Genomic DNA, 57,671 nt, shown 5'->3' with positions numbered 1-57,671 from the left:
GGCCTCCCGCAGCACCTTGACGGCGGCCGCCCCGGCCGCGTCGGCCGCCGCCCACAGGGCGAGCAGCGCGGGCGGCGCGGCGAGTGAGAGGTCGATCCGGTCGCCGAGACGGCCGGACACGGCGGCCAGCATCCGGTCGCGACCGGCGGGGGACAGTGCGTCGAACCCGCCGCGCAGGGCCGGCAGCCGGTCCAGGAACTCGCGGTCGCCCAGCGCCTCGATCCGGTCCAGCAGCGGGTCCAGAGCCGCCGCGGACACCTGGAGCAGCGGTGCGGCGGCGGCCAGCAGGCCCGTCAGCCGCCGCGTCAGCCGGCGGCGGCCGTCCGGATCGCCGGCCGCATCGATCCACCCGGCAGCACGCCCGCCGAGGTCCGCCGTCCGCTCCAGGTCCAGCAGCACCCGTACGGCCAGGGCCGCGCCCTGCATCAGCGGCGATCCGCTCTCGCCCAGGGCGGCCAGCGCCCGGTCCAGACGCAGACCGAGGTGGTGCGCGGCGGCCCGGTCGGCCAGCGCCGCGAGCGCGGCGGCGTCGGCCGGGTCGTCGCTGCCCGCCAGACCCGGCAGCGTACGGACCGCCGCCTGGAGCAGCTCCGCGGCGAGCGCGGCGGCCACGGCCCGGCCCTCGGCGCCCGCCCCCGGCAGCTGACCGCGCCGCAGGGAGTCCAGCAGGTCCAGGGCCGAGAGGAGTTCCGGCAGGGACGCCGACCCGGGCAGTACCTCCGCCGCCTCGGCGAGCCGTACGGCGACCAGCCCGGGCAGGTCGCAACGCGCCGCCGCGCCCAGGCCGGTGAGGATCGCCCCGCAGGTCGGACCGCCCTCGGCGGCCTCCCGCCGGGCGGTCTCGCGCAGGGTCCCGGCGGCGGCCTGGGCCACGGTCACCCCGCGCACGCCCGCCAGGTCGAGGCGGGCGGGCACGGCAGGCGTCCACGACACCCGCCACCGGGTGCCCAGGGCGGTGCCGTCCCCGGTCCCCGCCACCCTCAGCGGTTCGCCGTAGGACGCGCCGCACACCAGCAGCCGCTGCAGCAGCACCTCCCGCCGGGCGTCGAGCGGCGAACGGAGCGGGTCGAGCCGGACCTCGCGCGCCGCGGGCTCCCCGGGACCGGGCAGCCGCAGCGCCGCCAGCTCCCGCTCCACGTCGGGCCCCAGCCCGGAGCGCGGGGTGCGGGGCGACAGCCGGCCGCGCACGGCACCGACCAGTACGGTGTCCAGCGCGCGGGCCAGCGCCCGGCCGCGGCCCAGGGGTTCGCCCTGGCCGAGCACGGTCGTGACGGCCTCCAGAAGTTCGCCCCGGCCGGGGGCGGGCAGCCCGCGCAGCCGGGCCAGGTCCCCGGCCAGCCGCAGGGTCTCCGCGGCCTCCCCGGTGCCCGCGGTGTGCCCGGCCCCGCGCAACTCCCGGCACACACCGGTCACCGCGAGCGCGGCGGCCTCCCGCACCCGCTCGGGATCCCCGCCCGCACCCAGCACGGCCTGCTGCCAGAGCGGATCCCGGATGCCGGCCGGGTAGCCCGAACGGGAATCCAGCAGATCGGAGGAGTAGGCGACGAGCGAGGTCACCGCGGGCTCCGTCTCCGCGGGCGCCGTCGCCGACGGATCCGTCAGCGGGGCATCCGCCGGCACGTGTGCCGTCAGCACCGGGGCGTGGAAGGCTCCCACGACGGCCGCGACCGTACGCCCCGAGGACGCCGCGCCGTGGATCACCCGGCGCATGTGCGCCTCGCGGGCCAGGTCCGTGGACGGTACGCCGTCCCGGCCCTCGGCGTCCCGGCGCAGCGCCCAGCCCACGCCGAGCGCGGCCCGGCGGACCGCCTCCGGCGGGCAGCCGGGGGCGAGCACCTCCACGGCACGGTCCCACAGGTCCTCGCCGTCGCGCCCCGTGCCGGCCGAGGCGAGTGCCTCGGCGAAGGAGCGCCCGGCAGCGGCACCCACGGCCGGTACGTCCGCCGTCCGTGCCGGGACATCCGGCGCAGGGGTCGCGGGTGCCGGGCACTCGGGCGCCTCTGCCGGAGACCAGCCGGGGTCCCCCAACGGCAGGTCACAGCAGAGGACTTCGACCTCGTGCTCCCGGGCCCAGCGGATCGCCGCCAGCTCCGGGGAGAAGTCCGCGAAGGGGTAGAAGGCCAGCCGCCCGTCGGCGCCGGCGGCCGCCAGTGCCACGGGGGCCGTGGTCTCCGGGTCCGCCAGGTGCGGAAGCCAGTCCTGGAAGTCGGCGGGCAGTTCGACGCAGACCACGTCGGCGCCCGAGGCGTCCAGCAGCGCGGGCGTCACCGCCGCCAGGGCCGGGCTGTGGTGCCGTACGCCCAGCAGGAACGGCTCCCGGGACGCGCCCAGCAGGTCCACGGCCGCACGCGGGTCGGCTCCCGCCGGCCCCCCGGCGCCCGCCGGACCGGCACTCGGCACGGCGGTGGACAGGGTGGTCGGCACGGTGGCCGGTACGGCGCCCGGGCCCGTGCTCGATCCGGTACTCGAACCGCTACTCGAACCGATGCTCGTGCCGTTGTTGGTTCCGTTCGTCACCGCAGGCTCCCGCGCAGGTCCCACAGCCGGCGCCACATCGCCGAACCCTCCTCGGCACGGCGCCTGACCGGGCCGTCCCAGTAGCCCAGCAGCCGGTCGTGGTCGGCGGGGTCGTCCTTGCGGACCACGCCGAGCAGATGTCCCGGCAGCAGGTCCAGCACATCGCCGGCCGGCAGGTAGGCGTGGGCGACCCCGAGCGAGGTCGCCACCTGCACCGCCTCCGCGGTGGACATCACCGTGCCCGGCCGCTCCACGTCCCAGCCTTCGGCGGAGCGCCCGGACCGCAGGTCGCGGAAGACGGTCACGAGCGCGTCCAGCACCGCGTCGTCGACGCCGAAACCGGCACCCGCGCGCTGCACCGCGGCCACTGCCTGACGGCGGATCAGCGCGGCCTCGGCATCGGCGTCCGCGATGGGCTGGACGGTCTCGAAGTTGAAGCGCCGCTTGAGGGCGGCGGACATCTCGGAGACCCCGCGGTCGCGGAGGTTGGCGGTGGCGATGACGGTGAAGCCGGGGGCCGCACTGACCGCCGCGTCCTCGGTCGCGGCCAGTTCGGGCACACTGACCCGCCGTTCCGAGAGGATCGACACCAGGGCGTCCTGGACTTCGGGCAGGCAGCGGGTGATCTCCTCGACCCGGGCGACCCGCCCGGTGCGCATGGCCGTGAGCACGGGGGAGTCGACCAGGGCCTGCGGGGTGGGGCCGCGGTCGAGCAGCAGGGCGTAGTTCCAGCCGTACCGGAAGGCGTCCTCGGTGGTGCCGGCGGTGCCCTGGACGGTGAGGGACGACGTCCCGCAGACGGCGGCCGACAGCAGCTCGGAGAGCATGGACTTGGCCGTGCCGGGCTCGCCGACGAGCAGCAGGCCGCGTTCTCCGGCCAGGGTGACCACGCAGCGCTCGACGAGGGCTCGCTCGCCGACGAACTTGGGGGTGACGGCCAGCCTGGCGGGCAGGCCGTCGTGGGGCTCGGCCAGGGCGAGTTCCTCGCCGCCACTGCCGCACACGAAGGTGACGACGGCCCGCGGGGTCAGCGCCCAGCCGGGCGGGCGGGGACCGGTGTCCTGGGCGGCGAGGAAGGCCAGTTCGGCGGCGTACCGCTCCTCGGCGGGACGCACCTGCCGGGCGGCGGGTGCGGTGGAAGGCTGCTCGGTGACGGTCATCGGGTGTCCTTGAAAGAGTTCCGTGGAAAGGGGGGAGCGGTGCGGTGTGGCACCGGCAGGTGAGCGGGCGGGGGCACGGGCGGCGGCGCAGCGGCCGCGTGGCCCCCCGCCCCGGGCCGCCCCGCAAGCGGGCGGCCCGGGGCGGGAGGCACCGGCGGCGGAGCCGTGGCCGTCCGCCTCAGCGGCGCCTGACGCGCCGTACCTTCAGCTCGGAGAAGCGCGGTACGTCGCCCCCGCGGACCCGCTCCCAGGCCCTGCGGTAGAGCGCGTCGGCGGGTTCGGTGGGCACCAGCACCCCGAGCAGCGCCGTCCGGTCGGCGAGCAGGTCCTCGTACATCGGCGCCTTCCACTGCTCCAGCGGAAGCACCGGGGAGGCCGTCTCGATCCAGCCGCCGGGCAGGAACAGGCCGCGCCCGGCCCGGGTGCGGCTCGCGGCCACCACGAGGTCGGTGGCGCCCAGTTCGGCACGGGCCGCCTTCAGCCGGGCCGGCTTCCAGCCCGTCCACCGGGCGGTGTTGCGGTCGGTGGGGTCGGGCATGGCCAGCAGCATCAGGTACAGGGCGGCGGCATCGGCACCCAGGCCGTACGCCCCCGCCGCCTCGGCCACCAGCTCCGGCACCGAACGGGTCGGATCCTGCGGCCACCAGGTGCCCTCGGCACCCGCCGCACCCGCCGTATCCCCGCCCCCGGCCACGCCTGCCGCCGTGCCGCCCGGGGCCCCCGGATCGGCCAGCAGCGCCGCGAAGCGCCCGTCGTGCGCGACCTGCAGCGCCGCCTCCACCGGGAAGGGGTGCTGGGCGGCCCCGCGCAGCAGCGGCAGGTACGGGTCGCGGCCGGCCGAGTCCAGCAGTGCCGGGCGCACCGCGGGCACGGGCCGCCCGTCATGGGTGGGCAGCACCACGGCTCCGTACTGCTCGTACAGCCCGTCCGTACGCGTCGGCGCCCCGGCGGCCTTGCGGAAGTCGTCCAGGTCGACGTACCAGCCGACCACCATCATCAGCTCCGGGGCGAGGAGCCGCTTGCGGATCGCGGCGAGCGCCGACGGCAGCAGGGCGCGCACCGGGTCGCCGGCCGGCAGCCGGTGGGCCAGCCAGGCGAGCATGGCCACGGAACCGGTCAGCACGTCCGCGGTGAAGGCCTCGCCGGTCGAGTCCCGCGGCTCCACCCGGTCCCCCTTGACCTCCCAGGGCACATCGGTGCTCAGGGCCGGAGATGAGGCCGGATCGAGGACGGCGGGCAGGGAACGCAGGACGGGCCAGGTGGTCCTGACCCCGCGGTGGGCCTCGACCGTGAGCCACTCGGGCACGGCGACCCGGCGGCCGACCCGCAGGTTCCACACCTCCGCGGCGGCGGCCGCGTCCGGCCCGTCCGTCCACAGGCGGGCCGGATCGGCGGGCAGCAGCGCCGCGACCAGCTCCCGGCGGAGCTCGGGGGCCAGCGCCTTCAGCTCGTCACGGGCCACGGCCGCCTCGCTCGCCTTGACCTCCAGGGCCGCCCGCTGTTCCGCGGTGAGGAAGCCGTGCTCGTACGAGTCCACGCCGGGCAGGCCCGCGAGGACCAGCCGCGCCATGGTGCCGGACGCGCCGGTCAGCCGGGCGAACTCCTCGGCGGCCCCGGGCCGCCAGGGCACCGGGCCACGCCCGGCGGCTTCGTCCAGGAAGCGGGTCGTCCAGCCGTCGACGAGCGCGGGATCGCCGAGCGGCCGGTGCCGGACCGGGGTGTAGGGCGCGGGCACCGCGAACAGGCCCGCGGGGTCGTACTGGAGGCCCTCGACCTCGAAGCCGTCGCCGCGGCGGTCGCAGAAGCCGTCCGTGGCGAGCAGGGCCCCGCCGCCGAGCGGAAGGACGCCGCGGTGGTGGACGTGGTGGTCGGTGCCGTCCGGCTTGCGCAGCGCACGGTCCGTCAGGTGGAGCGTGACCCGGCGCCACCGGCCGGCCCCGGACGTCACACCGAGCCCGTCGATCCGCCCCAGCAGCGCGAGGAGCGCCTCGCGGTCCTCCTCGGAGGTGGTCGCGGCGACCGCGCGGTAGGCCAGGGCGGCGGGCCGTTCCAGGAGCCGGGTCCACGGCACGTTGGTGTGCGGGAGCGAGGGCGTCTCGCAGTGCAGCCGGCCGGGTTCGGCCGTCGCCCCGGTGTCCGCGCCCGCCGCGGCCACTGCGGCCAGCGCCTGCCAGGCGTAGTCCCCCTCCTGGTTCCGGCCGCCCCAGCGGTAGCCGACCGTCCCGGTCAGGCCGTCCAGGGCGGGAAGCAGGACCACGTCCGCCGGACCCCGCGGCGCCGTCTCGGCCGCGCCGCCCCGCACCGCACGGGCCAGGCGCTCGGTGATCGCCTCCTGGGTGGACCGCTGAGCGAGGGCGGAACGGACCGCGCGGGCGATGCCCCGGACCAGCACGTCGTCGGTGATCCGCGGCAGCGCGGCCCGCACCAGCGCGGGGAGCTCTTCGGGGGTGGCGCCGGCGGCCGAGGCCAGCAGCGCGGCCGCCGTGTCCCGGTCCACCCCGCGCAGCAGCGACGAGCCGCCGGTGTCGCGCGGACGCAGGCAGAACCAGTGGTCGGCGGGCGGCAGCCGGTGCCCCTGCGCGGTGGAGCCGCGATACGTACGGCTCGGGGCCTCCGCGGTGACCGCACCGTCAGGGTCGGTGATCCGGAAGGAGTTCCAGTTCGAGGACAGCGCCCGCGGGCGGTCGTCGCCCGGGAACACCAGCGCCGCCAGCGGTGCTCCGTCGTCGCCCTCCGGTACGGACACCTCCCGGCCCGCGGTGTCGCCGGCCAGCCAGCCCCCGCCGGGCAGGCGCACCGCGCGCCAGCCGAGCAGGCCGTGCACGGGACCGCCGAGGACCGAGCCCTCGACGGCGGGGGCGGGGCGCAGCCAGCTGTCCTGCTCGGACAGCGTGCTGCCCCCGGGGCGGCCCCGGAGGGCATCGGTGAGGAACCCGGGCAGGGAACGCCGCCCGGTGGTGCCGGAGGCCGGGTCGTACTCCGCCCAGCCGTGCTCGGCCCCCTCGTCGTGCCAGGCCCAGAACGACGGGCCGTCGGAGATGATCACCCGCTCGTCCGGCAGCCGGGTGTCGCCCCGGTGGAGCACGCCTCCGCCGGTGGCCAGGCCGCCGCCGGACAGCGGCAGGCCGATGTGCTGGAGGGACAGGCGCCACGCCTGCCGGCCGGTGTCCACCGTGAACACGTGGTCGGGGTCGGTGTGCCAGTAGCCCTGGGCGCCGCCGCCGCCGTGCCAGGAGCGCCAGCAGACCAGCAGCGCGCCGTCGACGTAGTGGAAGCCGGTGGTGCGCCGGTCCGTGCCGGGGATGCGCAGGTCGTGGACGAGCACCGTGGAGTGGGCGTCGATGACCCGGACCTGCCGCTGGTTCGCCACGATCAGGTGCGGCCAGGCACTGACCACCATGAGGTCGTTGTCGCCGCGCTCGGTGTCCAGCTCGGCGAGCGCCTCCTCCCAGGCGGGCCAGGCCAGTTCCTCGAAGAGACCGCCGCGCAGGGTGCGGGCCAGCAGCGCCCCGAGGTCGGTGGCGGCCGCGGCGGCCACCTCCTCCTCGGCCAGGACGAGCGCCTCGGCGGGCAGCCAGGTCAGCCGGTGCACGGCCTGCGGGTACGTGGGCAGGCCGGTGCCGGCGGAGGCCCGGGCCACCCCGCGCACCCATTCGGCGAGCATCGGGCGGCCGCCGGCGGCAGCGGCCAGCCGCCGCACCACGGACTTGCTCGGGTCGGTGTCGTGGAAGCCGTTCGCGGCACGGGAGAAGGCGGGCCGGAAACGCTCGTCGGCGGCGAGCGCCAGCAGGTCGCGGCGCTCCTCGCCCTGCGCCCACACGTCCAGGTTGAGTGCGTCCTCCTCCGCCGGAGCGGCCACCGGCAGGCCGAGGGAGAGCAGCAGGTCGAGCAGGTCGACGTCCTGCACGCCGATGCGCAGCCCCTGCTCCCGGCCGGGTTCGGCCAGTTCGGCACGGAGCCGGTCCGCGCACCGCTCCACCACGTCGAGCAGCAGCGGCAGTGCCGGCCGCTGCCCCCAGCCCCGGTGGCGGGCGGCGTGGAAGCGTTCCAGCCAGCCTGCGGTGCCGTCGGCGCTGCGCTCCTCGGGGGACACCGTCGGCGAGACCAGTCCGGCGGTGGCGCCCGACTCCTCCAGGATGCGGAGCCACAGGTCCGACAGCTCGGCGCCGCCCGAGTCCTCGTTCTGCGGGGTCAGGGACAGCAGGGCGCCGCGCACGGCGGGCTCCCGGCGGGCCAGTCCGACCAGGGCCGGCCGGTGGGTCCGCCACCAGCCGGCGGCCGCGCGCAGGGTCGCGGGCAGCGTCAGCAGTTCGGCGAGGTAGTCCTGTTCGGCCCGATCGGCGTCGAGTCCGGCCGAGCGCGCCAGGCGGCGCAGCGCGGGGGCGACCTGGGCGGAGGGCACCATGCCGCCCGCCGTGCGGCGCAGGCACAGGCGCAGGTAGCGCGCGTACGCCTCGGCCGCGGGCAGCCTCAGTTCCAGCTCCTTGGCGTACGAGGTGAGCACCCGCACCGGCAGTGCTCCGGCGAGGGCGAACTCCAGGAACACGGCGTCGAGCCGGTCGTCGTCCACGGTCAGACCGTGGGCGGCCTCGCTCTTGCGGGCCCGGGTGAACAGCTGCGCCGCGTAGGTGGGGTTCTCCACCGACAGGAAGATCCGGGCGGTCTCCTCGTAGAAGACGGGCAGGAAGTGCGGTACGGCCGCCGCCAGCCGCCCCGCCAGCTCGTGGCAGGACTCCAGGGCCGCCTTGGGCTTGGACTTGGCCCGGTGGGCCACCCGTTCCAGCTCCGGTACGAGCGCCAGGGCGTGGTGGCCGTCCTGCGGGTGGTGGACGAGCACCCACTCGGCGAAGCCGAGGGCCCGGCGGAGGCCGAGGCCGACCACGGCCGGCTCGCCGTCGGGCACCAGCCCCAGGAAGCCGGCGGCGAGGTCCTCGGCCGCGCCCAGTTCGGCCGCCGCGAGCCGGACCACGACACGGCCCTCGGGCAGACCGGGGTGCCGGTAGGTGCGGGCGGTGAGGTCGACCGCGCCGGGACCGGCGCCCTCGGTGCCGGGCGGCAGCACCGCGCCCGCCCGGACCAGCAGCGCGGCCTCGGTGGGTGCGGCCGCGGGTGCGGTGGTGCTCATCCCCGTGGTGGTGCTCGTCGGTGTGGTGGTCGTCATCGCTCGTTCCCGCCCTCTTCGATCGTGCGGCCGGCGTACAGCGCGGCGGCCATCCGCATCCCCTCGGACCAGGCCACCGGTCCGACCTCGCGCAGCGCGGCCGCGCGGCCCTCCTCGTCCTGCCAGGACAGCGCCCCCGTCACGGAGTCCCCGTCCCAGTACGGCTCGCCGATCCACACCGCGGCCGTCAGGGCGCGCCCGGCATCGCGCACCGGGCAGGTGGCGTACCCGCCGGACACCCGGTAGCCCAGCGCCGTCGCGCGGGCCGCGAGCCGGAACCGGTTGGGGTAGGAGCCGCCCGCGAACTCCCGGACCTCGGTGGTGTCGGCCGCGACGTCCTCCGGCTTGCGCCAGGTGGCCCGGTGGATCTGCTCGACCCCCTGCACGATGCCCAGCTCCGCCGCGAACTCGCGTACGTCGTCCAGGTCGGGCAGCAGCACCGGGTGCGGCAGCAGCACACGGGGCGCGGACAGCCGGACGGTCTCGCCGTCGAGATTGACCACCCGCAGTTCACCGGAGGCGGTGGCGTCCCGCAGGAAGCCCACCTCGTCCGGGTCCTCGCCGACCACCGCGATGTCGCGGAGCGCGCCCTGCCACGCCTCGTCCGGCCAGACCCGGGCGAGCAGTGCGGTCGGCACCGGCAGCGAGGACACCATCCAGGCGTCCACCTGCGCGACGCACGCGGCCGCGTGCCGGTCCAGCCACTCGGCGAGCCGGCGCAGCCGGTCCACCTCGGGGTTGTCCCGCAGCGCCCGGGGCAGCGTCTTCAACTGCCGCCCCGCTGCCCGCCCGGTGGTGGCGCGTGCCGCCACCCGACCCTCCGACAAGGCGATTTCGTACCCTTCGCCCGCTGACAGCCAGCCCATCCCTACTGCCCCCTCATGGTGCCCGACCAGATTTCACGCAGGCCGAAACGGGGGCGGTGAAAGCCCCCTGACCTGCGGTATGAGGGGACAGTAGCGGGACCCACCGACAACGGCGGCAGCGGTGGGGAAAGGGGGAACGACAACGGGCCCCCCGCACGGAGGGGCCCGGTCCGGTCAGGGCGTCAGAACGAGAACAGCGCGTTGCCGTTGAGGGTCGCGGACATGGCGCAGGCGTTGGGGAAGGTGTGCTTCCAGGAGAGGCGGCTCCCCTGCCAGACGCCGTCCGCGGTGACGGTGACGGGGTCGTAGTGCATCGGGCAGGCCCGGTCCGGGTCGGGGGAGGCCAGGACGGCGTCGAGCGTACCGGCGGCGGCCGTGAGGGAGGCGCAGGCGGCCTGGGGGTCGGGGTGGGTGCCCCGGGCGGCGGGCGCGCAGCTGAGGGTGGCGGCCCGTACGGCGGAGGAGCCGTCCTCGCCGTGGCCGAAGGTGAGCACCACGGCGGACGGGGCGTAGAGGCTCGCGGGTCGGGCCTCCGCGGCGCCCGTGGCACCGGCCAGGATCAGCAGGGCGGCGGAGGAGACGGCGGCAATACGGTGACGCACGGCAGAACTCTCTTTCGATTCAAAGGACGGAGGCGGCGGTTGCCCTTGCAATGCCGCCTGGATGCCGCCGAGTCTGCAGAGTGCGAAGGGCATGCGCACATCGATGACCGATTTACGGACAGTCGGTTCGATTATCGGCGTACGAATGGTCGTTCGGGCAGCTCAGGCGGGAGTCGCGCCCCGCGGGGCGCGGACCCGGACGCGGCCCGCCACCCCGTGAAAACGCTCCGACGTGGGCCGGTGACCCTGCGTCAGCCGCGCAGGGTTCACCTGACGGACATCCAGACTGACCGGATCATGCCGATCCGTCGCCGCGGACGGCGCTTTCCGCGCCGCCTGCGTCGCGTCCCGACCCCGCGCCGATCGTTTTTCGCCGAATCTGCGGAACCGGCCGTCCGGCGCCGGGGGATCGGTAGCGTCCCGGTACGGAAGATCCGGCGCCGGATACGCCGGATACGGCAGACGCAGTGCGGAGGACGGCCATGGCCAACGTGGAAGTGTCGCTCAAGGAAGCGATGACCTCGATCGACGGCGCGCTGGGGGTGGCGCTGGTGGACTACACCAGCGGCATGGCCCTGGGCACGCTGGGCGGCGGCAAGGACCTGGACCTGATGGTGGCCGCGGCCGGCAACACGGACGTGATCCGTGCCAAGGTCCGCACCATGGAAATGCTGGGTCTCCAGGACGACCTGGAGGACCTGCTGATCACCCTGGGCACCCAGTACCACCTGATCAGGGTGCTGCGCGGCGGCAGCGTCAACGGACTGTTCCTCTACCTCGTCCTGGACAAGGGGAACTCCAACCTCGCGATGGCCCGTCACCAGCTGCGCCGCATCGAGGGGGAGCTGGAGGTCTAGTCGCGGCATTCCGACGGGACGACGCACGCCCTTGAGTTGAAGACATCTTCAACTCGACACATCCAAAACCGGTCAACTTCGGGTGTGGGCGGGCCGACCGGACGGGACGATGGAGGGGGAGGCCGTGCCGCTGCAGCGGCGCGGCCGTGGCAACGGTCCGAGGAGCAGCAGGAGCGTCGTGGGTATGCAGGTGCCGCTGTACCAGGCGAAGGCCGAGTTCTTCCGGATGCTCGGACACCCGGTCCGCATCCGCGTCCTGGAACTCCTCCAGGACGGCCCGTTGCCCGTCCGGGACCTGCTGGCCCAGATCGACGTGGAGGCGTCCAACCTCTCCCAGCAGCTCGCCGTCCTGCGCCGCTCCGGGATCGTCGTGTCCACCCGTGAGGGCTCCACGGTCACCTACGCCCTGGCCGGCGGTGACGTGGCGGACCTGCTGCGCGCCGCACGCCGCATCCTGACCGAGATGCTGGCGGGCCGGAACGAACTGCTCGCCGAGCTGAGGCAGGGCCGACCGGACACCGGCCCCGCCGCCACCGCTCCTGCCCCCGCCGCCGCTGCTGCCCCCGCCACGGCCGCCGCCCCCGCCCCGGCCGTACCCGCCCACTCGGCGCGGACGTCCCGGGACGGGCGTGGCCCGACCCCCGTGGTGGGATAGTGATGGGGTGACCACCAAGCGTGATGACGTGAGCGGTGACTCCGACCCCGCCCCCACCCCCGCCGGCAGCCCTTCGGCCCCGGCCGGGCCCGAGGCCGGGCGGGAGGAAGAGGCGCAGGTCATCGTGGTGGGGGCGGGGCCGGCCGGCTCCGCCGCCGCCGTGTACCTCGCGCGTGCCGGGCTGGACGTGCTGCTGCTGGAGAAGAGCGCCTTCCCCCGCGAGAAGGCGTGCGGGGACGGGCTGACCCCGCGGGGCGTGGCCCAGCTGGTGCGCATGGGCGTGGACATCGACGCGCCGGGCTGGATGCGCAACCGCGGGATGCGGTGGGTGTGCGAGGGCAACCGGGTGGAGCTCGACTGGCCGCAGCTGGGCAGCCTTCCCGACTTCGGGCTCACCCGCAGCCGGCACGACTTCGACGACCTGCTCGCTTCCCACGCGGCCGCTGCCGGAGCGCGCCTGCGCACCCGGGTGAAGGTGACCGGGCCGCTGACCGACCGCGCCGGACGCATCACGGGGGTGACCGCGACCCGCGGCCCGGACGGCGAGCCCGTCCGCTACCGGGCCCCGATCGTCGTCGCGGCCGACGGCGCCTCCGCGCGCACCGCGGTGGCCCTGGGACTCGCCCGGGACGCGAACCGGCCGGTGGCCGCGGCCGCCCGCCGCTACTACCGCAGCCAGACCCGCACCCATGACCCGTACCTGGAACTCTGGGCCGATCTGCGCTGCCCGCAGACCGGGCTGGACCTGCCCGGGTACGGCTGGGTCTTCCCCCTCGGGGACGGCCGGGTCAACGTCGGCCTCGGCGCCCTGCCGCAGCGCCGGCGCCGGCCGGTGGACCTGCGCGCGGCGCTGGAGCACTGGCTGCCGCGCCTGCCCGCGGAGTGGGGGATCGAGGAGGAGAACGCCGAATCCCCGCTGCGCAGCGCCCCGTTGCCGATGGGCCTGAACCGGCGGCCGCAGTACCGCCGCGGGCTGCTGCTGGTCGGGGACAGCGCCGGCATGGTCAGCCCGTGGAGCGGTGAGGGCATCGCCCAGGCGATGGAAGCCGCGGAAGTGGCCGCGGACACCATCGCCCTGGCCCTGGCCCGCCCGGCCGGCCCCCGGCGGGAACGGGCGCTGGAGCAGTACCCGGCCGAGATCCGCCGCCGCTGGGGACGCTACTACCGCCTCGGCAGCCTCGCCGGTGACCTCGTCCTGGCCCGGTACGGTTACCGCCCGATCCTCCATCCGCGCGTCATGGCCTCGCCCCCGCTGCTGCGCACCCTGGCCCGGCTGCTCACCCATGTCGCCGACGAACCGGCCCACGACACCGTCGACGCCGTCCTGCACACGCTGATGCGCCTGGTCCCGTCCCCCCGCCGCTGACGGCGCCGGGGAGAAAATGCCTGGCACGGCGGCCCGGGAGCCCGAAGACTCGCCCCATGACTGACATGGAGTCCTTCAGGCGAGCGGTCACCGCGTGGGCGGCCGGTGACCCGCCCGAACCCCCGCTCGAACCCCTGCTCGCGCCCTCGCCCGATGCCCCGGGCGGGCTCGCCGCACGGCTGTCCGTCCGTACGGCCGTCCTGCTCGAAGGGGCCAGCGACGTCGCGGCGGTCGACGCGCTCGCCGCGCGCCGCGGCCGGGACCTGGCCGCCGAAGGGGTGTGCGTCCTGTCGATCGGCGGCGCGATGAGCGTCGGGCGTTTCGCCGGCCTCCTGGGGCCCTCCGGTCTGGGGCTGCGCCTCACCGGTCTGTGCGACGAGGCGGAGCAGGGCTACTACGCCCGGGGCTGGGAGCGGGCCGGAGCCGCCGGGCAGGAGTTCTTCGTCTGCACGGCGGACCTGGAGGACGAACTGATCCGCGCCCTGGGTGTGACGAGGGTGCAGGAACTCATCGAGGAGGAGGGCGACGTGCGCGCGCTGCGGACCTTCCTCCGGCAGCCCGCACAGCAGGGCCGTACCCCGCGGCAGCAGATCAAGCGCTTCCTCGGCACCAAGAAGGGCCGCAAGATCCACTACGGCCGCGTACTCGTGGAGGCGCTCGACCCCGACCGCATACCGGCCCCGCTCAACGGCCTGATGGCCACCCTCTGACCACCGTCCCGCCGGCGGGCGCGGCCCGCCGCCCGCAACACGCCACCCGTGCCTCGCGCCCGGGTGCCGTGTCCGAGGCTCCTGCCCGTGCCTCCCGTCCGTGCATCATGCCTGCGGCTGCTGCCCCTGCCTCCCGTCCGGGCTCCCTGCCCAAGCCTCACGGCCGGACGTCCGTGTGGCATCCCGTCGGGTCGTCCCCGCTGCGCGCCCGGGCAGCGGCGGCTTCCCGTCACGGTCCGCGCCGGGGCCGTCCGGTGCGCCCGATCCGCTGAACCGCGGTCCCTGCGCGCATCCCGTGCGCGGGCCGGGGGCAGCCACCCCCTGTGTCCCGATCCGAAGCCGGCCCGAAGCACCGGCCCGCCGTACCGCCCCCGCCGACCCCGCCCACCGCACCGCCCGCGCGGAACCGGCAGGCCCGGAGTTCCCTCGTCGCCGCCTCCGTCGGCAACTTCGTGGAGTGGTACGAGTTCGGCGTCTACGGCGCCTTCGCGACCGTCATCGCCGCCCGGTTCTTCACCCCCGAAGGGGGCGACCGCACCGGGGCGCTCATCGGGACCTACGCCGCCTTCGCCGTGGCCTTCTTCTTCCGGCCCCTCGGCGCGCTGCTCTTCGGGCGGCTCGCCGACCGGGCCGGGCGCCGCCCCGCACTGATCGCCTCGGTCTGCCTGATGAGCGGTGCGACCGCACTGATCGGGATGCTGCCCGCGTACGCCACGATCGGTGTCGCCGCGCCCTGGCTGCTGACCCTGCTGCGTGCCCTCCAGGGGCTCTCCGCGGGGGGCGAGTTCGGCGGAGCCGTCAGCATCCTGACCGAGAGCGCCCCCGCGGGCCGCCGGGGCCGGCACGGCGCCTGGCAGTCCTTCACCGTCGCGCTCGGCCTCCTCGCCGGAGCCGGCGCCGCCGCCGGCCTGGCGACCGTCCTCTCCGAGAGCGCCCTCCACGCCTGGGGCTGGCGCGTCCCCTTCCTCCTCGCCCTCCCGATGGGCGCGGTGGCCCTGTGGCTCCGGCTGCGCCTGCCCGAGCCGGACCCGCACGCCCTCACTCCGCTCACCCCCCTCACCCCCCTCGGTCCCGCCACCCCCCGCGAGCTCCGCACGGCCTACGCCGTCCCCCTCGGCGTCGCCCGGATCATGGGCTGGTCCGCGGCCGGTTACACCTTCCTCGTCGTCCTGCCCTCCTACCTCCAGGCCACCCTCGGCGTCTCCTTCCGGCACGCCCTCATCGCCACCTGCCTGGCCAACGCGGGCTTCGCCGCCGCAGTCCTCCCCGCCGGTTCGCTCAGCGACCGCGTCGGTCGGCGGGCCGTCATGGTCACCGGCGGCCTCCTGGTCGTCCTGCTCGCCGTACCGTTCCTGCACCGGTTGCGCGACCCCGCCGTCCCGATCGTGGCCAAGGCGGCCCTGCTGGTCGCGGCCGGTGCGACGGTCGCGCTGTCGGCCGGTCCGGGCCCCGCCCTGCTCGCCGAGATGTTCCCCACCCGTGTCCGCAGCACCGGACTCGGCCTCGCCTACGCCCTCTCCAACGCCGTCTTCTCCGGCTGCGCCGGACTGATCGTCACCGCCCTCGTACGTCACACCGGCAACCCGGACGTCCCCGCCCTCTACGCGGCCGGGGCCTGCGCGGCGGCCGTCCCCGCCCTCCTCACCCTGCGCCCCGACGACCACCGGAGGCCCCTGCGATGACCCGCCCCACCCCACCGGCCCCTCCGGCTGCTCCGGCCCCTGCCACCCCTCCTGCTCCCGCCCCCGCCACCGAGTCCTCCTCGCCGCCGATGACCGTCATCGGCCTGATGTCCGGCACTTCCTGCGACGCCGTCGACGCCGCGGCCGCCCGCCTCACCCGCCGCGGAGACACCCTCCACCTGACCCCGCTCGGCATGGTCAGCGAGCCGTACGACGACCGGCTCCGCCGGGACCTGGCGGCCGCGCTGCCACCGGGCCGCACCACCCTCGCCGACGTCTGCCGCCTCGACACCCGCATCGGGCAGTCCTTCGCCCGCCTCGCCGCCCGCGCCGACCGCGAACTGTGCGGCGGACGCGCCGACCTGGTCGCCTCGCACGGCCAGACCGTCTACCACTGGGCGGACGCGGGCCGGGTCCACGGCACCCTGCAGATCGGCGAACCCGCCTGGATCGCGGAGGCCACCGGCCTCCCCGTCGTCTCCGGGTTCCGCACCCGCGACGTCGCCGCCGGCGGCCAGGGCGCCCCCCTCGTCTCCCTGGTCGACTGCATGCTGCTGCGCGGGCGGCCCGGCACACCGGCCGCGCTGAACCTCGGCGGCATCGCCAACGCCACCGTCCTGACCCCGGCCGGCACCCGCGCGGCCTTCGACACGGGACCCGGCAACGCCCTCCTCGACGCCGCCGCCCGCGCCCTCACCGACGGCCGCCTCGACCACGACGCCGACGGGCGCCTCGCCGCCCGCGGCACCGTCCACCGGCCGCTGCTCGACCGGCTGCTGGCCGACCCGTACTACGGCCTGCCGGTCCCCAGGACCACCGGCCGGGAGCTCTTCCACGCCGGCTACCTGAGGGCCGCCCTCGACGCCACCGGCCCGCTCCCGGCGCCCGACGTCCTCGCCACCCTCACCCGGCTCACCGCCCGCACCGTCGCCGACGCGCTCCGCCCCTACGGGGTCTCCGAAGTCCTCGCCTCCGGCGGCGGCACCCGCAACCCCGCCCTGATGGCGGCGCTCGGCCGGGAACTCGGCCCTGCGGTACGGCTCCGCACCTCGCAGGAGGCCCTGGGGCTGCCCGAAGCGGCCAAGGAGGCGTACGCCTTCGCCGTCCTCGGCTACCTCACCCTGCACGGCCTGCCGGGCACCCTGCCGGAGTGCACCGGCGCGGCGGGCCCGCGCGTCCTGGGCTCCCTCACCCCGGGTCGCGCGCCGCTCCACCTGCCCACCGCCCACGGCGCTCCCGCGGCACCGCCGCGCACCCTGACGGTGGAGGCTCCCCGGGCACGCCCCGCCGGGTAGCCCGGACGACCGGTCAGAACGTCCACCGCGTGTGCGAGTACACGCCGTCGTCCCGCCCGAACCCGTAGGCGGTGACCGGCCGCACCCCGAACACCACGGCGTCACCCTTCCGGAGCGCGTCCCCGATGCCGTGGAACGTCCCCTCGGGCGAGGTGACGTGGTGCCCGTACTTGGTCGCGTAGGCCGTGATCACCTCCTCCAGGAGCGCCCGGTCGGCCACGCGCTCGGCCAGGCCCTCGACCACGAGATCGAGGCCCTCGGTGAGCGAGTTCGCCCCGGTGGTCAGCGCGCAGTGCCCGTCATGGGCCAGGTTCCTGGCCTTCTGTTCCGCCGGGCCCGTGGAGAAGTACAGCGCCCCGTCGTGCCAGGCGGCGATCACCGGAGTGATGTGCGGCCGTCCGTCGGGGCGCACCGTGGTCAGCCAGAAGATCTCGGCGGCACCCATCCGCCGCCGGGCCTCGGCCCATTGGGTGGGGGTGACGTCCTCGGCCCCCGGCCGGGGGTTCAGCGCGGAGCTGTAGCGGGCGTCGAGCTCCGTGGCGGGCCGTTCCGGGGGTCCCCCCGAGGGCCCCGCGGGTGCTGCGGGTTCGTTCGCTGCCATGGCGGTCTCCTTCCCCTCCTCCTGTAGACCGCCCGCACACGGGGAAATCATCGCGGGGGCCGTTTGCCCCGGTCGCTACCCCCGATCGGGGAGGCTGCCGCGGGCCCGGTCGGAGGGCCCGGAGGCGCGGGTGAAGGCGCGGCGGTACGCACGCGGCGGGACTCCCCGGCGGCGGACGAACTGTTCACGCAGCACCGCCGCGCTGCCGTAGCCGACCCTGCGGGCGATCTCCTCGACCGGCAGGTCCGTCGTCTCCAGCAGCTCCTCGGCGCCGCTCAGCCGCAGTTCCCGCAGCCAGGCGTGCGGGGTGGTCCCGGTGGCAGCGGCGAAGCGGCGGGCGAAGGAGCGTTTGCTCATCATGGCTCGGCGGGCCAGCTCGGCGACCGGAAGGGGCTCGTGGAGGTGCTCGCGGGCCCAGGCGAGCACCTCGGCGAGGGGCCCGTCCCGGCCGTCCTCGGGGACGGGGGCGGCCAGGTACTGGGTCTGCCCGCCGTCGCGGTGCGAGGGCAGCACCATGTCGCGGGCGATGGTGTTGGCCATCGCCGCCCCGTGCTCACGCCGGAGCAGGTGCAGGCACAGGTCGAAGCCCGCCGCCGCGCCGGCGCCCGTGCTGATCCGCCCTTCGTCCAGGTACAGGGCATCGGGCTCGACGGTGACCCGCGGATGGGTGCGGGCCAGCAGCCCGGCGAACCGCCAGTGGGTGGTGGCCCGCAGGCCGTCGAGGAGACCGGCGGCGGCGAGCGTGAACGCGCCGACGCAATGGGCGGCGATCAGCGCTCCGCGCCCGTGCGCGGCCGTCAGGGCGTCGAGCACGGCGGGAGCCGGCGGGTCGCGGAAACCGGCCCCCGGCAGGACCAGTACGAGATCGGCGGCGGTCAGGCCGTCCAGGCCCCGGTCGACCGCGATCGGCACGCCCACGTCGGTGGGGACGGTCCCCGGACGGTCGCCGCACAGGGCGAAGTCGAAGCCGGGCGCGGCCTCCCCGTGCGGGGCGAACACCTCGGCGACGATCCCGACGGCCAGCATGCCCGCTCCGGGCGGGACGTACGCGGCAACGGTCCTGAAGGGAGGCATGATCGAATTCTGGCACGATTCCTGCGATCGCTGGCATCAGTGCCACTCGTGGGCCTCCGTACCGCCCGGCAAGATCAAGGACATGACAGACTCACCGCTCGGCCGCAGCGCCGACTACAGGATCCTGACCACCGGTTACACCCTCTCCACCGGTCCCGGAGTCGCCGCCACCGTCTCCTACGTCGCCGACGGCGACCGCCACGTGATCATCGATCCGGGCATGGTGGCGAGCCGCGACCGCATCCTCGGCCCGCTCGCCGAACTGGGCCTCGGGCCCGACGACATCACCGACGTGGTGCTCAGCCACCACCACCCCGACAACACCATGAACGTCGGCCTGTTCGGGCGGGCCCGGGTGCACGACCACAAGGCGATCTACGAGGCCGACCAGTGGACCGACCGCGATGCCGAGGGCTACGAACTCGCCCCCTCGCTGCGGCTGATCCGCACCCCGGGGCACAGCCCCGAGGACATCACCCTGCTGGCGGGCACCGGCGACGGCGTGGTGGCGTTCGTGGGCGACCTGTGGTGGCGTCCGGACGGCCCGGCCGAGGACCCGGTGGCCCCCGACCGCGACGGACTGCGGGCCTCCCGGCTGCGGGTGCTGGCCGCCGCGGACGTGATCGTGCCCGGTCACGGTCCCGCGTTCCCCGCCGACGACAGCGCACCGCGCTGACGGGCCGGACCGTCCGGCCGACCGGGACCGTCCGCGCGACCGGGACCGTCCGGCCCACTGGGACCGTCCGGACTCTCCTGCGGCCCGCCCGGGCCGCGCGCAGGCCCGGGGCCGCCCGACTGGGACGCCGGGGCGGGTCCGGGGATGCTGGAGCGGGGGCGGCGGCCGCGACCGGACCGCGGATCCGGCCGCCCACCGGAGCGGAGGCTGCCATGGACACCCACCGGACCCCCGGAGCGCCCCACGGCGACGGGGCCCAGCACAGCGCCGAGGACCCGCCGGCCCCGCTGCACTGCCTGGTCACCGGTGCCACCGGCTACATCGGCGGGCGGCTGGTGCCCGAGCTGCTGGACGCCGGCCACCGCGTCCGCTGCATGGCCCGCTCACCCGAACGGCTCCGCGACCACCCGTGGGCCGGCCGGGCGGAGGCGGTCCGGGGCGACGTCACCGACGCCGCCGCCACCGAGGCCGCCCTGCGCGGCATCGACGTCGCCTACTACCTCGTCCACTCCCTCGCCACCGGCCCCGGCTTCGAGGAGCGCGACCGCGCCGCCGCCCGGACCTTCGCAGCGGCGGCGGCCGAAGCCGGGGTACGGCGCATCGTCTACCTGGGCGGACCGGTCCCGGCCGGCGAACCCGCCCGGGACCTCTCCCCGCACCTGCGCTCCCGCGCCGAGGTCGGCGAGATCTTCCTGCGCGGCCCGGTCCCGGCCACCGTGCTGCGGGCCGCCGTGGTCATCGGCTCGGGTTCCGCCTCGTTCGAGATGCTGCGGTACCTCACCGAGCGGCTCCCGGTCATGGTCACCCCCAGCTGGCTCGGCACCCGGGTCCAGCCGATCGCCGTCCGGGACGTCCTGCGCTACCTGGTCGGCAGCGCCCGCATGCCCGCGGACGTGAACCGCTCCTTCGACATCGGAGGCCCGGACGTCGTCACGTACGAGCAGATGATGCACCGGTACGCAGCCGTCGCCGAGCTGCCGCCGCGCCGTATCGTCCGGGTGCCGATGCTCACCCCCCGGCTGTCCAGCCTGTGGATCGGCCTGGTCACCCCGGTCCCCTCGGCCCTGGCCCGGCCGCTCGCGGAGTCCCTGCGCCACGAGGTGGTCTGCGAGGACCGCGACATCGCCCGCTACGTGCCCGACGCTCCCGGGCACCCGATCGGCATCGACCGCTCCCTGGAGCTGGCCCTGAAGCGGGTCCGCGAGGCCAACGTGAGCACCCGCTGGTCCAACGCGGCCCTGCCGGGCGCGCCGAGCGACCCGCTGCCCACCGACCCCGACTGGGCCGGCGGCAGCCTGTACACCGACCGCCGGACCCGGGACACCGAGGCCGGACCGGCCGAGCTGTGGCGGATCATCGAGGGCGTCGGCGGGGAGAACGGCTGGTACTCGGCCCCCCTCGCCTGGGCCGTGCGCGGCTGGCTGGACCGGCTGGCCGGCGGCGCCGGCATCCGCCGCGGCCGCCGCGACGCCGCCCGGCTCAGGGTGGGCGACTCGCTGGACTTCTGGCGGGTGGAGGAGATCGAACCGGGCCGGCTGCTCCGGCTGCGGGCGGAGATGCGGCTGCCCGGCCTCGCCTGGCTGGAGCTGTACGTCGACCCGCGCACCGGCCCCGGCAGGAGCGACGGCGCAGGGGCCCGCTACCGCCAGCGCGCCCTGTTCCACCCGCACGGCCTGCTCGGCCACCTCTACTGGTGGAGCGTCTCCCCGTTCCATGCGGTGGTCTTCGGCGGCATGGCCCGCAACATCACCCGCGCGGCGGAACGGCTGGCCGCCGAGCAGCCCGCGGCACGCTGACCGGACGTCCGCCCGGCCCCGACCCCGCCCGGGCCCGGCTATCCGGCGGTGTCGTGCACGCCCGAGCCCGCCTTCCGGAGCGCCAGGTGGAGCGTCCGCAGGACGACCAGCAGTACGCCGATGTCGTCGAGGTACACGGGGTCGGGAAGCAGGTCGACCGGCCACAGCGTGTAGCCGAGGGCCGCCCAGAACAGGGCCTTGTCACGGAACGGCAGCCCGGCGTCCAGCAGCAGCCGCCGGGTCCGCAGCACACGGACCAGCAGCACGGCGACGCAGGCCACGGTGGCGAGCGCCAGGGCCCCCAAGGCCCACCAGAGGGTGCTGTCCATGCCCGTGCTCCCTGCTGCCGGTTCCCTTCCCCCCTGCCACCATGATGCGGGACTCCCGCCCTCAAGGTGTTCCTGGACCCGGGAAGGTGTTCCCCGCCCCGGGTGCCGGACGTCACCGCCGTGGCGCAGGACGGGCCCGCCCGTGCGGGGCGGCACGCGACAGGGGGCTCACGGACGGGGTTCCGTCCGTGAGCCCCCTGTCCGTGAGCCTCCCGGACCCGGGCGGCAGCCGGGGTCAGCGCTTGGCCGCTCCGGCGGCGGGAGACGGCGCGGTGCTGCCCGTGGAGCGGGTCACCACCGGCCACTCGCGCCGGAAGGCGGCGAAGGGGATCTCCTTCTCGAAGAGCGGGGTGCCGAGGATGGCTATGCGGGCCATCAGCGCCCCGTCGATGTCGAGACCGCCGTAGAGGCCGGCCTTGCCGTTGACGACCGGGGCGCCGCCACCGGACTCGACGGTCACCGAGCCGTCGACCGCCGCCCGCAGGTAGGGCTTGATCGAGGCCTTCACCCCGACCGCGTCGTACAGGGCGACGGACCCTTCGAGGTCCAGGCCGGTACGGACCGACGCCGAGCCGTCGAACCGGGCGCGCACGGGGGAGATGTTCGTCGTGCCGGGCTCGGTCTTCGTCGTCCACCCCTTCCCCTTGGCGTAGTCGGAGCGGATGCCCCAGTCGGCCGCGAGCTGCTGCTCGGCCTCGACCGTGACCTTGCCGTCGGCCGCGATCGTCGCGTGGAGCGAGAGGTCGAGACCGACCACGATCGGCACCGGACCGGCCATCACCGTGGGGGTGGCGTGGAGTTTGGCCAGCGGGATCCGGACCGGCTCGGCCGACCCGGCGATTCCGGCGGCGACCCGCCAATCGGCGCGGGCCGCCACGTCGAAGCCGACGCTCGCCTGGCGGGGGCTCAGCGCGTGGCCGTCGTAGGAGAAGTCGATGGACGGGTCGATCTCGACCGACCCGGACAGGTCCACCGAAGCCCCGTGCGGGAGCGGCACCTTGGTGTTGGCGTCCAGCTTCAGTCCGGTCGAGACGGATCCGTTCCCGCCGTCGGCGCGCCGGGTGAAGGACACCTTGAGGTCCTTGACCTGCGGTTCGACGGTGATGCTGCGCGGATCGAGAGCGGTCTGCAGACCGGCGGAGCTGTCACCGAGCAGTTCCGCCAGGGTGGCCGGCCGGGTGGCCACGGCCGTCTTCCCGCCTTCGGTCCGCTTGACCTCGGTGACCGCGACCAGCGCGCCGCGCGGTGCGGCCGGGGTCGGCGGGCTGTCGATCAGCTGGCCGACGCGGACGCCGGCGGCGGAGCCCTGACCGGCCGCCGGAGCGCCCTCGGCAGGGGCGAGCACGGCCGCGCCGGTCTGCCGGTCGTAGGAGGACAGGGTGAGGCCGGGGGTGGACGCCTCGGGTGCCGACTTGCCCGGGCGGGCGGCGGCGGGGGTGACGAGGGCCAGCTTCGCGGGCTTCCCGGCGGGCACCACGGAGACCGGCAGGCTGTCGGTCTTGGGTGTGCGCGGGGACTTCGGCAGGGAGGGAGCCGGCCCGGGGGTGGCGGCGGTGCCGGAAACGGCGGTGTCGGAGGAGCCGCCGGCCGCCGGCGTGGCGTCGGGCGCCGTACGGCCGGCCGCCGAAGGTGCGGCGGCGGCCGGCTTGGCGTCCGAGGACGGCGAGCCGCAGGCGGTCAGCGCGAGCGCGGTGGTGACGAGGAGCGCGGGCAGCGCTCCACGGGTGCGAGGGGTCATGCGGAGGGGAACCTTCGGCTTTGATGGTCAGTCAGGAAGGCACTGCGGGGGAGCGGGAGGGGTGCCGTACGCGCAGGTCGCGGACGTCGTGGCGGCAGGGCCGCGACGCCGTACGAGAAAACAGCTGTCAGGCCCATGACATCCCGCTCGCCGGATCTACCGATCGGTAGGTTCGGCGAGCGTGACGGTACACCAGGCGGGCACTTCGGCCGAAACCCGGCCGCCCGCAGCCCACTTGGACCGAAAGGATCAGGACAGGGCCCTGCGGCGGGAGGGCGGGGCGGGGGCCGGACCGCCGGGGCCGGTCCCCGACGGAATCCGCGACTCCACAGTGTCCGAAAAGCGAACCCGCAGAGCCGGGAGGTCAGGGAGCCGGGGATGTGGGGAGGCGGGCATGCGGAAGCGGGGCGGTCCGGGCCGGAGGAACCGGCCCGGACCACCCCGGTGGTGACACGTGGTCAGGGGCAGCTGATGCGGGTGTCGCCCGGGTCCGTGGTGCAGGTGTCGGAGCCCATGCCGCCGTTGGCGGTGTCGTTGGCGTTGACCCCGTCGGTGGTGGTGAGGCGGTCGTTGCCGTAGTAGCCGGTCAGGACGTCGTTGCCCGGCCCGCCGTTGAGGGTGTCGTCACCGAAGTTGCCGTCGATGTTGTCGTTGCCGGGTCCGCCGAGGACGGTGTCGTTGCCGTAGCTCGCGCGCACCGTGTCGTTGCCGCTGAGGGCGCAGATCACGTCGTTGCCGAAGCCGCCGGTCAGCGTGTCCGCGCCGCTGGTTCCGATGATCGTGCAGCCGCGGGAGTTGTTCACCGAAGTCGAGGCGGTGGCGCTGTTGTTCGCCGTGTTCGGGTCCTGCGGCGAGGCGGTGACCGACGCCCGGTCCGTCAGCGTCCCGGTGGCGCGCGGCTCGGCGGTCACCGTCACCGTGGCGCTCGCACCCGGGGCGAGGCTGCCGAGGGAGCAGGTCGCCCCCGTCGCCGTCGTCGTACAACTGCCCTGCGAGGGCACGGCCGAAAGGACGGTGCCGCCGGCGCCGGAGAGGGTGTCCGTGAGCGTGACCCCCGTGGCGGTCGCCGTGGAGGCCGCGGCGCTGGAGACCCGGACGGTGTACGTGGCCTGGTCGCCGATGCTCACGGTCGTCGTACCGGTCTTGGTCACCGACAGGTCCGCGGACGGCGGCGGGGGAGGCGTGCTGCCGCCGCCCTCGTAGCGGGCGATGCCGAACGCGCCCAGCCCGGCCAGGCCGGCGGCCACGATCTTTCCGTCGGGCTGCACGAGCAGGCCCCGGATCTCCTCCCCGCCGAGCATGCCGGTGTACACCCGGCCGTCACCGCCGCCGAAGCCGGTGTCCAGGCTGCCGTTCGGCAGGTAGCGGGCGAGGGCGAAGTCCACGGCCTCCTGGCTGTCCGGGTCGTCGGCCGTCCCGCCGACGAGGATCTTTCCGTCCGGCTGGAGCGTCATGTCGTACGCCACCGCCCGGCTGCCCGGCCAGATGGTGGTGACCCGGCCGCCGGTGCCGAAGCCGGGGTCGGGGCTGCCGGCCGCGGTGAACCGGGCCAGGGCGAAACCGGTGTCGGTGGAACCCGCGGCGACGACGGAGCCGTCGGAGGCGACCGCCACGGCCCGGCCGAAGTCCGTGCCCCCGAAGACCGCGGTCGCCATGCCGTCACCGCTGAAGGACGTGTCGAGGCTGCCGTTGGAGAGGTAGCGGGCCACCCCGAAGTCGAAGGAGGTGTTGCCGATGTAGCCGACCACGACGAACCTGCCGTCCGACTGCAGCGCCAGACCGGTGGCCCGGCCGCCCGCGTCCTGGGGCGATGCGGGCGGGAAGCCCGCCACCACCGTGCCGTCCCCGCCGAAGGACGGGTCGGGGCTGCCGTTCGGGTTGAGGCGGGCCAGTGCGAAACCGGCACCTCCGCTCAGGCCCACCGCGAGGATCTTCCCGTCCGGCTGGACGACCAGGTCACTGGCGCCGGACGCCCCGGTGAACTCGGGCACCCGCACCAGACCCCCCGAGCCGAAGGTCGGGTCGGGGGTGCCGTCCGTGTTGTAGCGGGCCACGGAGAAGAAGCAGCAGCCGCCGTCCTCGCCGGTCACCTCGGTGCTGCCGGCCACCACGATCTTCCCGTCGGACGGCTGTACGGCCACTGCCTCGGCCTGGTCGTCGCCGCCGTGGTCGGTGGTCACCCGGCCGTCACCGCCGCCGAAGTCGGTGTCGACGCTGCCGTTGGCGTTGTAGCGGATCAGCGCGATGTCGAAGGGGGAGCCCGGCCCCGTCACCCGGCCGGCCACGACCAGCTTGCCGTCGCCCTGCCGGGCGACGTCGAGGCCCTCGGCGTACTCCCAGGGCCCCTCGTCGTTCGGGAAGTACGTCTGCACCCTGCCGGTGCCCGCGAACGTCGGGTCCAGGTCGCCCGGAGCCGCCATCGCGGTACCGGGCAGGGCGAGGACGAGCGCCAGGGCGGCCGCCGAAGCGGCGGACACCAGCCGCCCCGCCCGGCCGCCGGACCGGATCGGGAGCCACCGCTCGGGTGGTCTGGGGTGTGCGTGGGTCATGGGCGTACGGACCTCCGGTCGCGGCGGGAACGAGCAGGCCACAGCTTCGGGCCGGACCCGCGCCGCGCCGGCGAGGCACGGGCCGCGCTGCGCCCTCTGGAGGGCGGTGATCCACCCGGGTGGGGGATGGCGGCAGGTCCGCGGTGCGGATCGCTGGACTGGGCGAAGCACACAGCGGGGAGCGCGGGGGAGTACGGGGGGAGCACACAGCGGGGAAAACCACGGGCCGACCGGAAGCGGCCCCCGCTACCATCGGGGCCCCACCTGATCATGGCCCCACCTGATCACGGCTCCGCCCGATCACGGCCGTCCGACCGAGGCACCGATATGACCCAGGCACCCGCGCGGACCGCCCGCACCGCTCTCCCCGCCCACCCCGAGCGGCTGGAGCGGGGACACCCGTTCCGCCAGTGGAAGACCTGGCGCATACCCGGCACCGAGCTCACCCTGACCGGGTACTCCCGCGCCAACGACAAGACGTTCTTCCACGTTCCGGAGCTGCGCTGCGCGCTCGACGCGGGACTGGCGGAAGGCCGTCAGCCGGAAACCGTCTTCCTCACCCACACCCACCACGACCACTCCAAAGACCTCGACTACCTCGCCGCCAGGCCCGGCGGGGTCGACATCCACCTCCCGGCCGCCGCGCTGCCGTACGCGGAGACGTTCCTGCGGGCCTCGGCCGAGCTCAACCACGGCCCGGCGTACGACCCCGCCCTGGCCGCGAACTGCCGGCTCCACGGGGTGCGCGGGGGAGACGAGTTCACCTTCGGCCGCGGCGGGCACCACGTACGCGTGGTGGACTGCGTCCACAAGGTGCCGTGCGTGGGATACGCCTTCTCGGAACGCCGCAAGGCGCTGCTCCCCGAGTACGCCGAACTGCGCCGCTCCCTCGCCGCCCAGGGCAGCGGCGGGGAGTTCGGCCGCATCGTGGCCCGGCACCGGGCGGACGGCATCCAGGTCAACCACGAGGTGCGCAAGCCCCTGTTCGCCTACCTCGGCGACACCCACGTGAGCGTCTTCGAGGACAACCCGTGGCTCTTTGACCACCCGGTGATCGTCACCGAGTGCACCTTCCTGGACGACGCCGAGGCGGAGCGGGCGGACCGCGTGGGACACACCGTCTGGAGCCGGCTGCGACCCGTCGTGGAGGCCCACCCGGACACGCTGTTCGTCCTCACCCACTTCAGCCTGCGCCACTCCGACCGGGAAGTGCTCGACTTCTTCGGCGATGCGCTGCCCGCCAACGTCCTGCTGTGGGTCCACCCGGACAGCAGCCTGCCCGAACAGCACCGGCACGCCGATGACCGTGACTGAGGCCGGCTGGTCGCCGTACCCGAAGATCCCGTCCCGGACCCGGCTGAGCGGGACGCGGGTCCGGGGGGACTGGGTCGCGCTGGAGAAGGTCCACGGCGCGAACTTCGCCGTGGTGTGCGACCGCACCGGCGTCCGTCCCGCCAAACGCCGCGAACTGCTCGGCGAGTCCGGACTCGACGCGTTCTTCGGCGTGGCCCGGATCTGGCCCGCCCTGGCCGTCGCCGCCGAGCGGTGCGCCGCCGTCCTGCGTCGCGAACACGGCGTGGACGCCTCGACACCGGTCACGGTCTACGGCGAACTGGCGGGCGGCCGCTACCCGCACCGGCACGTACCGCCCGTGCCCCGGACGGAGCCGGTGCAGACCGGCGTCTGGTACGCGCCGGACCTCCACTGGCTTCCCTTCGACGCCACGATCGCAGGCAACGGCAACGGCAACGGCAGCCGCAATGGCAGCGGCGACGGCGAGGGCGAGGGCGAGGGCGACGGCGAGGGCGGTCTCCTCTGGGTCGCCGACCACGTGCTGCGCGGGGCCGCCGAGGCCGCCGGCCTGCACTGCGTCCCGCTCGTCGCCCGGGGGCCGCTCGACCGGGTCCAGCACGAGAGCCCCGTGTTCCCGACCCGCGTCCCGGCCCTGCTGGGTCTGCCCGGGCTCCCCGGCAACCTCGCCGAGGGCCTCGTCGTCAAGCCGGCCGGCATGTGGTGGTCCCCGGCCGGCATCCCCGCCGGCGCACGGCCGGTGGCCAAGTACAAGCACCCCGCCTTCGCGGAGGACGCCCGCTTCGACGGCTCGCGCCCGTACCGGGTGCCGCCCGCGGGCGCCGCCGGTGTGCCCGGCTGGCTCCTCGCCCAGGTCACCACACTGCTCACCCCGGCCCGCGCGGCTGCCGCGGTCGGCAAACTGGGTCCGCGCACGCCCGCCGAAGAGGTCGCCGCCGAGATCGTCCGGGACGTGGTGGAGGAGACGGCCGAGGCCCTCGGCGGCCTCGAAGACGGCAGCGGAGACGGCAGCGCGGACCCTACGGCGGACGGCCTCACCGCGGCCCTGGAGCGGGCATTGGCGCCCGGAGCCCTCGCCCTCGCCCGCTTCGACGCCACGGACCGCCGCCGCACGCCGTGACCGGCCGACGGAGACCAGCCCGCGGTGACCGGACCGCAGCGACCGGACTGCAGCGACCGGGCTGCGGTGACCGATCCGCCGGGGCCGACCCGCGGTGACCGGTCCGCCGTGACCGGTCCGCCGGGGCTGACCCGCTGTGACCGGGCCCCCGGGGTCGGCCCGCCGTGACCGGCCCGCCGGGCCCGCCACGCCTCCGGCCGCCCTACTCCTGTCGGACCAGCCCCGGGCCCTCCCGGCGGGCCCGCCCGCGCAACGGCTGTTTGGCTGGTCGGGACGACGACCGCGGGACAGGGACCAGGAGGCCGATGTGCCCGAGCCGACCATGAACCGGCCGAGCGGGCGGCACGGCCCGGCGCGCCCGGACGGCGGCGCGGACGCCGCGTCGGAAGCGGACTTCGGTCGGTTCGCCGACCTCCTCGACCCGCCCGTGTACGTGGTCACGGTGGCCGGCCCCAGGGGCCGGGAGCCCTCCGGCTGTCTCGTCGGGTTCGCCTCCCAGTGCTCGATCAGCCCGCCCCGGTTCATGGTCTGGCTGTCGGTGGTCAACCACACCTACCGGGTCGCCCTGAGCTCCTCCTACCTCGCCGTGCACGTCCTGGACCGCGGGCAGCTCGCCCTCGCGGAGCTGTTCGGCCACCAGACCGGGGACACGACGGACAAGTTCGACCAGGTCGCGTGGCGGCCCTGCGGGCCGGAGCGGACGCCCGTCCTGGACGATGCCGCCGCCTGGTTCCTGGGCCGCGTACGGGAACACCGCCCCGCGGGCGACCACGTCGGGTTCCTGCTGGACCTCACCGGCGAGGGCTCCGTCCCCTCCGAGCCCCCCGTCCCCTCCGGCCCCTCCGGCCCGGCGGCGTCCGGCGGGACGCCGCTCCTCTCCTACGACGACGTACGGCACCTGCGGCCCGGCCATCCGGCCTGAACCGGCGGCGCCCCAAGATCTCACCAAGATACGTTCTGGATACATTCAACCGCGGAGGGTGATGACCTTCCCGGGCCCGCGGCAGGCGCAAGGTGGCCCCGACCCCCACCGCCGGCCGGTCCTCCCCAGTGCGCCGGCTCCGCTGTCTCCCAGAAGGGCCACCAGGTGAAGCGCGGCAAAGCCAGGGCTACGGCAGAACACGCGGCGGACGCCATCGCGGAGCGGCTCTTGCAGGCCGGGCGCATGCTCGGCACGGCGCCCCGGACGGCGGACGACCGGGCCGTGTTCCGGGCCGACCAATCGGTCAACGACAGTCCGTACCGCGAACGCTGGGCGCACGACAAGGTGGTGCGCTCCACCCACGGGGTCAACTGCACCGGCTCCTGCTCCTGGCAGGTGTACGTCAAGGACGGCCTGATCACCTGGGAGACCCAGGCCACCGACTACCCCTCGACCGGCCCGGACCGTCCGGAGTACGAGCCGCGCGGCTGCCCCCGCGGAGCGTCCTTCTCCTGGTACACGTACTCACCCACCCGCGTCCGCTACCCGCACGCCCGGGGCGTCCTGGTCGAGATGTACCGCGAGGCCAGGCAGCGCCTGGGAGACCCCGTCGCGGCCTGGGGCGAGATCACCTCCGACCCGGACAAGCGGCGCCGCTACCAGCGCGCCCGCGGCAAGGGCGGACTGGTCCGCATCGGCTGGCAGGAAGCCCTCGAGATCGCCGCCGCCGCACACGTCCACACCCTGGAGGCGTACGGCCCCGACCGGATCGCCGGCTTCTCGCCCATCCCGGCGATGTCGATGGCCTCCCACGCGGTCGGCGCCCGCTTCCACGCCCTCATCGGTGCGCCCATGCTGACCTTCTACGACTGGTACGCCGACCTGCCCATCGCCTCGCCCCAGGTCTTCGGCGACCAGACCGACGTACCGGAGTCCGGCGACTGGTGGGACGCCGCCTACCTGATGCTGTGGGGCTCCAACGTCCCCGTCACCCGCACCCCCGACGCCCACTGGATGACGGAGGCGCGCTACCGCGGCCAGAAGGTCGTGGTCGTCTCGCCCGACTACGCGGACGCCACCAAGTTCGCCGACGAATGGCTCCACCCGCACCCGGGCACCGACGGCGCCATGGCCATGGCCATGGGCCACGTCATCCTCAGGGAGTGCTTCGTCGACCGGCAGGTGCCGTACTTCACCGACTACGTGCGCCGGTTCACGGACCTGCCGTTCCTGGTCGAGCTGGAGGAGCGGGAGCCCGGCCGCCACGTTCCGGGCCGCTTCGTGACCGCCGCGGACCTGCGGCTGGGCCGGGAGGTCCCGGACGAGGCGGCGCGGCGCTGGATGCCCGTCCTGCTGGACGCCGTCACCGGTGCCCCGGTGGTGCCGAACGGGACGCTCGGCGACCGCTGGTCCAAGTACGGCGAGGGCCGCTGGAACCTGGAGCTCGGCGACATCGAACCCCGCCTGAGCCTCTACGACGGCGAGGACGGGACGACCGCAGAGGTGCTCCTGCCCCGCTTCGACGCGACGGCGGCGACACAGCCCGGGACGGCGGCACGACCCGGGACGGCGGCACCCGGAACGACAGCAGGACCCGGAACGGCAGCAGGACCCGGGACGACGGGGGAAGGAGGTACGGCACCGCACCCCGGCCGCGCCGCGGACGCGACCCTCCTGCGCAGCGTCCCCGTCCAGCGCCTCGGGGACCGCCTGGTGACCACCGTCTTCGACCTCATGCTCGCCCAGTACGGCGTCTCCCGCCCCGGCCTGCCCGGTCAGTGGCCGAGCGCCTACGAGGACGCCTCCGTCCCGTGCACCCCGGCCTGGCAGGAGACCATCACCTCGGTGCCCGCGGGCGCGGTCCTGCGCGCGGCACGCGAGTTCGCCCGCACGGCCGAGCAGACCCGCGGCCGCTGCATGATCGTCATGGGCGCGGGCACCAACCACTGGTTCCACTCCGACACGATCTACCGCTCCTTCCTCTCCCTCCTCCTGCTCACCGGCTGCCAGGGGGTCAACGGCGGCGGCTGGGCCCACTACGTCGGCCAGGAGAAGGTGCGCCCGTTCGCCGGCTGGCAGCAACTGGCCACCGCATCCGACTGGGTACGCCCCTCCCGGCAGATGGCCGCCACACCGTACTGGTACCTGCACACCGGCCAGTGGCGCTACGAGGGCCTCGCCGCCGGCACCCTCACCGCACCCACGGCACGCGGCACCATCGGCGGCGCCCACACGGCCGACCTCGTGGCCCGGTCGGCCCGCCAGGGCTGGATGCCCTCCTTCCCCACCTTCTCCGCCAACCCCCTCGACCTCGGCGCGCTCGTCCACGCCTCCGGCGCCGACCCGGCCCAGTGGGTCGAGCAGCAGCGCGAGGCGGGCCGCCTGGGCTTCGCCTGCGAGGACCCCGACGACCCCGTCAACTGGCCGCGCGTCCTGACCGTCTGGCGCGCCAACCTCATCGGCTCCTCCGCCAAGGGCAACGAGTACTTCCTCCGCCACCTCCTGGGCGCCGACGACAACGCCTCGGCCCCCGAGGCCCCCGAGGACCAGCGGCCGCGCGAGGTCACCTGGCGGCGCGAGGCACCGCGCGGCAAGCTCGACCTGCTGCTCGCCCTCGACTTCCGCATGACCTCCACCACCCTGTTCGCCGACCTCGTCCTGCCCGCGGCGACCTGGTACGAGAAGCACGACCTGTCCAGCACCGACATGCACCCCTTCGTCCACGCCTTCTCACCGGCCATCGACCCGCCCTGGCAGGCACGCACCGACTTCGAGATCTTCCACGGCCTCGCCGCGAAGGTCGCCGAACTCGCACCCGGCCGCCTCGACGACACCTGGGACCTGGTCGCCACGCCCCTCCAGCACGACACACCCGGCGAAGCACCTCCCGAAGGCCCCACCCGGCCCGACTACACGCTGGTCAAACGGGACTACGCGGCCGTCGCCGAACGCCTCGCGGCCTTCGGCCCGCTGCCCGACGAACACGGCATGCAGGTACGCGGCATCACCGTGCACACCACCGCCGAATCGCACTGGCTGGCCGAACGCTGCGGCACCGCCCGGCACGGAACCGCCGCCGGCCGACCGCTGCTGGACACCGACGTCAAACTCTGCGAGGCGATCCTCGCCCTGTCGGGCACCACCAACGGCCGCGTCGCCGCCGAGGGCTTCCGCCGCCTCTCCGTGCGCTGCGGCCCGGCGAGCGGCCTGGACGACCTCGCCGCCTCGGTCGCCGAGCGCCGCATCGTGTTCTCCGACACCCAGGCCCGTCCGGTCCAGGTCGGCGCCAGCTTCGAGTGGTCCGGCAAGGAGGGCCCCGAACGCCGCTACGCGCCCTTCACCGTCAACACCGAGCACCGCAAGCCCTGGCACACGCTCACCGGCCGCCAGCACTTCTACCTCGACCACGAGTGGATCGCCGAATACGGCGAACAGCTCCCCGTCTACCGGCCCCCGCTCGACCTCCACGTCCTCGGCGACACACCGCGCCCGGAACCGCACGCCGGCGGGCGGTCGGTGACGGTCCGCTACCTCACCCCGCACTCGAAGTGGTCCATCCACTCCGAGTACCAGGAGAACCTGCTGATGCAGACCCTGGCCCGCGGCGGGCCCGTCATCTGGATGGGCCCCGAGGACGCCGCCGCCATCGGCGCCGCCGACAACGACTGGATCGAGGCGGTCAACGCCAACGGCGTCGTCGTCGCCCGCGCCGTCGTCTCCCACCGCATGCCCGCCGGCACGGTGTTCATGTACCACGTGCAGGAACGCCTGGTGAACGTGCCCCTCTCGGAGACCACGGGACGGCGCGGCGGCGTCCACAACGCCCTCACCCGCCTGCTGATCAAGCCCACCCACCTGATCGGCGGCCACGCCCAGCTCAGCTTCGCCCCCAACTACTACGGCCCCACCGGCAACCAGCGCGACGCGGTCACCGTCATCCGCCGCCGCTCCCAGGAGGTCACCTACTGATGCCCCGAAGCGAAGCGACCGTCGGACGCGTGATGGCACAGATCGCGATGGTGATGAACCTCGACAAGTGCATCGGCTGCCACACCTGCTCGGTCACCTGCAAACAGACCTGGACCAACCGCCCGGGCAGCGAGTACGCCTGGTTCAACAACGTCGAGACCCGTCCCGGCCAGGGATACCCCCGCTCCTACGAGGACCAGGACCGGTGGCGGGGCGGCTGGCAGCTCAAGCGGGGCCGCCTGGTGCCCCGCAGCGGCGGCCGCGCCCGCCGCCTCGCCACCCTCTTCGCCAACCCGCACCTGCCCTCCCTGGCCGACTACTACGAGCCGTGGACGTACGACTACGAGAACCTGATCGGCGCGCCGCTCGGTGACGACGTGCCCACCGCCGCCCCCCGGTCCCTGATCGACGGCCGCCCCACCGAGGTCACCTGGGGCCCCAACTGGGACGACGACCTGGGCGGCGGCCGCGAGCACCTGTCGGGCGACCCCGTGCTGCGGAAGATGAACGAACGCGTCCGGCTGGAGTACGAGCAGGCGTTCATGTTCCACCTGCCGCGGATCTGCGAGCACTGCCTCAACCCCTCCTGCGTCGCCGTGTGCCCCTCGGGGGCGCTCTACAAGCGGATCGAGGACGGCATCGTCCTCGTCGACCAGGACCGCTGCCGGGGCTGGCGGATGTGCGTCACCGGCTGCCCGTACAAGAAGGTCTACTTCAACCACCGCACCGGCAAGGCCGAGAAGTGCACCCTGTGCTACCCGCGCATCGAGGCCGGGCAGCCCACCGTGTGCTCGGAGACCTGTGTGGGACGCCTGCGCTACCTCGGCGTCGTCCTCTACGACGCCGACCGGGTCGGCGAGGCCGCCGCCACACCCGACGAGAAGGACCTCTACGAGGCCCAGCTCGGCTGCTTCCTCGACCCCGACGACCCCGCCGTGCAGGAAGCGGCCGAACGGGCCGGCATCCCGCACGACTGGATCACCGCCGCCCGGCGCTCGCCCGTGCGCGCCCTGATCAGCACCTACCGGGTGGCGCTGCCGCTGCACCCGGAATACCGCACCATGCCGATGGTCTGGTACATCCCTCCGCTGTCGCCCGTCGTGGAGTCCCTGACCGCCACCGGTCACGACGGCGAGGACCCGGCGAAACTGTTCGCCGCGATCGACGCGATGCGGATCCCCGTCGGCTACCTCGCCGAGCTGTTCACGGCGGGCGACCCGGCACCGGTGGAGGCGTCCCTGTGCCGGCTGGCCGCCATGCGCGCCCACATGCGCCGCATCAACCTCGGCGAGGAGCGCGACCCGGCCATCGCCCGCGCGGTCGGCATGGACGAGGACGGAATCGAGGCCATGTACCGGCTGCTGGCCGTCGCCAAGTACGAGGACCGCTACGTCATCCCCACCGGCTACACCGCCGGGGAATCCGCCGGGGACTGGGCCGCCCACGGGTCCGGAGCCGCCGGCGGGTGCAGCCTCGACGGCGAGGGCGGCCCCGGCATGTACACGGCCGACACCTTCCACACCGCGCCGGTCGCCGTCCCCGGCGCGAGCGGACCCGGCGCGAGCGGCTCCGGCGGGTCCGGCAGCCCGTTGCAGGGCCGCGTCAACCTCCTCAACTGGAACGGCCAGGGCAGCCCCACCGGCCTCTTCCCACCGCAGGGGCCCGCCGCGGAGCCGCAGCCATGACCCGTACCGCCGCCGTCCACCAGGCCGCCCTCCACCAGGCCGCCTCCCTGCTCCTCTCCCACCCCGACGAGGACTGGCCGCAGCGCCTCGGCCTCGTCCGCGGCGCCCTCGCCGGCCTGCCCGGCAAGGAGGCCGCCCCGCTGCTCCGCTTCTGCGAGGCCGTCAGCGGCGTCCCGCAACTGGAGCTGTCCGCCCGCTACGTCGCCACCTTCGACCGCAGCCGCCGCCGCACCCTGTACCTCACCTACTACACCGACGGCGACACCCGCCGCCGCGGCAAGGCCCTCCTGCGCTGGCAGCACCTCTACCGCGACCACGGCTGGCAGCCGCCCGCCGACGAGCTCCCCGACTTCCTGCCGCTCGCCCTGGAGTTCGCCGCCCGCTGCCCCGGCCCCGGCCGTACGGCCCTCCAGGAGCACCGGGCCGCCCTCGAACTCCTCCGGATGGCCCTGACCGACCACCACAGCCCCTGGGCGGACGTCCTGGAAGCCGTCTGCCTCACCCTGCCCGGCCCCGCACCGGCCGACCGCGCGGCCGCCCTGCACCTGGTCCGGACCGGCCCGCCCACCGAGACCGTGGGGCTGCTGCCCTTCCCGGCCGTACGCGCACAGGCGGCCGGAGCCATCGCCGATCCGGCAGCCGTAGCCGCCTTCGCCGCCGAGGAGTGCCGACGATGAACCACCTGCACACCGCCCTGTGGGGAGTGCTGCCCTACCTCGCCGCCGTGGTGCTCGTCGCGGGCACCGCCTGGCGCCACCACTACGACCGCTTCGGCTTCACCACCCGCTCCAGCCAGCTGCACGAGCACCGGCTGCTCCGCATCGGCGGCCCGCTCTTCCACTACGGCCTGCTCTTCGTCGCCGCCGGCCACGTCGTGGGACTCGTCGTCCCCGAATCGTTCACCGAACGCCTGCACATCGGGGAGCCCCTCTACCACGCCAACGCCCTGTTCGTCGGCGGGGCCGCCGGCCTGGCCACCCTCACCGGCCTGGCCATCCTCCTCCACCGGCGGATCACCGTGCCCGCCGTACGCGGCGGCACCAGCCGCAGCGACCGCGCCGTCTACCCGCTCCTGACCGCCGTCATCCTCGCCGGGCTCGCCGCCACCGCCACCACCCTGGCCCCGCACCCCTACGACTACCGCATGGGCGTCTCGGTCTGGTTCCGCTCCGTCCTCGCCCTGGACCCCGACGTCCCCGCCATGGCGCACGCCCCGCTGCCCTACCAGGTCCACGCCCTGCTCGCGATGACCCTGTTCGCGCTGTGGCCCTTCAGCCGGCTCGTCCACGCCTTCACGGCCCCCCTCGGCTACCTGGTCCGCCCGTACGTCGTCTACCGCTCGCGCGGCACCCACGCGAACGCACCCGACCCGGCCGGGCGGCCCGTGAAGCACCGCTGAGCACGGCCGGGCGACGCCGGGCACGGGTCCGGGTCGCGCTGGTCCGATCGCGCGGCGGGCCCGCACTGCCGGTTCCCGCCGCCCCGGGCGCGGTATAAGTGCCCTGATCACCCCTGGCGGCGAAAGGACCGGTTGCCGTGGAGCGTACGACCTGCTGCGTCGTCGGAGGCGGGCCCGCCGGAATGATCCTGGCGCTCCTCCTGGCCCGGGCCGGCGTCGAGGTGACGGTGCTGGAGAAGCACGGCGACTTCCTGCGCGACTTCCGCGGCGACACCGTGCACCCCTCCACCCTGTCGCTGCTGGACGACATCGGGCTGGCCGAACGCTTCGCCCGGCTGCCCCAGCGCCGGGTGACCTCGGTACAACTGCCCATCGGGCCCGACCGGTCCCTGGTGACGGTCGGGAACATCGGCGCACTGCACGGCACGTACAACTACATCGCGATGGTGCCCCAGTGGGACCTGCTCGACCTCCTCGCCGACGAAGCGGCCCGCGAGCCGTCCTTCCGACTGCGCATGGACACCGAGGCGACCTCGTTCCTGATCGAGCGCGGACGCGTCAACGGCGTCCGCTACCGCACCGCGGACGGGTGCACCGGCGAGCTCCGGGCCACCCTCACCGTCGCCTGCGACGGCCGCGGCTCCCTGGCCCGGACGCTGCCCGAACTCGGCCTGGAAGCCTTCCCTTGCCCGATGGACGCCTGGTGGTTCCGCCTGCCGCGGCACGAGGACGACCCCAGCGGGCTCGTGGGCGGCCTCGGCGACCGCTTCTTCACCGCGCTCATCGACCGCGGCGACTACTGGCAGTGCGCGGCCCTCATCCCCAAGGGGACCGACACCGGTCGCCGCGCCGAGGGGCTGGACCGCTTCATGGAGCGGTTCACCGAGGCCGCACCGTGGCTGGCCGACCGGGCGGACGCCCTCACCTCCTGGGACGACGTCAAGCTCCTCGACGTACGGCTCGACCGGCTGCGCCGCTGGCACCGGCCCGGACTGCTCTGCATCGGCGACGCCGCCCACGCGATGTCTCCGGTCTTCGGCATCGGCATCAACCTCGCCGTACAGGACGCGGTGGCCGCCGCCCGCCACCTGGTGCGCCCGCTGCGCGAGGGCACCGTGGGCCTGCACGACGTACGCCGCGTCCAGCACCGCCGGCTGCCCACCACCGTGGCGACGCAGGGCCTGCAGCGGCTGGCCCACAGGCAGGTCATCGAGCCGCTGCTGGCCGGCCGCACCGCCTTCGGCAACCCCCGCCGGGCGCAGCGGCTGACCGGGCTCGTCACCGAATCCCAGTGGCTGAACCGCGTTCCGGCCTACTTCCTGGCGTACGGCGCCCTGCGCGAGCGCCCGCCCAAGGAATCCCTCCGCTGGCCTACCGGCTGACCTCCCGGCCGCCGGGCCGTGGCGCCGCCCGGTCAGCCGATCAGGGAGGGAGCCCGTCGGATGCGCGCTTCGAAGTCCTCCGCGACGGCGCGCGGGACGGCACTCCCGTACCGGGTGATCACACCCCCGGTGCGGACGAACGTGACGGCTGTGCCCGGCTCCTGGAGCGGTCCCGGCTCCAGGGGCGCCCCCGAGCCCCCGAGGTCGGGATCCCCCGGGGGCGGGGCGAGGACCCGGTAGGTGACCATCTCGTCGCCGACCTCGAAGGGCGGGTCGGCCGGCCGTGTCCCGAACCGCAGGTAGAGGTCCGCGTAGTAGGCGTTGTAGTGCGCGCACGCCGGGACCGAGGCGCGCAGCTCCGCCATGACCGCTTCGGCGTCGTCCTCCGCATACCCGTAGGAATCCACGAGGTGCCGCTTCCCGCCGTCCTTCGCCGTCAGCAACACCCGCGTCGATGCGGCGGGCATCCGGCCGGGCGACCAGAGGGCGGCCGCCACCGTCCCGCACGGCCGCTCGGCGGACGGCCCGACCCCGGTCTCGGGCCGCCCGAACTCCGCCCGGTACCCGGGCACGTCCTGCCCGCGCGGCAGGACGGCCATCAGCTGCGCCGTGGTCACCGGCCACCCGAACCAGCCGAAGGGGTCCGCGACCACCAGAGCAGCCCCGCCGGCCACCACCGCGAGCACGGTCGACACGAACGAGAACGGTCGACGACGCATGCCGAACACCCCCCGGGAGGCGGGCCGTGCGGCGGCCCGGGACCGGCCCGGGCGGGCAACCGGCCGGGCCGACGCATGGTGACAGACTCCTTGAACGCGCTCAACCGGCGCGGCAGGTGTGGAACCTGTTGGACCGGACGTGCCCGAAGGCCGCCGGCAGGCGCTCGATGCCCCGGCCGGGCCGGACGGTCAGGGCGGCGCCCCCGTAGTGGGTCTTGCTGTACACGGTGACGCAGCGGCCCCACACCCCGTCGCCGGTCCGCCGCGTACCGGAGCCGTTCCACACCGACTGCCCGTCGTTGAAGCCGACGTAGGCGGTGGTCTCCGGGTACCACGGCATGTCCTCCGCCACCAGGCTCACCACCCCCGTGTAGCCGGGCGAGGTCCACCCGCACACCCACCCCGGCGAGCAGCGCTCCGCGACCGGAGTCACCGGCACCGGCCCGGCCGAGGCCACGGGGGAGCACACCAGCCCCGAGACGACGACCACGGCGGCCGCACCGGCCAGACCCGCCCGGAGGGACGCCGCCCCGCCGAAGACCCGCTGTCTCATGCCCCCATCGAAACGCCGCACGGCGAAGATCGCATCAACGCCGGACCCGGTCGAAGCCGGACCGGCCGAGCCGGACCGGCCGAGCCGGACCGGCACCCGTGGTTCAGGCGCGGGGCGGCGCCGTGAGGGCGCTCCCGGTGCGGTACAGCTCCACCAGCAGCGGCCTCAGGGCCGTACCCCGCGCCGTGAGCCGGTAGCGGGTGCGCACGGGGAACCCGCGCTGCTCCTCCCGTACGAGCAGACCGCGCTCGGCCAGCTCGCGCAGCCGGTCGCTGAGGACCTTCGCCCCCAGGGCGGGGAACGCCCCCCGCAACGCGGTGAACGAGCGCGGGCCGTGCATCAGTTCCCGCAGGACCAGGGTCGTCCACCGGCCGGAGACCGCGGCGAGCGCGATCTCCACCGGGCAGTCGGGCTCGGGCCGGTCGGTGCGTCCGCGTGCGTCCGGTACCAGGAGGACGTCCCAGTCCCCGGGCGTGTCCCCAGGGCTCTCCCCGCGGGTTCGCGCGTGGGTCTGCGCGAGGGTTCGCCCGTGCGTTCCCGGACCGGATTCCCCGTCGGTTTCCGTTTGGTGACCCACGCGACGGGCCGCTTGGCTGGGTCCATGACCTTCGACGTGCCTGTTCACGAGCCCACTTTCCCCCTCGCCACCGAACCCGGGCAACACCCTGCCGTGTTCGCCGAACTGTTCGCCACCGGGGACACCCGCCTGCTGGACCTGGCCTACGAGCCCGGCGCCGTGTTCGTCCCGAGGCCCGGCAGCCAGGTCTCGGGCCCCGAACTGACCGCGTCCAACGCCCGCTTCCTCGCCCTCGGACTGCCGATCACCGTACGGCCGCGCCACACCTATGTGGCCGGGGACATCGCCCTCCTGATCGTGGACTGGGAGATCGCCGGGACCGGGCCGGACGGCGAGCAGGTCCGGAAGGCCGGCACGGCCACCGACGTGGCCCGCCGGGGCGCAGACGGCCACTGGCGCTACGTGATCGACAACCCCTTCGGCACGGACGCCCCTTAGGGCACCGCTCCCGCGGCAGCCCCCGCCACCGCCCCACCCGGATGGGGTTACCGTGGCACGGCGGGGGCGGGCCCGGTACGGCCCGCCCGCCGGCCCCGGAGCGGATCCGTGGCCGATGTCCGGCGCGAGGGAGCGATGTGTGGTGACGCGACGTCATGCGGTGGTGGTCGGCGCCGGTATCGGGGGCCTGACCGCCGCGATCGCCCTGCACCGCCGGGGCTGGCAGGTGACCGTCTGCGAACGCGCCCCCGAACCCCCCGTCACCGGCGCCGGCATCGGACTCGCCCCCAACGCCCTGCGGGCCCTCGACGCCATCGGCGTCGACGCCGCCCGCACGGTCGGCAGCGCCGTACCGGCCGTGATGGGGGTGCGCAGCCGCCACGGCCGGTGGCTCGTACGGATGGCCACCGCGGACATGGCCGCCCGCTACGGCGTCGCACCGGTCGCCGTCCCGCGCCCGGCCTTCACCGCCGCCCTGGCCGCCGCCCTGCCCCCGGACACCGTCCGCCACGGCGCCGCCGTGACGGCCGTGGACGACCCCGGGGGCCGGCGCCCGGTCGTCCGCACGGCGGGCGGCGCCCCGGAAGGCCTCTCCGCCGACCTGGTCGTCGCCGCCGACGGCATCCGCAGCCCGCTGCGGACCGCGTTCTTCCCGGACCATCCCGGCCTGCACTACCTCGGCGAGACCGCCTGGCGGACCATCGTGGATGCCCCGGACCTGCGGATACCCGCCATGAGCGAGACCTGGGGACGCGGCGAACGGTTCGGCGTGACCCCGCTCGCCGACGGCCGGTACTACCTCTACGCCACCGCCGCCGCACCGGCCGGCACCCGGTCGGCCGACCCCCGCACCGAACTCAGGGACCGCTTCGGATCCTGGCACGACCCGATCCCGGCCCTCCTCGACCGCATCGGCCGTCTCGCGCCCGCCGACGTCCTCCAGAACGACCTCCACGACCTGGCCGCCCCGCTCCCGCGCCTCCACCACGGGCGGATCGCCTGGCTCGGCGACGCAGCGCACGCCATGGCCCCGAACCTGGGGCAGGGCGGCTGCCAGGCCATCGAGGACGCGGCGGTCCTCGCCGGCCTCCTTCCTCCGGGAGACGCCGACGCGGGCCCGGAGGCCGTCCCGGCCGCCCTCGCCGCCTACACCGCCGCACGCCGTGACCGCACCGACGCCGTACGCGTCCGGGCCCGCCGGGTCGGCCGCCTCGGCGCCCTGCGCAGCCCCCTCGCCGCGGCCGCCCGCGACCTCGCGGTCCTCGCCACCCCCACCCGGCTGGCCCGGCGTGGCCTGGACGACCTCTTCGACGGCTTCCGGCCCCCGGAGCCGGCGTAGCGGCCCGCAGGCCGCGCCCACCGCCCGGCCGGGCCGCGCCCCGGCGCCCCCGCGAGATCGAACATACGATGGCCTGGAACCGGCACGGGCGACCTGCCGCGCCGGAGGACCGCAGCACCCAGGGGGACATGCATGGCACAGGCCGGCGACGCAGCGCGGACCGTCATCCTGACGGTCGACGACGATCCGGGAGTCTCCCGGGCCATCGCCCGAGACCTGCGGCGCCGCTACGGCGGCGGGTACCGGATCGTGCGCGCCGAATCGGGCGAGTCCGCGCTGGAGGCCTTGCGCGAGCTGAAGCTGCGCGGCGACCTGGTGGCCGTCATCCTCGCCGACTACCGCATGCCGCAGATGAACGGCATCGAGTTCCTCGAACAGGCCCTCGCCGTCTACCCGGGCGCGCGGCGCGTGCTGCTGACCGCCTACGCCGACACCAACGCGGCCATCGACGCGATCAACGTCGTCGACCTCGACCACTACCTCCTCAAGCCCTGGGACCCCCCGGAGGAGAAGCTCTATCCGGTCCTGGACGACCTGATCGCGGCCTGGCGCTCCAGCGACCACCGGCCGGTACCCGCCACCAAGGTGGTCGGGCACCGCTGGTCGGCACACTCCTCGCAGGTCAGGGACTTCCTGGCGCGCAACCAGGTCCCCTACCGCTGGTACTCCTCCGACGAGCCGGAAGGACAGCGGCTGCTGGAGGCGGCCGGCGCCGACGGCCGCAGGCTCCCCCTGGTGGTGGCACCGGACGGCACCGCGCTGATCGAGCCCGAGACACCCGAACTGGCCGCCCGCGTCGGGCTGGCGACCACACCGGCCGCCGAGTTCTACGACCTCGTGGTCATCGGCGGCGGCCCCGCCGGGCTCGGCGCCGCCGTGTACGGAGCCTCCGAGGGCCTGCGGACCGTACTGGTGGAGCGCTCGGCGACCGGCGGACAGGCCGGGCAGAGCTCCCGGATCGAGAACTACCTCGGCTTCCCGGACGGCGTGTCGGGCGCACAGCTCACCGAACGGGCCCGCCGCCAGGCCGGCCGCTTCGGCGCCGAGATCCTCACGGCCCGCGAGGTCACCGGGCTGGAAGCCGGCGGCGCGGCCCGCATCGTGCGCTTCTCCGACGGCTCGGCGGTCGCCGCGCACAGCGTCATCCTGGCCACCGGAGTGTCGTACCGGCAGCTCCCGGCCCCGGGCTGTGACGACCTGACCGGCCGCGGGGTGTACTACGGCTCCTCGCTCACCGAGGCGTCCTGCTGCGAGGGACAGGACGTGTACGTCGTCGGCGGCGCGAACTCCGCCGGCCAGGCCGCGGTGTACCTGGCGCGCGGCGCGAAGTCGGTGACGCTGCTGGTGCGCGGGGAGTCCCTCACGGCGTCGATGTCGCACTACCTGATCCAGCAGATCGAGGAAGCCCCCAACATCACGGTGCGCACCCGGACCGCCGTCGACGCGGCACACGGCGCCGAGCACCTGGAACGGCTCACCCTGCGCGACCTGGACACCGGTACCGCCGAGGACGTCGACGCCCAGTGGCTGTTCGTGTTCATCGGTGCGGCCCCGCTCACCGACTGGCTGGAGGGAACGCTCCTGCGGGACGAGGACGGCTTCATCCTGGCCGGCCCCGACCTCACCGCGGACGGGCGCCCGCCGGCCGAATGGGAACTGGACCGGCCGCCCTACCACCTGGAGACCAGCATTCCGGGGGTGTTCGTGGCCGGCGACGCGCGCGCCCGGTCCGCGAAGCGCGTCGCCTCCGCCGTCGGAGAAGGAGCCATGGCCGTGATGCTCGTCCACCGGTACCTGGAGCAGTCATGAACGGGCAGGCGGCAAGCGGGCCGTCGTCCGGCGGGCCGTCGGGGCTCGGGTCGTCGGGTGGCGGGCCGTCGGGGGCCGGGCGGGAACTGCCCTGCAACCCGCAGGAGATCGCCTCGCTGTTCCTGTTCGAGAAGCTCTCCCCGGAACAGCTCGGCCGGCTGTGCGCCGAGGGCCGCGTGGAACGCTTCGAAGCCGGCCCGGTCTACACCGAGGGGGACCCGGCCACCTGCTTCTACGTGATGATCGAGGGCACCGTCGTGCTGTACCGCCGGGTCGGCGGCGACGACGTGGAGGTCAGCCGCACCGCGCAGCGCGGCGTGTACGCCGGGGCCATGCAGGCGTACCTGGGCGACCAGGTGCCGCAGACGTACAACAACTCCATGCGGGTGACCGGACCCACCCGCTTCTTCGTGCTGCCGGCCCAGTCGTTCGCGGACATCATGCAGGAATGGTTCCCGATGGCGGCCCACCTGCTGGAGGGGCTCTTCTTCGGTGCGAAGAACACCCAGCGGGCCATCGGACAGCGTGAACGCCTGCTGGCGCTCGGCTCGTTGTCGGCCGGCCTCACCCACGAACTCAACAACCCGGCCGCCGCGGCCGTCCGGGCCACCGAGGCACTGCGCGAACGGGTCGGCAAGATGCGGCACAAGCTCGCCGTCATCGCCCGGGGCCCCTACTCCCGGGAGGCCCTCGCCGACCTCATCGAGATCCAGGAACGCACCGCCGAACGCGTCGCCAAGGCACCCGTCCTGAGCCCCCTGGAGGCGTCCGACCGGGAGGACGAGCTCGCCGACTGGCTCGACGACCACGGGATCCCGGAAGGCTGGCGGGTCGCCCCCGCCTTCGTCCAGGCCGGGCTGGACACCGACTGGCTGGAGCAGGTCGCCGCGACGGTGGACGAGGACATCCTCCCGGGCGCCATCGGCTGGCTCAACTACACCGTCGAGACAGAGCTGCTGATGGACGAGATCGGCGACTCCACCACCCGCATCTCCCACCTGGTGGACGCGGCCAAGCAGTACGCGCAGCTCGACCGCGCGCCGCACCGCGACGTCGACGTCCACGAACTCCTCGACAGCACGCTGCTCATGCTGTCCGGCAAGATCGGCCCCCGGGTACGGGTGGTCAAGGACTACGACCGCTCCCTCCCCGACGTGCCCGCCTACCCGGCGGAACTGAACCAGGTGTGGACCAACCTCATCGACAACGCGGTGTCCGCCATCGGGAGCACCGGCGGCGACGGCACCCTGACCGTCCGCACGGCCAGGGAGGGCGACCGGCTGCTGGTGGAGTTCCGCGACAGCGGCCCCGGCGTGCCCGAGGACATCCGGAGCCGCATCTTCGACCCCTTCTTCACCACCAAGCCGGTCGGCGAGGGCACCGGCCTCGGCCTCGACATCTCCTGGCGGATCGTGGTCAACAAGCACCACGGCAGCCTCCAGGTCGAGTCCGTCCCGGGGGACACCCGTTTCCAGGTGCTGCTCCCCCTGACCGCGCCCGACCCCGAGACCGCACCTGCGCCCGACACCGACACCGACACCGACACCGACACCGCGCCCGAGTCCGAGTCCGAGACCGCCCAGGAGCCCGCATGACCGAGACCGGGAACGGGAACGGGAACGAGAACGAGGGGATCGACCCGGGCGTCCCGCCCAGCGGCACCGGCTGCGCCGACTGCGACGCGGTGGGCGGCTGGTGGTTCCACCTGCGGCGCTGCGCCCGGTGCGGACACATCGGCTGCTGCGACTCCTCGCCGGCCCGGCACGCCACCGCCCACTGGCGGTCCACCGGGCATCCGCTGGTGCGGAGCTTCGAGCCGGGCGAGGAATGGTTCTGGAACTACGACACCGACGCCCTCTACACGTCCGGACCCGAGCTGGCCCCGCCGGCCGGCCACCCGGCCGACCAGCCGGCCCCCGGCCCGGCCGGCCGCGTCCCGGAGGACTGGCCGGACCACCTGCACCGCTGAGGGCCCGGCGTACGGCGTTGCCCCCGCCCGGATCGGGACGGGGGCGACGGGAGCTGCGGGACGGGAACGGGATCAGTCGGCGATGTCGATGTGCATGTTGAACCGGACGCCGCAGACCTTGACGAGCAGGTTGCCCTGGATCTTGCGTTTGGCGAGGGTGCCGCCGACCTGGCCCTTTCCGAGCGCGGCCTTGTCCTGGGGCGCGTGACTGACGAACTCGCCGAAGGCACCGTTCGCCGCGAGTTCCCCGGCAGCCCTCCACTCGTCCCGGAGGTCCCGGTACGCGTCCCGGTCCATCGCTGCCCCGCCGAGGCCGAGGTTGACGCGTTCCCCGCCCAGGTACGCGGCCGCGCACTGCTTGAGGATGCCCACGACCAGCGAGTCCCTGAGGTCGGAATACACGATCTTGGTGAGCAGTTTGGCGGAGTCGGCGTCCAGCTTCGCCTTGCGGGCCTCCTTGGCCTTCTCCTTGAGCATGTCCTCGTAGTCGGTGAAGATCGTCCTGCGTGCCTGCACGAAGCCGTACTCGGGGTTCTTGGCGATGCGGATGGAATCTCCCCACTTCGCCGGTTCGACCCACTCCGGGTCGAACCCGAGTTCCTCGCAGTACGCGGTGAGGTTCCGCTCCGCTTCCTCGTCGGACTTGGCGTGCTCGGGCATGCGTCCCCTTCCCCCAGGTGGCCGTTGCCGCTCCAACGTCGCACGTGGCCGCAGCCCTGTCAGCCGTTCCACGGGGATCGTGAACAGGGTCGTCCCCAGGGGCGGTTGAGGCGCCGGCCGACCTCCGTCCGGCCCGGTTCCGCCGCTCCCGCGTTCGCCCTCCGAACGTGCGAGGGGGTGGGGTCAGCCGCCGTACCGGACGGGGAAGGTGAAGGCGTACCCCTCCTTCGCGAACCACGGGAGTACCCGCTGCAGGGCGGCCACGGTCTCGGACCGGTCGCCGCCCCCGTCGTGGAAGAGGACGGTGGGCCGGACCAGCGGCTGCTCGACGGTCTTCACGATCGACGGCACGCCCGGACGGCTCCAGTCCCTGGGGTCCACGCTCCAGCCCAGCGGCCGCATGCCGTGCGCGGCGGCTATCCGCCGGCTGTCCGGGGTGAAGGCGCCGCCCGGCGCCCGGTAGTAGTCCACCCGTACGCCGGGTGCCGCCTTCTCGATCATCTCCTTGCCGCCGACGATCTCCCGCTCCTGGTAGGCGACCGGCTTGTGGTCCATGGCCGTGTCATGGCCGACCGAGTGGTCGCACAGGCGGTGGCCGCGCGCCACGACCTCGCGGACCAGCCCGGGGTACTTCTGCGCCTTGGTTCCGATCATGCAGAAGGTGGCCTTGACCTGGTGCTGGTCGAGCACGTCGAGGACCTTGGGGGTCCAGACGGGGTCGGGGCCGTCGTCGATGGTGATGGCGACCGAGCGCTCCGCGCCCATCGCCGTCCGGGTGATCGTCAGCGGGGGCGTGGCGGGCCGGCCCGCCGGTGCCTTCCCGTGCTGCCCGGCGGCAGCGGCCGCCGCTCCCGCGGCTCCCGCTCCGCCACCGGCGCCCGCCGCTCCCGCCGCCCCGTCCGTGGCGGCGTACGACGGCGCGCCGAGGAGGGTCACGGGGATGAGGACTGCCGCCGCCAGGGCCGTACGGCCCGCCCGGCGCCGGGCACGCGTGCTGGTGATCGCCATGAAAGCCGCTCTCGTCTCGCAGTGAGTCCCCCGACCGACAAGGGTACGTAAGGCAGGAAACCGCCCAGATCGCCCTTTCGTCTCCCGGCCGGCCCCTCCCGTCCCTCTCGCGCCGCGCCCCCGACCCGCGCAAACCGCAGCTCACGGGCCTGCGGAGGCCCCGCCTGATGCCATGGACCGGGGTCCGGGTCTCCCCGGAAGGGCTTCATCGGCAAGGAATGTGCTTCTCGCCACATTGCGCCGCGGTCGACGGTGACGGAATGGGTGCGGTCGGTCACGAACCACAACGTGCGGGAAAGTGCGGCCAATTGGAAATGATGGAGAGTCACGCCACATGCACGCTCGGCTATTTGGCTATTTGACGTCGTGTCCAATAAAGCTGCGGGTGTCGTCAACTTTGCGTAAAGTCCGCTCGACTCCGACGGCTTCGAATGGCCTGGACCAGGGGTTCGTGTAGCTCCAACTGACGCTACAGATAATGCAATTGACGATCCGTCATTCTCGATCCGACAGTGGTTGAATCGATGACATCTTCGCGCGTAGAGCAACGGTGCTCGGGAGCCGCTTTCTCTCTGGCAGGATTCCCGGCACCGATCAACCCGAGGGCAATCGCCGCCGCTCCGGCGGGTTTCCCCCACACCTCGGATCAGGGAGCATGATGCACAAACGTCGTACGTCCCGCCGCAAGAAGGCGCTCATAGCCGCGGTGACGACCGCACTCTCCGGCGGCCTGTTGTTCGGCTTCGAGGCGCTCGCGCAGGCCGATGTGGTCACCGGCACGGTCATCGGCGGCCAGGGCCGGTTCGCCACCGTCAACCACCGCGCCAAGCCCTCCGTCTCGGCAAAGATCACCGGCTCCTCGAAGGTGGGTGCCAAGATCCGCATGTCCTGCCGGACGACCGGCGACACCGTCGAGAACAACCCGCGGTGGATCTACACCGGCTCGTACTACATCGCCGACGCGTTCATCCGGGAGAACACCACACCCCTGCCGGTCTGCGGTACGAACCCGACACCCACGCCCACCCCGACCCGGCCCGCAGGGACCTCCAAGACCCTGAAGATCGACATGCAGAAGCAGGTCCGGACCCAGTGGTGCTGGGACGCATCCGGCGTGACCATCGCCAAGTACTGGGGGCGATCGGTCACCCAGGACCAGTTCTGCCGGCTCGCCGCCCAGGGCACATGGGTCGACTGCAACAACCAGCCCGCGACGCTGGAGGACATGGCCAACGGCCTGGCCCGGCTGGGGCTCCGCAACAGCGGCCGGAGCCTCTACCGCAACGCCTCGTTCGGCGAGACGGCAGGCGAGATCGGCGCGGGCCGGCCGTTCGCCGTCCGGTTCGGCTGGCGCAGCGGGGGCGGTCACATGAACGTCATCTACGGCTACGACAAGTCCAGCAACATGATCGCGGTCGGTGACCCCTGGCAGACCACCCAGACGTACACCTGGTGGAACTACTCCGCCTACGTCGACAACAGCTCGTTCCAGTGGACCCACTCGCGCATCGGCATCCAGGGCTGAGGACAGGACGGACCATGCAGACCTCCCGAACCATCCCGGCCGTGCACGCCGTGCGACCCCTGCGACGCGGAGTGCGACTGGCCGCCCGGGCCGCCGCCCTGTCCACGGCCGCGCTCGCCGCCGCCCTGTGCACCGGCGTTTCCGCTCAGGCCGCCGACGGCGACGGCATCGCGGGCTACCAGTCCGCCCGCCAGACCCTCCGGAGCGACCAGACCAAGGACACCGTCGCCCGCTTCCTGGTCGCGGCCCGGCAGCAGCCCGGTGCGGCGGCCTCCGCCGCGGACGGCGGCACCAGCGGCCGACCCGCCGACGCCCCGGCCGAGGCCGCGGCACCGCCCGGCTTCGACCTGAAGGACCCGGTCCCGCTGTTCGAGATCAGCCCCGAGTTCGTGGCCGGCAAGACCCGGGCCACCCCGCAGACCGCACTCCGGCTCACCTACCTCGCCTCCCGGGTGGCCGCCTCCGACGGACACCGGGCCGCCGTGCTGCTCGCCCCACAGGGGAGCGCCGCCACGACCGGACACGACGGGCACGCCGTCGGTGCCGAGGGCTGGCAGCTGGCCGGCATCCGGGACGGGGACGCGGACGTCAGCCAGGCCGAGCGCGGGACCCCGCAGGCGCGCGCCTTCGCCGAGCCCCAGATCGGCGCCTGGTACCGGCTCACCGCCGAGGGCACCGTCGAGTCGCTCAACGAGCGGGCGACCGCCGGCCTCGGGGGCAAGCGCACGCTCTCCCTCGCCGCCTACCAGAAGCTCGTCGCCGCCCGCTACGGCGACAAGCTCCCGGGCTCGGACTACGACCGCCGGGGTCTCGCCGGAGGGTACGGCGGCCTGGCACAGACCGATCCGGCCCAGCCGGCGGACGCCCCCGCAGACCCGCCGACGACCGGAAACACCGCCACGACCACGGCCGCATCCGCATCCGGGCGGCCGGCATCCGATCCGTCCTGGCAGCCGGCGGCCGGCGCAGGCGCTGCCCTGGCGGCTGCGGTCGGCGCGGCGGTGTACGTACGCCGCCGGAACGCGAACGGCATCCGCTAAGGGCGGGGCAGGCCGCCGGTCAGCGTGGTGAGGGCGTCCCGGAGGGCCGAGTGGTCCGAAGGGCGCCCGGGCCAGCGGGCGGCGACATGGCCGTCGGGCCGGACGAGGAGGGCTCCGCCGCCGCCGATGCCGCAGACGCCGGCGTGCTCCGCCGGAAGGTGCTCGATGCGCAGCGGCCGGGCGCCGGCCGCCTGCCGTTCCCACTGCGGGGGGTCGGGGGCGAGCAGGGTGAACCACTCGCCGAAGGCGTCCAGGGTGGACCGGCCGTCCGCCAGCCGCAGGTGGGGCATGCGGTGCCCCGGGAGGGCGGTGGGGACGTAGTCGGTGCCCGGCTCCGACGGCTCCGGCGGGGTGTCGCCGTCGGTGAGGACCGCCCCGGAGCGGTAGGCGACGCCGAGCACGAGACCGAGCTGTGCGAAGTACTCCTCCGACCACGGCAGTTCGATCCGCTCCGGGGCGCCCCCGCCCGTCCGGCGCTGCTCCTGGCGGCGGTTGTGCACGTGGAGCATGAGCCGGGTGTTCTCCACTGCCCGGTGGAGGGTTCGCTCGGCGACCGGCAGACGTTCCTCCTCGTAGGTCTCCAGCAGGGCGGGCTCGGCCCACCCCTGCAGGACGCCGGCGAGCTTCCAGCACAGGTTGTGCACGTCGGCGACGCCCGTGTTCATGCCCAGCCCGCCGGCGGGCGGGACCGCGTGCGCGGCGTCGCCGGCCAGCAGCACCCGGCCGCGTCGGAACCGTTCGGCGACGAACGCGTTCACGACCCACTGCTGGACCCGCAGCACCTCGGGCCGTACCCCGGAGCCCGCGCCCGCCCCGTCCCCGAGCGCCTGCGCAACGCGGCGCGGCCAGTCGGCGGCGTCGACGGGGGAGCCGCGCCCGGCGCGGTCGGCGTCATCGGGCGTGGGGAAGAGCCAGGCCCAGCCGCCCTCCGGGTACAGCGGCAGGAACGACCCGTGGGAGGTGAAGTAGACGCCGGCGGGCCGGCCGGCACACCAGCGGTCGAGATCGGCGTCGAACACGACCGTGGTGAAGCCCCCCAGCGCTCCGGGGCCGGTGCTGCCGATGCCCAGCCGCTCCCGGACGGTGGAGTTCGCACCGTCGGCAGCCAGCACGTAACGGGCCCGGACGCGGACCTCCCGGCCACGGCTCTCCCGGTCGCCGTGACCGTGGCCGGAGCCGTGGCCGTCCTCATGGTCGGCGAGCAGGGCCACGACGCCCCCGGCCTCCTCGACGACGTCGACGAGCTCCACCCCGAACCGCACGGGTGAGGCCGCCGCGGCCAGCAGGGTCGGCTCCAGCCGGTCCTGCGAGGTCACCACGCCGGTGACCGGGCTCTCGGGCACCGGCGCGTTGATGCCGACCATCGCCGCCGTGGCGAAGTCACGGTCGAGGAGGGTGTCCCGGAACCGGATCCGGCCGTACTCCGGTGCGAACGCGGCGGCAGTGATCTTCGCGGCGATCCCGAGCCGCCGGAAGATCTCCATGGACCGTACGTTCACCAGCCGGGACCGGGGGAAGGGCGACAGCCCGCGGTGCTTCTCGACCAGCAGGACGCGTACGCCCCAGCGCTCCAGCAGCGCCCGGGCGGTGAGCCCCACCGGGCCGCCGCCGACGATCAGCACCTCCACCTCGTCACCGCTCCGACCGGAGGGGGTGTCGCCGCCTTCCGCGCTCCGAACCGCCATGGGATCAATCTCGCGCCCCGCTCCGGAGCCCGCAACGCCGCATGCCGACTTACGCCCGGACGGGCCCGCCCGCACGCCGACGTACACCCGGACGGGCCCGCCCGGACACACCCGGCCGCACCCGTACCCCCTCCCACTCGCACCGGGACGCCACTGCCGCCCAGAATTGAAGGGCGCGCCCGCGCGCCACCCGGAGGATCCGCGCGCCACCCGGAGAAAGGGGGCCCGATGCCACCGCACCGGCCGGTCGGGGACGACGATGCCGGCCCGATCCGCTCCGAGCCGGGCTCGCTCCTCGAACACGTGCCCGTGGCGGTCTTCGGCATCGACGACCGGGTACGGATCTGCTGGTGGGGCCCCGGTGCGCGGCACCTGTTCGGCTACGACGCCCCCGAGGCGCTCGCCGGGCCCGCCGCCCGGCTCTTCCCCGAGGAACCCGTGCCGCCCGGCGACCTCCCCCCGGCCGCCCTGCTCGTCGAGCGGGCCCGCACCCTGGGCTACTGGCGGGGGAGGATGCCCGTCCGCCACCGCGACGGCACGGTCTTCCCCTGTGGCTTCCGCGTCTTCCCCGTGGCCGGACCCGGCGGCGGCTCGGTCGTGCTGGGACTGGCCAGCCGCAGCAAGGAGCTCGACCGGGTCAAGACGAACCTGTCCTTCCTCGACGCGCTCTTCGAGACCTGCCCGATCGGCCTGGTCATGCTCGACCAGGACCTGCGCTACGTGCACCTCAACCAGGCCCTGGCCGCCATGGACGGCCTCTCCGTGCAGGACCACCTCGGCCGCCGGACCGACGAGGTCATGCTCACCCACGACGGCGGCGCCTTCCGCGACCTGCTGGAGAGCGTCGCCCGGGGCGGCCGCACGGTCGTGGGCACCCTCGTCGGCCTGCGCACCTCCGGCCTCCCCGACCGCGACCAGGTCCGGTCGGTCAGCCTGTTCCCGCTCAGCGGGGCGGTCGGCACCGGCCGCGGGGTGGGCGGCCTGTTCATCGACGTGACCGACCGGGAGCGGGCCATCCTGGACGCGACCGCCGCCCGGCAGCGCCTGCAGCTCCTGGACCGGGCCACGGCCCGGATCGGCACCACCCTGGACGTGGACGTCACCGCCCGCGAGCTGGTCGAGGCGGCCGTCCCGGACTTCTGCGACGCCGCGGTCGTGGAACTCGTACGGTGGGCCGACGAGCGCGCCCCGTTCGATCCGGCCCTCCCGCTGGTGACCCGCAGGATCGCCCACCTGACCACGCTCCCGCCCCCCGCCCCCGAACTCGTCGGCGGCATGGAAACGATCACCTACCCGCCGGGCTCCGGCATCCACGACATGCTGAGCACCGGCCGCCCCCTCTGCGTGGCGGTCGACGAGGAGTTCACCAACCGCACCGTCACGCACCAGCAGCGCGCCCGCCTCCTCCTCGAGAGCGGCCTGGCCTGCATCACCATCGCCCCGCTCGTCGCCCGCGGCACCGTGCAGGGCCTCGCCATGTTCGGCCGTTCCGCCGCCCGTCCGGCCTTCGACGAGGCCGACCTCAGCCTGGCCGGCGAGCTGGCCTCCCGGGCCGCCCTGTCCCTGGACAACGCCCGCCTCTACAGCCGTGTCCGGGACATCTCGCTCACCCTCCAGCGGGCCCTGCTCCCCACCGCCCCGGCCGCCGGCCCGTACGTGGAGCTCGCCCACCGCTACCTCCCCGGCAGCCACATCACCGAGGTGGGCGGCGACTGGTACGACGCCATCGCGCTGCCGGGGGACCGGGTCGCCCTCGTCGTCGGAGACGTGATGGGCCACGGCGTGCCCGCCGCGGCCGCGATGGGCCGCCTCCGCATCACCGCCGAGGCCGTCGCCCGGCACACCCCGGAACCGGAGGCGCTGCTGACGGAACTCGACGCCGCAGCCAGGGACACCGGCATCGAGTTCGCCACCTGCCTGTACCTCGTCTACGACCCGCACACCGGCCGGGCCCGCATCGCGAACGCCGGACACCCTCCGCTGCTGGTCAGGCACCCCGACGGCACCGTCGAGACGGTCGGCGAGGTGCTCGGCGTCCCCCTCGGCGTGGGCGGCGTGCCCTTCGCGTCCATGGACGTCGAACTGCCCGAGGGCTCCGTGCTCGCCCTCTACACCGACGGCCTGGTCGAAACCCGAGACCGGGACCTGGACGCCGGGATCGCCGCCCTCGCCCGCGAACTCGGCTCAGCGGGCGCCGCCGGCTCGCTGGAGGCGGCGGCGGACCACGTCCTCGCACGCATGCTGCCGGACTCCGCGACGGACGACACGGTCCTGGTCCTCGCCCGGGTCCACCGCACCGCCTGACCGGTCCGGGACCGCTTACGGACCCCGCCGGGAAAGACAAGGCGCCTCCTCCGCCCGGTGTGGGGGAGGAGGCGCCTCACCGGCGCGCGCTGCGGCTACGGGGCCAGCAGGTAGGCGTTGGTGATGGTCTCGGTCATGGTGTTGCCCGAGGTGTCTTTCAGGTCGATCCGGAAGGACGCCGCCTTGGCGGTCGCCGGGTGGGCGGGGCTGACCGAACGCTTGCCCTTCTCGTCCGTGGTGACCGGAAGCGCCGTCCAGGTCTTGCCGTCGTCGTACGAGACCTTCACGGTCAGCGAGGCGACGGCGCCCGGCTTGGCCGCGGCACCGGCCACCTCCAGCGGCACCTTGAGGCCGGCGCCCGCCTTGCCGGTCACCGAAAGGGACAGGGCCGGGGACAGCCGCACGGTGGACAGCGGAAGCCCGACCGGGTCGCCGCCCTTGGGCCGGGCCGAGGTGAAGGTCCAGGCCACCGACACCTTGGTGCTGGTGGCGGTGTCCTTCACGGAGCGGCTCGCCTGCATGCTCAGCCGGTACGCCGACTTCTCCGCGGGCACCGAGGCGTTGAGCCAGCCCACCGTGCCGAGGTCGGCGATCAGGGTGCCGTTGCGCTCCAGGCGGGTGGTCCCGCCGGTGGTCGCGGAGTCACCCGCGTGCCCCCAGCCGTCGTTGAACAGCTTCACGGAGGCGGTCATGTCGTCGCCGGTGCGCTGCCCGCCCTGTTCCGGGTCGGCCTTCAGATCGGGGCCGACCACACCGGTGTTGAACCACTGGGAGTGGGTCTTGCCGGCGGCGAACGCCTTCGGGTCGGTGGTGTAGATGATCCTGGGGTCACCCGCGCCGTCCAGCTGCTGCACGAGCCATATCCAGCGCAGGTCGGCCGCCGCGCTGACGTACCGGACCGTGTTCCGCGGCAGGGTCACCGGGGCCGCCTCGGGGCCGTTGACGGTGAATCCCGACGGGTCGAGGGGGATGCCGGTGAGCGTGCCCTTGGCCTTGGCCACCGAGGCCGCGATGCCCGTCTTGACCTCGGCGACGTCGGCCTTGCCCAGACGGCGGTCCAGACCGGTGAACCAACGGCCCGCGCTGTTGAACGCGAGCAGGTACTCGGCGCCGCCGGGCGTCCGCCACACGCCGCTGTACTGGGCCTTCAGGTCAGGGGCGGACGGCCCGAGGTGGGCGGTGCGCAGGTCCGTTCCGGCACCGTCGTTCCACGAGCCGGCGAACATGGCGCCCAGGGCCTGGTACCCGATGGTGTACCCGGCGGGCTTGGCGGCCGGGTCGGGCGGGGTGACGGTGACCGGCTTGGCCTGCCGGGCGTCCAGGGTGACGGTGGTGGCCTTGTCGAGCTTCAGCACCGGCTGGACCAGCGCGGCCACCTCCGGCCCGTCGCCGAACACCGAACTCTCCACCGCGTACGCGCCCTTGGGCAGGCGGATCCGGAAGACGCCGTCCGCGCTCAGCGCTGCCTCGTGGCGCGTGAGGGTGACCGGGTCGAACACGGCGGACGTGTAGAAGCCCGCCGACTCGCCCTTCAGGTCGATGTGCCGGAGGGTGAGGTCGTAGGACTCGGTCTCGCGGACCACGACCAGGCCGGTGCGGACGGCCTGGCCGTCGCCCGAGGCGAGGACGGTGCCGCCGAAGGTGCCGTCCGCCGTGCCGAGCTTCGTGTTCGCGGTGACGGAGGTCTTCGCGGTTCCGCCCGCGGGGACGGTCAGCTTGGCGTCCTTCACGGCGAACATGCCGGCCGGGGCCGGACGGCCCCGCTCGTCGACGGCCGTCACGGCGAGGGAGAGGGTGACCGGCTTGGTGCCGAGGTTGCGGTAGGTGAGGGTCTTGGTGACCGGCTTGTCGTCGGTGTGCGGCCAGGACTGGGTCCCGAAGGAGAGCGAGCCCGGCTCGCCGACCACGCTCTGCGTGATGGCGCGCGCGACGTCGACCCGTCCGGAACCCTGCTGGAAGGCATGGAGCGCCGGGTTGGGCTTGGCGGAGGCGGTCAGTGCCTGCTTGACCTGCTGCCCGCTCCAGGACGGGTGCTGCTGCATCAGGATCGCCGCGGCCCCCGCCGCGTGCGGAGCGGCCATCGACGTACCCGACATCGTCGTGTAGCCGTTGCCGGGACCGTCGGCCACGAGGCTGCTGCGGGCCGCGGTGATGTCGGTGCCGGGGGCCGTGAGGTCGGGCTTGACCGGGCCGGCGAGCGAGGGACCGCGGCTGGAATCCTCGGAGAGGACCTCCTGCTTGCTGACGTTGCCGACGGTCAGTGCCTGCGGGGCGCCGCCCGGCGAGCTGATGGTCCCGGGTCCGGAACCGAGGTTGCCGGCGCTCGCCACGAACAGGGCCTTGCCGGAGAGCCGGGCCACGGCCTCGTCCATGGGCCGGTAACCGGCTTCCTCCTGGGCGCCGAGGCTCATGTTGACGATCTTGGCGCCCTGGTCCACGGCCCACTGCATGCCGGCGAGGATCCAGGACTCCTGGCCCGGACCGTCGTTGCCGAGCACCTTGGCGTCGATGATCCGCGCGCCGGTCGCCACGCCCTTGTACTTGCCGCCGGACTTCGCGCCGGAGCCGGCCACGATGGAGGCGACGTGCGTGCCGTGCCCGTAGAAGTCCCTGGCGTCGTCCCAGGTGGTGAAGTTCTTCTCGGCTACCTCCACGCCCTTGAGGTCCGGGTGGGTCTGGTCCACTCCGGTGTCGAGGACGGCGACCTTGACGCCCTTGCCGGTGAAGCCGGCCTTCACGGCGGCCGGAACGCCGATCTGGGCCGTGCTCCTGTCCAGCGTGGGGTACACCTTGGCATCGAGCCAGATCCGGCTGACGGCGGGCGCGGCGGACGCGAACGGGGCCTTGCCCGGCCGGGTGCCGCGGGCGTCGGAACCGGTCGCGGTGAGCGCCGACCACAGGGCCGTCGTACCGGACTTGGCCGCACGGAACGCCTCCCCGCCGATGGCGGGCAGGGCGCGGCGGTCGCGGGCGACGCCGGCCGCGGCGCCCAGCGGATCCCCGCCCGCGGCGGAGGGGGCGGACGAGGAGACCTGGCCGGGAGCCTGCCGGTAACCGAGGATCAGCGGGACGGAGGTGCTGCGGGCGTCGTCGTACCCGTCCGCGACCAGCTGGGTGACGTCGAACAGCCGCCGGTCCAGCGTGCCTTCGGAGATCATCCGCAGGGCGTCCCGCGGCACCACGTGGGTGTGGCCCGCGGTCCGGCGCACGGAGATCGGGACGGATTCGCGGCCGGGACCGCGGATCAGCCGGAGCACGCTGCCGTCCGCACCGAGGACCACCCGGTCACCGGTGATCAGGGTCACGGTCACGGCGGGTCCGGCCGCGCCCGGGAGCGGTGTGGCCGGCGCCGTGCGTATGTCCGGGGCCGGGGCGCCGACCGCGCCGGCGGGCAGCAGTCCGGTGGCCGTCATGGCCATGGCGAGGGCCGCCAGGGCGGCGGCCCTTGTTGTCCTTCTCAACTCAACTCGCTTCGCTACGGGTGCAGATGGGTCGGTGCGGCACGGGACCGGTGTGACACGGGTGCGGGACCCGCCGGTGGTACCCGGCCGACATGACAGTCTGTCAACAGGACGACGGATTCGATCAAGGGGGCCGGTCGGAGGTCACCTGCCGCCCGTGAAGGAGCGGGCCGGGACGAACACCTCGTGGCCGGTCGGGAAACGGACGCGCACCCCGGAATCCGTCCACGTGGTCGACTCGATCCCGTCCGCACCCAAAGCGGTGTCCACGTCCACCCAGTGCCCGTAGGAGGCACCCGGAGACCTGCCGATCACCATCCTGTACGAGTGGCGCCCCGCCAGGTCGTAGCGGTGAACCAGCGTCAGGAAGTAGGGGAGCGGGCCGTCGTAGACCACGGACGGAGGAGAACTGCTGCGATGGGTCACCTCGGTCCGGGGCCACCACAGCACGGTCATCACCGCGACGGTCAGCACCACGCCCGCCGCGCAACCGAGCAGCGCCCTGCCCCATCCGCCCGACCGCGGGGTCCGTACGGTCCGACTCGGCCGGTCGGCGGTGAACGTCCTGATGATGCCCCTCCAGGCTCGGTGTCCGCTCCGGGCCCGGAGGCAGCACGGAGTCGGCTCTGCGAGTAGGACGCGTGATCGGACCGATCGGTTGTGGCGCGGCCCCGCGCAGTTGCGGTGCGGGGCCCGCGTACGGGTGGCCGGGCGGACGGCGTGTACGGCGGTCCGCCGGCTCATCGGCTCATCGGCTCATAGGCCCATCGACTCATCGGCCGGGGACGCAGCCCGCGTTTCGATGAGCGCGGGCTCCACAACGCCGTTCTACCCTTCAGACCCATCGCCCCGAAGCAAACGGCAGAATACGGTGGGATCAGCAGATGACGGACAAGGCGCCGACTCTTGACTTCGGACCCCAGGCCCGGGTCGTGGCCCGTCTGGTGGCGGGCGTCCCGGACCACCTGCTCGCCGCCCCGACCCCCTGCCCCGACTACTCGGTCCGGGACCTGCTGGCCCACCTCGCCGGCCTCGCCGTGGCCTTCCGCGACGCCGCCCGCAAACACCTGGGCCCCACCACCGACACCGCCCCCGACGCGGCAAGGCCCACCCTGCCCGGCCGCTGGCGCGAGGAACTCCCCCAGGTGCTGGACGAACTCGC

Annotated in this window: 42 protein-coding genes and 1 pseudogene (2 of these 43 only partly in view); 25 read left to right on the top strand and 18 right to left on the bottom strand. The window is 74.5% G+C overall.

Translation table 11 applies throughout. The features are described 5' to 3' along the window. The 5 genes from AB0O36_RS14810 to AB0O36_RS14790 form a co-directional block, all read right to left on the bottom strand. Positions 1-2,340, bottom strand: the 5' portion of a protein-coding gene (locus AB0O36_RS14810) for a DUF5682 family protein (protein ID WP_365109542.1). The gene continues 1,347 nt to the left of window position 1, outside the view; the window shows 2,340 of its 3,687 coding nt (coding positions 1-2,340); the start codon lies at positions 2,338-2,340; its stop codon lies off the left edge, out of view. 173 nt (positions 2,341-2,513) lie between these two features. After that, positions 2,514-3,677: an AAA family ATPase gene (locus AB0O36_RS14805; RefSeq protein ID WP_365109222.1), complete on the bottom strand. Its 1,164-nt coding sequence runs from the start codon at positions 3,675-3,677 to the stop codon at positions 2,514-2,516. 178 nt (positions 3,678-3,855) lie between these two features. Beyond that, positions 3,856-8,838 (bottom strand): DNA-binding protein, encoded by a 4,983-nt coding sequence (locus tag AB0O36_RS14800; RefSeq protein ID WP_365109220.1) that lies wholly within the window; start codon positions 8,836-8,838, stop codon positions 3,856-3,858. After that, a complete protein-coding gene (locus AB0O36_RS14795; protein ID WP_365109217.1) occupies positions 8,835-9,704 on the bottom strand; it encodes a DUF4132 domain-containing protein in 870 nt (289 codons plus the stop codon). Before AB0O36_RS14795 ends, AB0O36_RS14800 begins: the two co-directional genes overlap by 4 nt. Before the next feature lie 182 nt (positions 9,705-9,886). Beyond that, entirely contained in the window at positions 9,887-10,306 is a 420-nt protein-coding gene (locus tag AB0O36_RS14790) for a subtilase-type protease inhibitor (RefSeq protein ID WP_365109214.1), read from the bottom strand. Between the two features lie 482 nt (positions 10,307-10,788). Between AB0O36_RS14790 and AB0O36_RS14785 the strand changes: the two genes are divergently transcribed. The 6 genes and pseudogenes from AB0O36_RS14785 to AB0O36_RS14760 all read left to right on the top strand — a co-directional run bounded on the left by AB0O36_RS14785 (position 10,789) and on the right by AB0O36_RS14760 (position 16,871). Continuing rightward, the gene (locus AB0O36_RS14785) at positions 10,789-11,163 is read left to right on the top strand and encodes a hypothetical protein (protein WP_365109211.1); all 375 of its coding nucleotides are present in this window, start codon (positions 10,789-10,791) and stop codon (positions 11,161-11,163) included. A gap of 184 nt (positions 11,164-11,347) precedes the next feature. After that, positions 11,348-11,668: pseudogene (locus AB0O36_RS14780) on the top strand (metalloregulator ArsR/SmtB family transcription factor); the annotation flags it as partial. A 271-nt stretch (positions 11,669-11,939) separates the two neighbouring features. Next, positions 11,940-13,184, top strand: a complete 1,245-nt coding sequence (locus tag AB0O36_RS14775) for a geranylgeranyl reductase family protein (RefSeq protein ID WP_365109540.1) — start codon at positions 11,940-11,942, stop codon at positions 13,182-13,184. Positions 13,185-13,240: 56 nt separating this feature from the next. Next, complete coding sequence (locus tag AB0O36_RS14770) at positions 13,241-13,894, top strand: TOPRIM nucleotidyl transferase/hydrolase domain-containing protein (RefSeq protein WP_365109208.1); 654 nt, start codon at positions 13,241-13,243, stop codon at positions 13,892-13,894. A 323-nt stretch (positions 13,895-14,217) separates the two neighbouring features. Next, the gene (locus AB0O36_RS14765; RefSeq protein ID WP_365109205.1) at positions 14,218-15,576 is read left to right on the top strand and encodes an MFS transporter; all 1,359 of its coding nucleotides are present in this window, start codon (positions 14,218-14,220) and stop codon (positions 15,574-15,576) included. Positions 15,577-15,665: 89 nt separating this feature from the next. Continuing rightward, on the top strand, positions 15,666-16,871 hold the full coding sequence (locus AB0O36_RS14760) for an anhydro-N-acetylmuramic acid kinase (protein WP_365109538.1): 1,206 nt from the start codon (positions 15,666-15,668) through the stop codon (positions 16,869-16,871). 13 nt (positions 16,872-16,884) lie between these two features. On the opposite strand, the gene AB0O36_RS14755 is transcribed toward AB0O36_RS14760, so the two are convergent. Both AB0O36_RS14755 and AB0O36_RS14750 read right to left on the bottom strand, forming a co-directional pair. After that, the gene (locus AB0O36_RS14755) at positions 16,885-17,472 is read right to left on the bottom strand and encodes a pyridoxamine 5'-phosphate oxidase family protein (protein WP_365109202.1); all 588 of its coding nucleotides are present in this window, start codon (positions 17,470-17,472) and stop codon (positions 16,885-16,887) included. A gap of 75 nt (positions 17,473-17,547) precedes the next feature. Next, complete coding sequence (locus AB0O36_RS14750) at positions 17,548-18,546, bottom strand: helix-turn-helix domain-containing protein (RefSeq protein WP_365109199.1); 999 nt, start codon at positions 18,544-18,546, stop codon at positions 17,548-17,550. Positions 18,547-18,628: 82 nt separating this feature from the next. Here AB0O36_RS14750 and AB0O36_RS14745 point away from each other — a divergent pair, with 82 nt between their 5' ends. Both AB0O36_RS14745 and AB0O36_RS14740 read left to right on the top strand, forming a co-directional pair. Further along, the gene (locus AB0O36_RS14745) at positions 18,629-19,222 is read left to right on the top strand and encodes an MBL fold metallo-hydrolase (RefSeq protein ID WP_365109196.1); all 594 of its coding nucleotides are present in this window, start codon (positions 18,629-18,631) and stop codon (positions 19,220-19,222) included. A gap of 212 nt (positions 19,223-19,434) precedes the next feature. Continuing rightward, positions 19,435-21,018, top strand: coding sequence for an SDR family oxidoreductase (locus tag AB0O36_RS14740; RefSeq protein WP_365109194.1), 1,584 nt, complete (start codon positions 19,435-19,437; stop codon positions 21,016-21,018). A gap of 38 nt (positions 21,019-21,056) precedes the next feature. Here the strand turns inward: AB0O36_RS14740 and AB0O36_RS14735 are convergent, their stop codons facing one another. The 3 genes from AB0O36_RS14735 to AB0O36_RS14725 all read right to left on the bottom strand — a co-directional run bounded on the left by AB0O36_RS14735 (position 21,057) and on the right by AB0O36_RS14725 (position 25,634). Further along, complete coding sequence (locus AB0O36_RS14735) at positions 21,057-21,347, bottom strand: YkvA family protein (RefSeq protein WP_365109191.1); 291 nt, start codon at positions 21,345-21,347, stop codon at positions 21,057-21,059. Between the two features lie 235 nt (positions 21,348-21,582). Continuing rightward, a complete protein-coding gene (locus AB0O36_RS14730) occupies positions 21,583-23,085 on the bottom strand; it encodes a hypothetical protein (protein WP_365109188.1) in 1,503 nt (500 codons plus the stop codon). 458 nt (positions 23,086-23,543) lie between these two features. Next, positions 23,544-25,634: a calcium-binding protein gene (locus tag AB0O36_RS14725; RefSeq protein ID WP_365109185.1), complete on the bottom strand. Its 2,091-nt coding sequence runs from the start codon at positions 25,632-25,634 to the stop codon at positions 23,544-23,546. Between the two features lie 327 nt (positions 25,635-25,961). Here AB0O36_RS14725 and AB0O36_RS14720 point away from each other — a divergent pair, with 327 nt between their 5' ends. From AB0O36_RS14720 to AB0O36_RS14685, 8 genes are all read left to right on the top strand, one after another. Further along, positions 25,962-26,948, top strand: coding sequence for an MBL fold metallo-hydrolase (locus AB0O36_RS14720; RefSeq protein WP_365109183.1), 987 nt, complete (start codon positions 25,962-25,964; stop codon positions 26,946-26,948). Next, entirely contained in the window at positions 26,935-28,065 is a 1,131-nt protein-coding gene (locus AB0O36_RS14715) for an RNA ligase family protein (RefSeq protein WP_365109180.1), read from the top strand. The genes AB0O36_RS14720 and AB0O36_RS14715 overlap by 14 nt, the downstream gene beginning before the upstream one ends. Positions 28,066-28,372: 307 nt before the next feature. Beyond that, positions 28,373-28,987, top strand: coding sequence for a flavin reductase family protein (locus AB0O36_RS14710; protein WP_365109177.1), 615 nt, complete (start codon positions 28,373-28,375; stop codon positions 28,985-28,987). A gap of 243 nt (positions 28,988-29,230) precedes the next feature. Next, positions 29,231-32,956, top strand: coding sequence for a nitrate reductase subunit alpha (locus AB0O36_RS14705; RefSeq protein WP_365109536.1), 3,726 nt, complete (start codon positions 29,231-29,233; stop codon positions 32,954-32,956). Beyond that, positions 32,956-34,641 (top strand): nitrate reductase subunit beta, encoded by a 1,686-nt coding sequence (narH, locus tag AB0O36_RS14700; RefSeq protein WP_365109175.1) that lies wholly within the window; start codon positions 32,956-32,958, stop codon positions 34,639-34,641. Before AB0O36_RS14705 ends, narH begins: the two co-directional genes overlap by 1 nt. Next, entirely contained in the window at positions 34,638-35,318 is a 681-nt protein-coding gene (gene narJ / locus AB0O36_RS14695; protein WP_365109173.1) for a nitrate reductase molybdenum cofactor assembly chaperone, read from the top strand. Before narH ends, narJ begins: the two co-directional genes overlap by 4 nt. Beyond that, positions 35,315-36,040, top strand: a complete 726-nt coding sequence (narI, locus tag AB0O36_RS14690) for a respiratory nitrate reductase subunit gamma (protein ID WP_365109171.1) — start codon at positions 35,315-35,317, stop codon at positions 36,038-36,040. Before narJ ends, narI begins: the two co-directional genes overlap by 4 nt. Before the next feature lie 137 nt (positions 36,041-36,177). After that, a complete protein-coding gene (locus tag AB0O36_RS14685; protein WP_365109169.1) occupies positions 36,178-37,422 on the top strand; it encodes an FAD-dependent oxidoreductase in 1,245 nt (414 codons plus the stop codon). Between the two features lie 32 nt (positions 37,423-37,454). Here AB0O36_RS14685 and AB0O36_RS14680 read toward each other — a convergent pair whose 3' ends face one another. The 3 genes from AB0O36_RS14680 to AB0O36_RS14670 all read right to left on the bottom strand — a co-directional run bounded on the left by AB0O36_RS14680 (position 37,455) and on the right by AB0O36_RS14670 (position 39,094). Continuing rightward, positions 37,455-38,141 carry a hypothetical protein gene (locus AB0O36_RS14680; RefSeq protein ID WP_365109167.1) on the bottom strand — a complete coding sequence of 229 codons (687 nt, stop codon included), beginning with the start codon at positions 38,139-38,141 and terminating at the stop codon, positions 37,455-37,457. 100 nt (positions 38,142-38,241) lie between these two features. After that, positions 38,242-38,694, bottom strand: a complete 453-nt coding sequence (locus AB0O36_RS14675) for a peptidase inhibitor family I36 protein (protein WP_365109164.1) — start codon at positions 38,692-38,694, stop codon at positions 38,242-38,244. Between the two features lie 103 nt (positions 38,695-38,797). Then, on the bottom strand, positions 38,798-39,094 hold the full coding sequence (locus tag AB0O36_RS14670; protein WP_365109162.1) for a helix-turn-helix domain-containing protein: 297 nt from the start codon (positions 39,092-39,094) through the stop codon (positions 38,798-38,800). Positions 39,095-39,295: 201 nt separating this feature from the next. Between AB0O36_RS14670 and AB0O36_RS14665 the strand changes: the two genes are divergently transcribed. The 5 genes from AB0O36_RS14665 to AB0O36_RS14645 all read left to right on the top strand — a co-directional run bounded on the left by AB0O36_RS14665 (position 39,296) and on the right by AB0O36_RS14645 (position 44,826). Beyond that, positions 39,296-39,709: a DUF4440 domain-containing protein gene (locus AB0O36_RS14665; RefSeq protein ID WP_365109160.1), complete on the top strand. Its 414-nt coding sequence runs from the start codon at positions 39,296-39,298 to the stop codon at positions 39,707-39,709. A 142-nt stretch (positions 39,710-39,851) separates the two neighbouring features. Then, positions 39,852-41,048, top strand: coding sequence for an FAD-dependent oxidoreductase (locus AB0O36_RS14660; RefSeq protein ID WP_365109158.1), 1,197 nt, complete (start codon positions 39,852-39,854; stop codon positions 41,046-41,048). A gap of 132 nt (positions 41,049-41,180) precedes the next feature. Then, on the top strand, positions 41,181-42,857 hold the full coding sequence (locus AB0O36_RS14655; protein WP_365109155.1) for an FAD-dependent oxidoreductase: 1,677 nt from the start codon (positions 41,181-41,183) through the stop codon (positions 42,855-42,857). Between the two features lie 86 nt (positions 42,858-42,943). After that, positions 42,944-44,452, top strand: a complete 1,509-nt coding sequence (locus AB0O36_RS14650) for an ATP-binding protein (RefSeq protein WP_365109533.1) — start codon at positions 42,944-42,946, stop codon at positions 44,450-44,452. Beyond that, positions 44,449-44,826, top strand: coding sequence for a UBP-type zinc finger domain-containing protein (locus AB0O36_RS14645; RefSeq protein WP_365109152.1), 378 nt, complete (start codon positions 44,449-44,451; stop codon positions 44,824-44,826). The genes AB0O36_RS14650 and AB0O36_RS14645 overlap by 4 nt, the downstream gene beginning before the upstream one ends. A 72-nt stretch (positions 44,827-44,898) precedes the next feature. Here AB0O36_RS14645 and AB0O36_RS14640 read toward each other — a convergent pair whose 3' ends face one another. Together AB0O36_RS14640 and AB0O36_RS14635 are read right to left on the bottom strand one after the other, a co-directional pair. Continuing rightward, positions 44,899-45,486, bottom strand: a complete 588-nt coding sequence (locus AB0O36_RS14640; protein WP_365109149.1) for a hypothetical protein — start codon at positions 45,484-45,486, stop codon at positions 44,899-44,901. A gap of 183 nt (positions 45,487-45,669) precedes the next feature. Continuing rightward, positions 45,670-46,494, bottom strand: a complete 825-nt coding sequence (locus tag AB0O36_RS14635; protein WP_365109147.1) for a polysaccharide deacetylase family protein — start codon at positions 46,492-46,494, stop codon at positions 45,670-45,672. A 655-nt stretch (positions 46,495-47,149) separates the two neighbouring features. Here AB0O36_RS14635 and AB0O36_RS14630 point away from each other — a divergent pair. Both AB0O36_RS14630 and AB0O36_RS14625 read left to right on the top strand, forming a co-directional pair. Continuing rightward, positions 47,150-48,019 (top strand): papain-like cysteine protease family protein, encoded by an 870-nt coding sequence (locus AB0O36_RS14630; RefSeq protein ID WP_365109144.1) that lies wholly within the window; start codon positions 47,150-47,152, stop codon positions 48,017-48,019. A 14-nt stretch (positions 48,020-48,033) separates the two neighbouring features. After that, complete coding sequence (locus tag AB0O36_RS14625) at positions 48,034-49,059, top strand: hypothetical protein (RefSeq protein WP_365109143.1); 1,026 nt, start codon at positions 48,034-48,036, stop codon at positions 49,057-49,059. On the opposite strand, the gene AB0O36_RS14620 is transcribed toward AB0O36_RS14625, so the two are convergent. Further along, complete coding sequence (locus tag AB0O36_RS14620) at positions 49,056-50,744, bottom strand: FAD-dependent monooxygenase (protein WP_365109142.1); 1,689 nt, start codon at positions 50,742-50,744, stop codon at positions 49,056-49,058. The genes AB0O36_RS14625 and AB0O36_RS14620 overlap by 4 nt on opposite strands. A 228-nt stretch (positions 50,745-50,972) precedes the next feature. Between AB0O36_RS14620 and AB0O36_RS14615 the strand changes: the two genes are divergently transcribed. After that, positions 50,973-53,048 carry a SpoIIE family protein phosphatase gene (locus AB0O36_RS14615; protein WP_365109140.1) on the top strand — a complete coding sequence of 692 codons (2,076 nt, stop codon included), beginning with the start codon at positions 50,973-50,975 and terminating at the stop codon, positions 53,046-53,048. A gap of 95 nt (positions 53,049-53,143) precedes the next feature. On the opposite strand, the gene AB0O36_RS14610 is transcribed toward AB0O36_RS14615, so the two are convergent. Both AB0O36_RS14610 and AB0O36_RS14605 read right to left on the bottom strand, forming a co-directional pair. Further along, positions 53,144-56,509, bottom strand: coding sequence for a S8 family serine peptidase (locus tag AB0O36_RS14610; RefSeq protein ID WP_365109138.1), 3,366 nt, complete (start codon positions 56,507-56,509; stop codon positions 53,144-53,146). A gap of 144 nt (positions 56,510-56,653) precedes the next feature. Beyond that, a complete protein-coding gene (locus tag AB0O36_RS14605) occupies positions 56,654-56,986 on the bottom strand; it encodes a hypothetical protein (protein ID WP_365109135.1) in 333 nt (110 codons plus the stop codon). A 407-nt stretch (positions 56,987-57,393) separates the two neighbouring features. Between AB0O36_RS14605 and AB0O36_RS14600 the strand changes: the two genes are divergently transcribed. Continuing rightward, on the top strand, positions 57,394-57,671 hold the 5' portion of the coding sequence (locus AB0O36_RS14600) for a TIGR03086 family metal-binding protein (protein WP_365109132.1). 325 nt of this gene lie beyond the right edge of the window; only the first 278 of its 603 coding nucleotides appear in the window; the start codon lies at positions 57,394-57,396; its stop codon lies beyond the right edge, outside the window.

The sequence above is a fragment of the Streptomyces sp. NPDC089799 genome (assembly GCF_040684755.1).
Taxonomy (GTDB): Bacteria; Actinomycetota; Actinomycetes; order Streptomycetales; family Streptomycetaceae; genus Streptomyces.
This window is presented reverse-complemented; position numbering and strand designations above follow the sequence as displayed.

What these genes read in the sequence shown, in the direction of transcription:
- AB0O36_RS14665 (WP_365109160.1), top strand. Translation starts at nt 39,296, where the DNA reads ATGACCTTCGACGTGCCTGTTCACGAGCCCACTTTCCCCCTCGCCACC.
- AB0O36_RS14725 (WP_365109185.1), bottom strand. Translation starts at nt 25,634, where the DNA reads ATGACCCACGCACACCCCAGACCACCCGAGCGGTGGCTCCCGATCCGG.
- AB0O36_RS14680 (WP_365109167.1), bottom strand. Translation starts at nt 38,141, where the DNA reads ATGCGTCGTCGACCGTTCTCGTTCGTGTCGACCGTGCTCGCGGTGGTG.
- AB0O36_RS14720 (WP_365109183.1), top strand. Translation starts at nt 25,962, where the DNA reads ATGACCCAGGCACCCGCGCGGACCGCCCGCACCGCTCTCCCCGCCCAC.
- AB0O36_RS14750 (WP_365109199.1), bottom strand. Translation starts at nt 18,546, where the DNA reads ATGCCTCCCTTCAGGACCGTTGCCGCGTACGTCCCGCCCGGAGCGGGC.
- AB0O36_RS14755 (WP_365109202.1), bottom strand. Translation starts at nt 17,472, where the DNA reads ATGGCAGCGAACGAACCCGCAGCACCCGCGGGGCCCTCGGGGGGACCC.
- AB0O36_RS14800 (WP_365109220.1), bottom strand. Translation starts at nt 8,838, where the DNA reads ATGACGACCACCACACCGACGAGCACCACCACGGGGATGAGCACCACC.
- AB0O36_RS14745 (WP_365109196.1), top strand. Translation starts at nt 18,629, where the DNA reads ATGACAGACTCACCGCTCGGCCGCAGCGCCGACTACAGGATCCTGACC.
- narH (WP_365109175.1), top strand. Translation starts at nt 32,956, where the DNA reads ATGCCCCGAAGCGAAGCGACCGTCGGACGCGTGATGGCACAGATCGCG.
- AB0O36_RS14675 (WP_365109164.1), bottom strand. Translation starts at nt 38,694, where the DNA reads ATGAGACAGCGGGTCTTCGGCGGGGCGGCGTCCCTCCGGGCGGGTCTG.
- narI (WP_365109171.1), top strand. Translation starts at nt 35,315, where the DNA reads ATGAACCACCTGCACACCGCCCTGTGGGGAGTGCTGCCCTACCTCGCC.
- AB0O36_RS14645 (WP_365109152.1), top strand. Translation starts at nt 44,449, where the DNA reads ATGACCGAGACCGGGAACGGGAACGGGAACGAGAACGAGGGGATCGAC.
- AB0O36_RS14655 (WP_365109155.1), top strand. Translation starts at nt 41,181, where the DNA reads ATGGCACAGGCCGGCGACGCAGCGCGGACCGTCATCCTGACGGTCGAC.
- AB0O36_RS14735 (WP_365109191.1), bottom strand. Translation starts at nt 21,347, where the DNA reads ATGGACAGCACCCTCTGGTGGGCCTTGGGGGCCCTGGCGCTCGCCACC.
- AB0O36_RS14640 (WP_365109149.1), bottom strand. Translation starts at nt 45,486, where the DNA reads ATGCCCGAGCACGCCAAGTCCGACGAGGAAGCGGAGCGGAACCTCACC.
- AB0O36_RS14615 (WP_365109140.1), top strand. Translation starts at nt 50,973, where the DNA reads ATGCCACCGCACCGGCCGGTCGGGGACGACGATGCCGGCCCGATCCGC.
- AB0O36_RS14635 (WP_365109147.1), bottom strand. Translation starts at nt 46,494, where the DNA reads ATGGCGATCACCAGCACGCGTGCCCGGCGCCGGGCGGGCCGTACGGCC.
- AB0O36_RS14730 (WP_365109188.1), bottom strand. Translation starts at nt 23,085, where the DNA reads ATGACCCCTCGCACCCGTGGAGCGCTGCCCGCGCTCCTCGTCACCACC.
- AB0O36_RS14760 (WP_365109538.1), top strand. Translation starts at nt 15,666, where the DNA reads ATGACCGTCATCGGCCTGATGTCCGGCACTTCCTGCGACGCCGTCGAC.
- AB0O36_RS14625 (WP_365109143.1), top strand. Translation starts at nt 48,034, where the DNA reads ATGCAGACCTCCCGAACCATCCCGGCCGTGCACGCCGTGCGACCCCTG.
- AB0O36_RS14795 (WP_365109217.1), bottom strand. Translation starts at nt 9,704, where the DNA reads ATGGGCTGGCTGTCAGCGGGCGAAGGGTACGAAATCGCCTTGTCGGAG.
- AB0O36_RS14770 (WP_365109208.1), top strand. Translation starts at nt 13,241, where the DNA reads ATGACTGACATGGAGTCCTTCAGGCGAGCGGTCACCGCGTGGGCGGCC.
- AB0O36_RS14705 (WP_365109536.1), top strand. Translation starts at nt 29,231, where the DNA reads ATGCTCGGCACGGCGCCCCGGACGGCGGACGACCGGGCCGTGTTCCGG.
- AB0O36_RS14630 (WP_365109144.1), top strand. Translation starts at nt 47,150, where the DNA reads ATGATGCACAAACGTCGTACGTCCCGCCGCAAGAAGGCGCTCATAGCC.
- AB0O36_RS14805 (WP_365109222.1), bottom strand. Translation starts at nt 3,677, where the DNA reads ATGACCGTCACCGAGCAGCCTTCCACCGCACCCGCCGCCCGGCAGGTG.
- narJ (WP_365109173.1), top strand. Translation starts at nt 34,638, where the DNA reads ATGACCCGTACCGCCGCCGTCCACCAGGCCGCCCTCCACCAGGCCGCC.
- AB0O36_RS14620 (WP_365109142.1), bottom strand. Translation starts at nt 50,744, where the DNA reads ATGGCGGTTCGGAGCGCGGAAGGCGGCGACACCCCCTCCGGTCGGAGC.
- AB0O36_RS14715 (WP_365109180.1), top strand. Translation starts at nt 26,935, where the DNA reads ATGACCGTGACTGAGGCCGGCTGGTCGCCGTACCCGAAGATCCCGTCC.
- AB0O36_RS14740 (WP_365109194.1), top strand. Translation starts at nt 19,435, where the DNA reads ATGGACACCCACCGGACCCCCGGAGCGCCCCACGGCGACGGGGCCCAG.
- AB0O36_RS14785 (WP_365109211.1), top strand. Translation starts at nt 10,789, where the DNA reads ATGGCCAACGTGGAAGTGTCGCTCAAGGAAGCGATGACCTCGATCGAC.